Consider the following 55,478-nt stretch of genomic DNA (forward strand, 5'->3'; position numbering starts at 1 on the left):
TGTACAGCGCCCAGGCCGGGATCAGCGCGAACGTCGCCTGCCACAGCGGAAACAGGATGAAGATGCTGCGCAGTCGCTCGACGACGTAGACGACCAGGATCAGCGCCAGGCCGTGCTGGCCGAGTGTCGTGCCGAACAGCACGTCGAGGATCAGCCCGCAGACAAAGGCCGGCAGCAGCGTCGAGATGCGCGGCTCGCGCAGCGCCCAGTAGGCCAGCACCAGCGGCACGCACAAGGGGCGCGCGGCGGCCAGCAGCTCCGGCAGCTGGATCAGCTGCAGCAGCAACGCCAGCAGCAGGCTGACGGCGAATCCGATCAGTACGGTGCGTGTCGGCGTCATGGCGTCGGCTCGCTGGCTGAGGCCGCAGGTTCGCTGGCCGCGGGCTCGTCCGGCTCGTCGCCGATCGGGCTGCCGTCGGCGTCGGTCTGCACGCTTTCGCTCCAGACCAGCAGCGCCTGGCGGCCCTGATTCAGATGCGCGGCCGGTGATGCGTAGGCTTCCATGAAGTGCTCGCCGGCAACGTGCTTGACCTCGTAGACGGTGCCGACCGGATAGCCGGCCGGGAAGCGGCCGCCAAGGGCGGACGACACCAGCACGTCGCCGACCTTGATGTCGGCATTGCTGGCGAGGAACGGCAGGCGCAGGCCGCGGTCCGCCGCACCGATCGCGATCGTCTGCATCGCGGTGCGGTTGAATTCGATCGGAATGCCGTGATCGGGGTCGGTGATCAGCAGCGCCTTGGAGTTGCGATGGCCGACATCAACCACCTGGCCGAGCACGCCGTGTGCATCGACCAGCGCCTGGCCCTTGTAGACGCCGTCGGCGCTGCCCTTGTTGAGTGTGATCTGGTTGCGATAGGGGTCCTGGTTGATCGCGATGATCTCGGCGATCAGAACCTCATCCTCGATGCGCGCCGCGGAAGCCAGCAGTTCGCGAATGCGGCGATTCTCGGCTTCGAGGGCGTCGAGCTGCAGCAGGCGCGCCTCGAGCAGGACCAGGCGCTTTTTCATCTCCTCGTTCTCGCGCTGGAGCGTCTCGCGCGAGCTCAGGGTGTCGGCGGCATCCTGCACATGCCCGGGCGTCGAGGCGACCCAGACCAGCGGGGCGAGCATGAACGACAAGGCCGAGCGCAGCGGCTGCAGATCGTCGCCGCGGCTATCGTTGAAGATCAGCGCGATCGAGATCGCCATCAGCAGAAACGTACGCAGACCCAGGCTCGGCCCTCGAGGGAACAGGGGGCGGTGATGGGACTCGGGCAGCGTATTCAAGTCAGTGCGCTAGTAGGGCCGATGGACGTGCTTTCATCTACGCGGTCGCAGCTGCCGGCTGCGCAGAATGCGGCCAAGCATAGGGGGCGCAGCGCGTGGGATCAACGCGTGCGGTGAAGGCCACCGCACGCATCGGTCCGGTTCAATCGAGGCTGTAGAAGTCCGACTGACGGTCCAGCATGTCGAGCACCATGCCGCCGCCGCGGGCGACGCAGGTCAGCGGATCGTCGGCGATGATCACCGGCAGGCCGGTTTCCTCGGAGATCAGCTTGTCGAGGTCGCGCAGCAGGGCGCCACCGCCGGTCAGGACGATGCCGCGCTCGGCGACGTCCGAGCCCAGTTCCGGCGGGGTGCGCTCGAGCGCCTGCTTGACCGCCTTGACGATGCCCGACAGCGGTTCCTGCAGGGAGTCGAGGATCTCGTTGGAGTTCATCGTGAAGTTGCGCGGCACGCCGGCGGCCAGATGGCGGCCGACGACGTCGATTTCCTGGACTTCATGGCCCGGGAAGGCGGTGCCGATCTGGATCTTGATGCGCTCGGCGGTCGCTTCGCCGATCAGCATGTTGTACTGGCGGCGCACATAGGAAACGATCGCCTCGTCGAACTTGTCGCCGCCGATGCGGACCGACTCGGCGTAGACGATGCCGTTGAGCGAGATGACCGCGACTTCCGAGGTGCCGCCGCCGATGTCGACGACCATCGAGCCGCGCGCTTCGCCGATCGGGATGCCGGCGCCCAGTGCAGCGGCGATCGGTTCCTCAATGACCCAGACCTTGCGCGCGCCGGCGTTCTCGACCGACTCGCGGATCGCACGGCGTTCGACCTGGGTCGAGCCGTACGGCACGCAGACGACGACGCGGGTCATCGGCCGCATCATGCGGCCCTTCTGCACCTTGCGGATGAAATGCTGCAGCATTTTCTCCGTGACGGTGTAGTCGGCGATAACGCCGTCGCGCAGCGGGCGCACGGTCGTGATGTTGGTCGGCGTGCGGCCGAGCATCTGCTTGGCTTCGATACCGACCGCCTCGACCTTCTTGGCGCCGCGCGAATCCATGCGGATCGCAACGACGGAAGGTTCGTTGAGGACGATGCCCTCATCGCGGACGTAAACCAGGGTGTTGGCAGTACCCAGATCGATGGAAAGGTCGTTTACAAACAGACGGCGGACGGCGTCAAACATCTTTCTGGCCTGATGCTCTTGGTATGAATTGCGGAAGCGGAATTTTGTCGTATGCCCGCCGTGTTCGGCCGGCTGCGCAATCCAGTAGAATTGTGCATCCGCACATATTAAACGATTTTCCAGCAGCGACGGACGCTGATCTTGGCACCGTTTTGGCTGGAGTGTGCAGACCACCCCGCGGGCCGGCGCGAGCGCACTACCCCACGCTTGCTGACCGCCCCATGAACCTGGACCCTGGCTGGATATGAGCCTGACGATTGAACAAGTGCAGCAAGTTGCCCAGTTGGCCCGCCTGGCCCTGCAGCCCGAGCAGGCCACGCAGTATGCCCGCCAGCTGTCGAACATCTTCGATCTGGTCGGCCAGCTTGACCAGGCCAATACCGAAGGCGTCACGGTCATGGCGCACCCGTTGGACCTGCATCAGCGCCTGCGTCCGGATGCCGTCACCCAGGCCAACGAGCGCGAGACCTTCCAGTCGATCGCGCCGGCAGTGGAAAACGGCCTGTACCTGGTCCCCAAGGTCATCGAATAACCGGGTAGCGGCGTCGCTTTGACGATCCCCGAACCCAACCTCGAAGCCGAATCTCGAATGAGCATGCACACACTTTCCATCAAGGCCCAGGCCGAAGGCCTGCGCGCCAAGAAGTTCTCTTCCCGCGAGCTGACCCAGCACTACCTCGGGCGCATCGAGGCGCACGACCAATCGCTGAACAGCTACATCAGCGTCACGCCGGACCAGGCCCTGGCCCAGGCTGCCGCCGCCGATGCCGTCCTGGCCGCCGGCGCCGGCGGTATGCTGACTGGTATCCCGTTGGCGCAGAAGGACATTTTCTGCACGAAAGGGGTTCGGACCAGCTGCGGCTCGAAGATGCTCGACAGCTTCGTCGCGCCTTACGACGCGACCATCGTCAAGAAGCTGCACCAGGAAGCCGGCATGGTCATGCTCGGCAAGTGCAACATGGACGAGTTCGCGATGGGCTCGTCGAACGAGACCAGCTGGTACGGCGCGGTCAAGAACCCTTGGGACACGACGCGCGTGCCGGGCGGCTCCTCCGGCGGCTCGGTGGCCGCAGTCGCCGCCGGCCTGGCGCCGGTCGCGACCGCTACCGACACCGGTGGCTCGATCCGCCAGCCCGCCGCGCTGACCAATCTGACCGGCATCAAGCCGACCTATGGCCGCGTTTCGCGCTTCGGCATGATCGCCTTCGCGTCGAGCCTCGACCAGGCCGGCGTCGTTGCGCGTTCCGCCGAGGACAGCGCTTACGTGCTGCAGGCGATGAGCGGCTTCGATCCGCTGGATTCGACCAGCATCGAGCGCCCGGTCGACGATCTGGTCGGCAGCCTGGGCAATTCGATCAAGGGCCTGCGCATCGGCCTGCCGAAGGAATATTTCGCCGACGGCATGGCCGATGGCGTGCGCGAGCGCGTCATGGCGGCGGTCAAGCAGTTCGAGCAGCTCGGCGCGGTGATCTCGGAGATCTCGCTGCCGAACTCGCCGCTGTCGGTGCCGACCTACTACGTCGTCGCGCCGGCCGAGGCCAGCTCCAACCTCGCGCGCTTCGACGGCGTGCGCTACGGCCACCGCGCCGAAGGCGCAAAGAACCTCAACGACCTGTACCGTCGCTCACGCGCCGAAGGCTTCGGTGCCGAAGTGCAGCGCCGCATCATGATCGGCACCTATGTGCTCAGTCACGGTTACTACGACGCCTACTATCTGAAGGCGCAGAAGGTCCGCAAGCTGATCTACGAGGACTTCAAGCGCGCCTATCAGACGGTCGATCTCGTGCTCGGCCCGACCGCGACCGACGTCGCGTTCAAGCTCGGCGCCAAGACCGACGATCCGGTCGCGATGTACTTGAACGACATCTACACGATCGCCGCCAACCTCGCGGGCATCCCGGCCATGAGCCTGCCTTGCGGTTTCGTCGACGGCCTGCCGGTCGGCATGCAGCTGATGGGCAATTTCTTCGACGAGGCGCGTCTGCTCAACGCGGCGCACCAGTATCAGCAGGCGACCGATTTCCACACGCAGATGCCCAAGGCATTCGCGTAAGAGCAACGAACATGGCTTACGACACCAAAACCTGGGAAGTTGTCATCGGACTGGAAGTGCACTGCCAGCTCCGCACCGTTTCGAAGATTTTCTCCGGCGCGGCGACGCAATACGGCGCCGAGCCGAACACGCAGGCCGACGCGGTCACGCTCGGCATGCCCGGCGTGCTGCCGGTGCTCAATGCAACGGCGCTGGAGATGGCGATCAAGTTCGGCCTGTCGGTCGATGCGCAGATTGCCGAGCGCTGCGTGTTCGCGCGCAAGCATTACTTCTATCCGGATCTGCCGAAGGGCTATCAGATCTCGCAGTACGAACTGCCGATCGTCTACAACGGCCATCTCGATATCGAGCTGCCGGACGGCAAGGACAACGTCATCACCAAGCGCATCGGCATCACCCGTGCGCACATGGAAGAAGACGCCGGCAAGTCGATGCACGAAGGTTTTGTCGGCACGTCCGGCATCGACCTCAACCGCGCCGGCACGCCGCTGATCGAAATCGTCTCCGAGCCGGACATCCGCTCGGCAGCCGAGGCCGTGGCCTATTTGAAAAAGCTGCACCAGCTCGTCGTCTACCTCGGCGTCTGCGACGGCAACATGCAGGAAGGTTCGTTCCGCTGCGATGCCAACGTGTCGGTGCGCAAGTGGGGCGCCGAGAAGTTCGGCACCCGCACCGAAACCAAGAACGTCAATTCCTTCCGCTACGTCGAGAAGGCGATCGAGTTCGAGATCGAGCGCCAGATCGAAGTCATCGAAGGCGGCGGCAAGATTGTCCAGGAAACGCGCCTGTTCGATCCGGGCACCGGCGAAACACGCTCGATGCGCACCAAGGAAGACGCCAACGACTACCGCTACTTCCCGGATCCGGACCTGCTGCCGGTGATCGTCACGCAGGCCGACATTGCCCGCGCGCGCAGCGAACTGCCGGAACTGCCGGAAGCCAAGAAGCTGCGCTTCATGGCGCAGTACGGCTTGTCGAAGTACGACGCGACCGTGCTGACCGGCGAAGCGCCGCTCGCCGATTACTACGAAGCCGTCGTGCGCACTTCGGGCGGCGATCCGAAGAGCTGCGCCAACTGGGTCTCGACCGACCTGCTCGGTGCGCTGGGCAAGCTCGGCAAGGAAATCTCCGATTCGCCGATCAGCGCGACGATGCTCGCCGGTCTGGTCGCGCGCATCGCCGACAAGACCATCTCCGGCAAGCTCGCCAAGGATGTTTTCGAAGCCATGCTCAATGGCGAAGGCGATGCCGACGCCATCATCAAGGCCAAGGGCCTGGTGCAGATCACCGACGAGGGTCCGATCCTCGCGGCGATCGCCGACGTGATGGCGAAGAACCCGCAGCAGCTGGCCGACTACCGCGCTGGCAAGGACAAGCTGCTCGGCTTCTTCGTCGGCATGGTCATGAAGGCGACTCAGGGCAAGGCAAATCCGGATCTGGTCAATCAGTTGCTGAAGGACAAGCTGCCGGGTTGAAGGCCCGCCGTCTGTTTTTTTCGCGGCGATGGCGTGCTTGAGTTTTGGACGTTGCGGCACCACTGATCGGGTATGAATCAACTCACCGAATTCCTGTTTCCGGAGCTTGGCGTGCGCGGTGCCGTCGTCGAGTTCGACGAGGGCATCGAGGCGATGCTCGGCTCGCGGCCGTATCCGCCGGATGTGCGGCGGTTGCTGGGGCAGGCGGTCGCGGCGATGCCGCTGCTGGCAGCCAACACGAAGTTCGAAGGCCGCATGAGCCTGCAGTTCCAGGGCAAGGGCAAGCTGTCCATGCTGGTCGCGCAGATCGAGCGCGATCTGCAGCTGCGCGGCATGGCCAAGTGCAGCGCCGACGCCAGCGGCGACTTCATCGCGCTGATGCAGGGCGGGATGCTTGGTTTGCTGCTCGAACCCGAGCGCGGTTCGCAGACCTATCAGGCCGTCGTCGCGATCGAGGGCGACAGCTTCGCCGCGGCGCTCGAAGCCTATTACCTGCGGTCGGAGCAGATTCCGTCCCTGATGCGTCTCGCAGTTGGCGGGCCGGGCACCGATGGGGGCATTCGCGGCATCGTTCTGCAGCGCCTGCCGCTGGGCGAAAAGGGCAGCAGTACGGAGAACTGGGAGCTGATCCAGGCTCTGTTCGGCACGCTCGGCGAAGCCGAACTGGCGGCAACGCCGGTGAAGAAAATCCTGCATCGGCTGTTCCACGCCGAAGATCTGCGCCTGTTCGAACCGCGTCAGGTCCATCTGAGCTGTCGCTGCAGCCGGCCGAGCATCGCGACGATGCTGCTGTCGCTCGGCGAGAACGAGTTGAACGAGCATCTGGCGGAACACCAGCAGATCGACGTGACCTGCGAATTCTGCGGGCGGCAGTATCTGTTCAAGCGCGCGGACGTCGACGAACTGCTGCTCGCGGCGCGCACGCAGCCCGCCACGCCGACGCTGCAATGATCCTGCCGCGCTATCGCGTCGAGGCGTCGCGGATCAAGGGTGCCGGCAAGGGCCTGTTTCTCGACGAGCCCATCGCGCGCGGTCGGGTCATCGTCGCGCCGGACAATATTCACACCGTCTGGTCCGAGTCGCGGCTACGCCAGTTCCCGGCCGACTCGATCGAAGTCGAATCCAGCGTCCGCTGGTTCGAGGATCAGTTTTCGCTGACGCCGGAATGGTCGGACGAGTGCTACGTCAATCACTCGTTCGCGCCGACCGCGCTGTGGCACCTCGGATTCATCTTCGCGCTTGACGACCTGGCGGTGGATGCGGAGATCACGATGGACTACCGGCACGTCATCGGCGATGGCGAGCGCATGCCGTTCTTGGATTCGGAAACCGGCCGTGAAATCGTCGGTTTACCCTGGACGCGGGTACTCGGCGACGGGGCCGCGGCACTGCTGGCCCTGTTTCCGGCATCGGGCTAGGGGCGGCAACGCCCCGTGAATCCTGCTCAGGACGGGTCGGTGCCGCCGTGACGGGCGAAGACCTCAGTGCTGCCGTCGCGTTTCACCAATAGGGTCTCGTACGAATCTCGACGGTCGCCCTGTTCCATCCCGGGCGAGCCGATCGGCATGCCCGGCACCGCGAGCCCAAGCGCATCGGGACGCTCGGCCAGCAGGCGCCGGATGTCTTCGACGGGGACGTGCCCCTCGACGAAATAGCCGTCGACGACGGCGGTGTGGCAGGACGCCGCGTCGAGCGGCACGCCGAGCTGGGTTTTGAGCGGGGTCATCGCGGCGGTGTCGCGCGGTTCGACGGTCAGGCCGGCGCGGCGCAGATGTTCGATCCAGGCGTTGCAGCATCCGCAGGTTGGACTCTTGTAGACGACGACTGCACTGCTGTTGGCAATGACCGTCTGTGCCGTCAGCCACCACGCCAGTAATCCGCCGGCAGCGACGAACAGCAGCGCGGTCGACAGCAACAGCGTGACGCGTTTACGGGATATTTGCATGGGATCGCTCCGTGACCGGCGTCAGTTGGCAGCGGTCAGTTCAAATGTAATGACTGGTTTGCCCAGCCGTCTGGCAAGCCACGGCCGGGCAGGGAGCCCGTCGCATGCGACGGGCTCCCCTTGCAACGGTTGCTCAGTTGTTGGCGATGACGATTTCGACACGACGGTTCTGCTGGCGTCCAGCCGGCGTCCCGTTGTCGGCCACCGGCAGCGACTCACCCTTGCCGACCGCGGTCACGCGCGAAGCCGCGATGCCCTGCGTGAGCAGATAGACGCGAACCGCATCGGCGCGGCGCTGCGACAGTGCGAGGTTTGCCTCATCGCTGCCCGAGCTGTCGGTGTGCCCTTCAATGACGACCGCACGTTCCGGATGCTTGTTGAGGAAAGCCACCAGCTTGTCGAGACGTTGCTGCGAGCCGGCCTTGAGTTCCGACTTGCCGGACGCGAACAGCACATCGCCCAGCGTCATCACCAGACCGCGCGAAGTCTGCTTGGCCTGCAGATCTTCCATCTGCCGGCGCAGTTCCTCGGCCTCCGCGCGTGCAGCCAGCGCAGCCTGCTGGGCTGTCGCGGCGGCGGCCTGCTGCTGCTGTGCCTCGGCGATCGCCCGCTGTGCCTGCGCCTTGGCGGATTCGGCCTCGGCGGTGCGCGCATCGAGACGGATCGATTCGCGCGCTTCGGAGAGGCCCTTGCGAGCGTCCTCGGCAATGCGCTTGTCGGCCTGGGCACGCGCGATCGCGACCTTGCGTTCGGCGATGTAAACCGCCTGCGCGCCAGCGACCTTGTCTTCAGTCGGGACTTCCGCGATGCGGACCGCCGCTTCGGCGTCCTGCAAAGCCACCGGCGCGCGGCTGGCATAGGCAGGATCGGTCTGCAGCGAAGTCAGCTCGGCGCGGACGCGATCGGCGCCGTCCGGCTTGGTGATCGTCGCGCAGGCCGCGAGCAACAGCGCTGCGGCGGCGATAGGAGCGAGCCGCAGGCCCGCAGGAACGTTGTGAAGGCCGATCATGGCGTGGCTCCCGAGTTGCGGTTCATTTCCTGGCGCAGAGTTTCATTGCTCTTGCGCAACTCGTCGTTCACGGCCTGAGCCTTGGCGGCGGCCGTCTTGGCGGCAGCCAGTTCGGCATCCAGGCGAGCCTGCTCCGCCAGCCTGGCGGCCAGTTCCATTTCCTCGCGGGCGACCGCTTCGCGGGCCTGGACGATCTTCTCGCGGGCGCTTTTCAGCTCCGGCGATGCGTAGTCCGTCACACCAGCTTCCTGGGCGATATTGACGGCGCGCTCGGCGGCGCTGAGCCTGTCGGTGGGCGGCGGCATCGAAGCGCAGGCTGTGAGGCCTAGCACCGTCAGCGCCGCGAGCGTGCCGACGCGGACAGACCTTGTTGTAGATGTACGGCTTCTCATGCAACCCTCCCTAGGGTTATTGAAGTACTTAGAGGAACATCGGTGACTGCCTTGCGCCGTGCCCGTCTATTGCGGGTCGTCGGCGTGGCCTGACATCGAATCTACATCATTGCGTCGTCACCCTGAGCACTCAGAAAAAGTGACGACCCAGTAGCCAGTATAGGATTCGGCGGATATGAACTCTGTAGATATTTTGTTGGTATCCATCGTGCTGGTCGTTGTGGCAAAGACCGGCGCCTGGCTGTGGCAATTGAAGACGCGCAACGCCGGCATGGTCGACGCGATCTGGGCCTGCACGCTCGGCGGACTTGCCGTGGTCTACGCAGCGGCCGGTGATGCTCCAGCGGGCCTGCGCATCCTGCTCGCACTGATGGGCGGAGGTTGGGGCCTGCGTCTCGGCGTGCATCTGTGGATCCGCAACTACGGCAAGCCGGAAGACTGGCGCTATGCGCGCCTGCGCGAAGAGTGGGGCGCAGCGGCAAACGGCAAGATGTTCTGGTTTTTCCAGTTCCAGAATGTCTTCACCTTGCTGCTCGCTGCATCCGCCTTCATGCCGGTTGCGTATCGGTCGGGCATGCCGCCGATGTGGGCGATCGTTTTCGCGATTGCGCTCTGGCTGCTGTCGGTTTTCGGCGAAGGACTGGCCGATCGCCAGATGGAGGCTTTCCGCGCCAATCCGGCGAACAAGGGAAAGGTCTGTCGCGACGGTCTGTGGCGCTATTCAAGGCACCCGAACTATTTCTTCGAATGCCTGCACTGGCTGGCCTATGCGCCGCTGGCGATCGGCGGCGGTGTCTGGGGCTGGGCGGTGCTGATCGCGCCGGTCGTCATGGCTTTCCTGCTGCTGAAGCTGTCCGGCGTGCCGATGCTGGAGGCGGAGATGGTGCAGCGCAAGCCGGGGTATGCGGAGTACCTGCGCACGACCAGCGCGTTGATTCCCTGGCCGCCGCGCAAGTGATTGTGTTTCAAGCAGCACACCTGATCTCACTTAAGAGTTTGAATGAACATTATTGATCTGTGCGAACGCGGCCTGATTCCCGACCGTCTGACGCGGCTCGGCATGCGCCAGCTGATGAAGCAACGTCTCGCCGACGAAGCGGCCGATGACGGCGAGCGGCGTTCGCAGCGATTCAATCAGTTCCTCGGCGAACTGCGCAGCAGCCCGATCGCGATCGACACGAGCGCTGCGAACAGCCAGCACTACGAAGTGCCGGCCGAGTTCTTTCACATTCATCTCGGGCCGCGGCTCAAATACTCCTGCGCCTTGTATCCGACCGGCAATGAGACGCTGGCGCAGGCCGAAGAGCTGATGCTGCAGACCTACGCGGACCGCGCGCAGCTGCAGGACGGCCAGCGCATGCTCGATCTCGGTTGCGGCTGGGGTTCGCTGTCGTTGTGGCTGGCCGAGCGTTATCCGAATTCGCAGATCGTCGGCCTGTCGAACTCGCATGGCCAGCGCGAATACATCCTGCGCCGGGCCGCGGAACGCGGCCTGCGCAATCTGACGATCGTCACCGGCAACATTGTCGAGTTCGATTTCGGCACACATGGCGTCGCCGAGGCGCTGGGCGAGGGCTTCGATCGCGTGCTGTCGATCGAGATGTTCGAGCACATGAAGAATTACGGCCTGCTACTCGCCAAGGTCGCGCGCTGGATGAAGCCGCAGGCCAAGCTGTTCGTGCACATCTTCGTGCACAAGCTGCTGGCCTATCACTTCCAGGCTAAGGACCAGACCGACTGGATGTCGCAGTACTTCTTCACGGGCGGCACGATGCCGAGCGAGAACCTGCTGCTGAACTTCCAGGACGATCTGCGCATGGTCCAGCAATGGTGGGTCTGTGGCACGCACTACGAGCGCACGTCGAATCACTGGCTGGACGGCATGGATCAGAACCGCGACCGCATCATGGCGGTGTTTCGCGCCGGTTACGGGCCCGATCAGGCCACGGTGTGGTTCCAGCGCTGGCGGATGTTCTACATGGCCGTGGCCGAGCTGTTCGGCTATGCCGGCGGTAACGAGTGGGGCGTTGCACATTATCTGTTCGAGCGGCGCTAGACTGACTGCCGCTGGACGAAACGGACCGAGGATCACGTCATGCTGATACGCCTGTTCGCTGCCCTGTCTCTGCTCTGTGCCGTGTCGCCGGCGATGGCGGAAACCCTGAGTTTCTACGGCTACGCCTTCGACCTGAAGACCGGCAAGTACCTCTACACCGAAGTCCAGCAGCAGGATCTCGATGCACAGGGCAAATGGATCGGCGGCAAGGTGCGCTATGTGCTGCCGGACGGCGGCTCACTCGGCAACAAGACGCTCGATTTCTCGGCGGATCCGTATGTGCCGGTGTACCGCATGGAGCTGCCGCTGAGCAGCTACAGCGAAGGCATCACCGGCAACGGCGATCCGATCCTCGTGCAGCGCCAAGAGAAGGACAAGAAGCTGGAGACCGAGTCGATCAAGCGCGATGGACCGACCTGCGCCGATGCCGGCTTTCACAGTTTCCTGCTCGATCATTTCGATCGCCTGATGAAGGGCGAGAAGGTCAATCTCAAGCTCGTCGTCGCCGGCGGTCTCGATCAATTCAAGTTCCGCGCGCGGCGTATCGAAGACACGACGTTCGAGGGCAAGCCGGCGGTACGCTTCTACGTCGAGCCGGATTCCTTGCTGCGTTTCGTCGTCGATCCGCTCGAGCTGACCTACGACGAGAAGACCCGCCAGCTGCTCGAGTATCGCGGCATGTCGAACGTGATCAATCCGGCGACCGGAAAACTGTTCGTGACGCGCATTTCCTATTTCTCGAAGACCCCGGATGGCGTCAGCAATCTGCCGCCGCTGACGCCGTGAAGTTGCTGGCACGCGCGCCGGTCTGCGCGCTGCTCGCGGCGCTGGCGCTGGCCGGCTGCAAGGATCGCCAGGCCGCGACTGCACCCGGCGAAGCCGGTGCGGAACCTGCGGCCACCGTGGCGGCGCCGGCTGCCGAAGCCTTGACGTTCGAGCAGGCCCAGGCGCTCGCCAAGCAGCGTCAGCAACCGCTGATCGTCGATTTTCACGCGCCCTGGTGCTACTCCTGCTACTACATGGCGACGCATGTCCTCAGCGGGCCGCAATGGCAGGCCGTCGAGGCGCGCAGCGTGGTCGTCGAGGTCGATGCTGATGCTCCCGAGGGCGCGGCGCTCAAGGAGCAGTACGGAGTCAAGGCGCTGCCGAGTTATCTGGTGCTCGATGCGCAGGGGCAGGAACTTGGGCGCATTCTCGGCGAGCAGACGCGCGCGGATTTCTACGCGGCGCTCGAAGGCATGTTCGCCCGCAGCGGCGGCGTTGCCGCGCTGGCCAAGCAGGTCGTCGACGCCAGCGATGCGAGCCTGCAGGCGGCGCGCGCCGTGCTGCAGTCCTACCACGCGCGCTATGACACCGCCGGCGCGCTCGCCTGGCTGCAGCAGCTACCGGAAGCCGTGCAGGCTGCAATCGACGCCGACGCCGCCAGTGCGGCCTGGCTGGCGCGCCTGCGTTTCCTGCAGGCGGCGAAAGCCGACGACACCGCGGCCTGCCTGACGCTGGGCGAAGCCGTGCTCAAGCTGGATCTTGGCTGCGAGCGCTCGTACGAGCTGTCGCGCTACATGGAATGCGCCGCCAAGTCACCGGACGCGGCAAAGCGCCTGCAACCGCAGCGCGCGGCGATCGAACAGCTGGTCGAGTCGCGGGTGTTCGGCGAACCGCGCTGTGCCGACGAGCGTTCGGCGATTCTCGCCGCGAGCGACCTGCAGGGCGCGCTTGGCGATCGCGCGGCGCAGCAGACTCTGCTCGAGCGTGCGATCGACCGTAGCGCCGAGCGCCTCGACGGCGATCTGGCGCACGATCGCAATCAGTCCGACAACCTGCGGGTCTATATGGATCAGTTGGCCGAACTGACCGGCGACTACACGGCGACCGACGCGCTGCTGCTGCAGCTGATCGAGGCCTACCCGGACGACTACGTCTACGCCTTCCGCCATGGCCGCAGCCTGCTCAAGCGCGGCAAGCCGGCGGAAGCGCTGCCGTTTCTCGAGCGGTCGGCGGGTCTTGCCTACGGCATCAACCGCATCAAGGTTGCCGAGCAGCGCGTGCAAGCCTTGCTGGCGCTGGATCGTGCCGGCGATGCGCGCAAGGTCGTTGCCGAGACGCTCAAGGCCAACGGCCCGTGGTTCGCGACCGAGGCCGCCGCACTCAAGGCGCTGTTGCCACCCGCCGCTTGAGCGGTTCGCCAAGGCGCGCGGAAAACGCTATAAAGCGCGCCGCATGACCACCGAAGCCGAAACCACCGCGCGCCTGCTAATCGCCTGTCCGGACCGTCCGGGCATCGTGTCGGCAGTGACAACCTTCCTGTTCCAGCACGGCGTCAACGTCACCGAACTGGACCAGCACTCGACCGACCCCGAAGGCGGGCGATTTTTCATGCGCCTGGAATTCCAGACGCCGCACCTGGACGTCTCACGCAGCGCCTTCAAGCAGGCCTTTGCCGAGGCGGTGGGGCAGCGCTTCGACATGGACTGGCATGTCAGCTACGCAGCCGATCGCCTGCGCATGGCGATCCTCGTCTCGAAGCACGACCACGCGCTGATGGAACTGCTGTGGCGCTGGCAGCGCGGCGAGCTGCGCGTCGACATTCCGGTCGTGATTTCCAATCACGCGGATCTGCGCGAAGCGGTCGAGCGTTTCGGCGTGCGCTTCGAGCATGTCGCGATCGACGCGTCTACGCATGCAAATGCCGAGGCGCGGATGCTGGAGATTCTCGGCGACCGCGCGGACTTCATCGTACTCGCGCGCTACATGCGCATCCTGTCGGCGGATTTCGTCGCGCGCTATCCGACGCGCATCATCAACATCCACCACAGCTTCCTGCCGGCCTTCGTCGGCGCCGATCCCTACCAGCAGGCCTACGATCGCGGCGTCAAGCTGATCGGCGCCACGGCGCACTACGTGACGTCGGATCTCGATCAGGGGCCGATCATCGGCCAGGACACGGCCATGGTCTCGCACCGCCACGAAGTGCCCGACCTGCGCGACCTCGGCCGCGATCTGGAGCGCCAGGTCCTGGCGCGCGCCGTGCGCTGGCACGTCGAGGATCGCATCATCGTCAACGGCAACAAGACGATCGTGTTCGTCTAGGACATAAAAAAGCCCGGCAGTGCCGGGCTTTCTTCTTTACTCCCAGACCACCTTCGTCTTGTAGTCGTCCGCCGTTGCGGTGATCTGCGCGAGGTAGCGCTTCTCGACCTCGTTGCGCTTGACCTTCATCGTCGGCGTCATGATGTTGTTGTCGATCGTCCAGGCGTCCTTGGCGACGAAGATCTTGGCGATCTGTTCATGCGCCTCGAGCGTGTCGTTGACGGTGCTCATCTCGGCGATCAGGCCCTTCTCGCATTCGGCGCGCGGCTTTTCAGAGCCCTGCTGCGACAGCGTGACGACCATGATCGGCTGCTTGAGGCCGGTGCCGACGAAGCACAGCTGATCGATGTCGGTGTTGCGCGCCAGTGCGCCTTCGATCGGCGCGGGTGCGACGTATTTGCCCTTCAGGGTTTTGAAGATGTCCTTGACGCGTCCGGTGATGTACAGATAACCGTCTTCGTCGATGCGGCCCTTGTCGCCGGTGCGCAGCCAGCCGTCGATGGTGAACAGTTCGGCGGTCTTTTCCGGATCCTTGTAATAGCCCGGCGTGACGCCGGCGTGGCGGAACTGGATCTCGCCGTCCTCGGCCAGGCGCATGTCGGCGCCTGGCATCGCACGGCCGACGGCGCCGAGGCGATTGGCCTTGGGCAGGCTCGCGGTCGCGTAGATGTTGTTCTCGGTCATGCCGTAGCCCTGCAGCACGGTGATGCCGAGCTTCTGGAACCACTGCATCAACGCGACCGGCATCGGCGCGGCACCGACGAACAGATAACGCGCGTTCTGCAGACCGGCGCCCTTCTTGATCTTGTTCTTGATCAGCGTCGACAGCAGCGGAATCTTCAGCAGACGGTCGAGCTTCTCCTGCGGCAGCTTGCGCAGGACGCCGGCCTGGATGCGGCCGTAGACGAGCGGCACGCCGAAGAAGCGCGTCGGTGCGACTTCCTTGAGTTGCTCGGGCAGTTTCTCGAGCGCTTCGAGGAACCACACCTCGGCGCCGAGATAGATCGACGCCAGCTCCACCGCGCCGCGCTCGAAGGCATGCGCCAGCGGCAGGTAGGAGAAGAAGCGTTCCTGGCCCTGCGCCGGCATCGCCTTGATCAGGCCCTGCGTCGAGAACGTGACGTTTTCCGTCGTGATCATGACGCCCTTCGGATTGCCGGTCGTGCCCGAGGTGTAGATCAGCGAAATGACCTTCTTCGGGTCCGGCGCCACGTAACCGGCGAACGGCTCGCTCTTCCTGACGAGGTCGTCCCACTGGTGGGTGCTGGCGGCGACGTCGGGATAGGGCATCGCAATCGTGATGATGTCCTTGGGCAGCGCGCCCATGAACTCGGCGGCGTCCGGCATCGGGCCGATGAACACGACCTTGGTCTCGCTATGCGAGAGGATGAACTTGACGGCGTCGGTCGACTGCTTCGGATACAGGCCGACGCTGATGTAGCCGGCCATCGCGATTGCCATGTCGGCGAGGAACCAGTGCGCGGTGTTACGTCCGGAAATCGCGATCGCCGAGCCTTCCGGCAGGCCCAGGTTGCGCAGCGCGGTGGCCATCGACCGGATCTGTGCTTCCGCCTCGCCCCAGCTATAGGACTTCCAGACGCCATCGATCGATTGGTACAGCCAAGGCTGCTTGGGTCGTTCCTGCGCCCACTGCAGCAGCGTTTCCACCGGATTCTTGAGCGACATCAGCTTCCCCGTGCGATACGTATCGACATGTTATTGGCGTTGGCCGCGTGCCCCCAGAGGCCGGGTTCTGTGCTCAAAACGGTCCTGGCACAGGTTTCCGGCGGCCGAATCGGCATTATAGGAGCATCCCCGGGCCTGTCGGGTGGTGATTTCTCCCCATCGGCGTGCTGGACTTCGCCATCGATGGACCGCTTGATGGACATCAATCGGGCCTATTTGCACAATCGGCGGGCGCCCGCTCGGCAAGGGGCTTCAGTCTTGGACGGATACCTCGGAGTATCGACATGATGCGCTTGCTGACCCTGCTGCTGTTCCTGCTGGCTGGCGCCGCGGCCTGGCTGCTGTTTCTGCCGGTCCCGATCGAGCCGCAGAGCTGGACGCCTCCCGTGCTGGATCCGGCGGCTTATCCGCTGAATGAGCGGCTCAAGCCGGCGGTGCGGCTCGCCGAAGATGTCGGAAAAGGGCCGGAAGGTCTCGCGATCGACGGCGCGGGCAACGTCTATGCCGGTTATGACGATGGCCGGGTGATCCGCTTCGACAGCAGCGGTGCAAACCCGACCGAACTCGCCAATACGGCTGGCCGGCCGCTGGGCCTGGCAGTCGCGCCCAACGGCGATATCTACGTGGCCGATGCCTTGCGCGGCCTGCTGCGCATCGGTGGTGACGGTAACGTCACCGTGCTCGCGGTGGAAGCCGAGGGGCTGCCCTTCAAGTTCGTCGACGATGTCGACATCAGCGCCGATGGCGGCAAACTGTATTTCTCCGACGCCTCGTCGCGCTTTGGCCTGCACGACGTGATGGCCGACGTCTTCGAGCACGGCCCCAACGGACGTGTCATCGAATACGACGTCGCCAGCGGGCAGAGCCGCGTCATCATGCGCGGCCTGCATTTCGCCAATGGCGTGACGATGGGGCCGGCCGACGAATACCTGCTCGTCAACGACATGAACAAGTACCGCGTGCTGCGCTACTGGCTGCGCGGCGACAAGGCGGGAACGACCGACGTCTTCATCGACAACCTGCCGGGCTTCCCGGACAACATCAATTTCAACGGCCGCGACCGCTTCTGGCTGGCGCTCTACACGCCGCGCATCGCCGCGCTGGATCAGCTGTTGCCGAAGCCGAACTTCCGCAAGATTCTGTTCCGCCTGCCCAAGGCACTGCAGCCGGGGCCGACGATGCACGGCTGGGTACTCGGCCTCGATCTCGACGGCAAGGTCGTCGCCGATCTGCAATACGCGGACAAGGAAGCCTACGCCCCGATCACCAGCGCCGTGCAGTCCGGCGATACGCTGTTTCTCGGCAGCCTGATCGCGCCCGCCATCGGGCGGATTGCGGTTCCGGCCGCCAACTGACGGCGATCGGGCAAGCCTGCATATCTACCAGCAGACAATGGGGAACGACTGGGTACACTGAGCGCCGAGGAGACAATAGCCAAGGGGCGCGCAGTGAACCCAAACATTCAGAAACTGACGGCAGCCGCGTGTCTGGCGACGCTGCTCGTCGCCTGCGGTCAATCCGAAGCACCGCGGAACTCCGGCGGAACGCCATCGCCGGTGCCGCTCGATCTGGTCCTCAAGGCAGAGAACGCCTTGCCGCCGGGGCAGTCCGGATTCGTTTCGCTGACTGGGCAGGCGCAAGGCCTGCTGACCGGCAATCCGGCCGACTACGGTCCGCACATCGACGACCAGCGCCGCATGTACTGGAGCTTCGATGCGAAGCCGGGCGCGCTCGGGACCAAGCCCGGCACGCCGGAGATTCCGCGTGACGGCGTCGAGATCTATCGCGACAGCTACGGCGTGCCGATTGTCTACGCCGATGATTTGCGCGATGCCTGGTTCGGTGTCGGTTACGCCGTTGCACAGGATCGCCTGTTCCTGATGGACGCGGTGCGGCGCATGGGTGCCGGCACCTTCTCCGAACTGACCGGCTGCGGCGGTGTTGCCGGCGATATCCAGCAGCGCATCCTGACTTACACCGATGCCGAGTATCAGGGCTTCTTCGATGCCGCATCGCCCGATGCGCAACAGGCGGTGCTCGGCTATGTGGACGGCGCCAATGCCTGGCGCGAGAAGGCGCTGGCGAATCCGACCTTGCTGCCTGCCGAGTACGTGCTGCTGACGACGACGCCAGCACCGTTCACGGTGAAGGACGTGCTCGCCTCGGGCGTCTACATCACGCGCTTCGTCGCCTCCGAGGGCGCCAACGAATTCCTCAACATCCAGGCGCTCAAGCAGCTGGAAGTCGAATACGGCTCGCGCGAGGAGGCGTACAAGGCCTTCCTCGACATGACCTGGCTCGAAGACCCGAAGGCGGTCGTCAGCGTGCCGCGCGAGTCCGGGACGTTCTCAAACCAGGCCGAAGCGCCCGAAGGCCGCGAAGCGGTGTTCCGCCGCACCGCGGACTGGGCGCTGAGCTTGCCGGAGACCTTGTGGAAAGGGCCGGGCACCGGTCACGCGCCGGATCCGTTTCCCTGCAATCTGCCGATCAAGCGCCTGCGTCTGCCGTCCGGGGGCATGGGCGCCGGCGGTGAGGTGATCGTCAAGCCGCTGCCGAAGGGCAGCGCGGCGAAGGCGAGCAGCAAGAAGAGCGCGATCAGCGATGCGCAGCGCGCCGAGCAGGCACGCCTCGCCGTGCGCAAGGTCACGCAGGCGCTGATCGAACTGCGCGATCACATGCACGGCGGCAGCATGGCCTATGCGATCGGCCCATCGCGCACCCGCGATGGCGGCACCTTGATGCTCAGCGGGCCGCAGCTCGGTTACGGTTATCCGCTGCTGCTCGTCGAGTTTGAAGTGCACAGCGGCGAGTACAACGCGCGCGGCTCGTCGGTGCCGATGCTGCCGGCCGTTGGCATCGGCTACAGCGAGCATGCCGCCTGGGGACTGACGACCGGCTACAGCAAGACGATCGACTCCTTCATCGAGACCGTCTGCTCGACGGCGCAGCAAAGCGCCGGCACCTGCGCCGCCGAGCAGTACTTCCACAACGGCGCATGGAAGGACATGGATTGCCGCGACGAGCGCATTGCCTATCGCGCCGCGGCGCAGGGCATTCCGGCCGGGCCGGCGATTCTCAATGCGAGCGCACGCGTTTGCCGCACCGTGCACGGCCCCATCGTCGCCAGCGACGAAGCCGCGGGTCTCGCACGCAGCGTGCAGTACGCGATGTACCGCCGCGAGCTTGAGACCATCGAAGGCGTTGCCGCCTGGTCCAAGGCGAAGAGTTTCGAGGAGTTCGAAGCGGCCACCGCGAAGGTGACCTGGAACGAGAACGTCACCGTCGCGACACGCGACGGCCACATCGCATACTTCCATCCGGGTGCGTTCCTGCGACGCTCGCCGCAGACCGACATGCGTCTGCCGATTCCCGGCACCGGCGAGTTCGATTTCGGCGCGCCGCTGGCCTTCGACGAACTGCCGCACGCGATCGATCCGGCACAGGGCTATCTCGCCAACTGGAACAACAAGCCGGCCTACGGCTGGCTCGACGGCGAAGGCCTGGGCTCCACCTCGCGTCCCGGCGGTCCGGGCCAGCGCGTGACGAGCATCCTCGACAAGCTGGCGACGCGCAGCGATTGGCAGTTCACCGATCTGCGCGAGATCGACCGGCACCACGGCATTCGCGATCACCGTGCGCGCGAGTATCTGCCGCTGCTGCGTGCCTTCTACGCACGCAAGTCCGCCGAACTCAACGAAGTGCAGCGCGGCGCGCTGGATCTGGTGCTGGCCTGGGACGGTGTGGCCTTCGGCCCCACGCAGGACATCGACGACGAGGAAACGCGCGATGGACCGGCGCCGACGATCTTCGATGCGATCGTTGTCGGCTTGCGCGATGAGCTGTTCGGTAGTCTGCGCGACAACGTCATCGATCCCGGCGTCGCCGATCCGGACCCGAACAATCCTGACCCCGAAGCCGGTCTGACGATCTACGGGCGTGTCGCCGGCGTCGGCAGTCATGTGTTCGACCAGAGCGGCATGGACAACCTGGTGTTGCGCGTGCTCGACCCCGCGCACTCGGGCCTTGCGTTGCGCCGCGACTACAGCGGCGGCCGCGAGCGCGATGCGATCATCCTCGCGGCGCTCGATCGCGGCTTGCGAGCGCTCGCCGGCAATGTCATCGACATCACGCTGGGCGACCTGCAGAACTTCCGCCGCATCCATCCGCGCTCCGAACTGTGCTCGCTGTCCGGCGTCATCGGCCCGGGCTCGGACACGATTCCCGGCACCTCCTGCATGACGATGCCTTATGAAGATCGCGGCTCGTGGGTGCACCGCGTCGGGTACGAGAAAGCCGATGACTGAGTCCGCGCGCCAGCTTGATTGCGTCATCGTCGGTGGCGGTCACAACGGCCTGGTCTGCGCCAACTACCTGGCGCGCGCCGGACGCAAGGTGCTGGTGCTGGAGCGGCATCATACGGTCGGCGGCGCCGCGATCAGCGAAGAGATCGCACCCGGCTATCGCGCCTCGACGGCGTCCTACCTGATCTCGCTGCTGTTGCCGCAGGTCGAGCAGGACCTGCAGCTGCGTGCGCATGGCTACAAGGTACTCAATCGCAATCCCTCGTCGTTCACGCCGCTGCCGGATGGCCGCTCGCTGCTGATGGGCGCGGACGCCGCGTTCAACCAGCAGCAGATCGCGCAGTTCTCGAAGCGAGACGCCGATGTTTACCCGCGCTACGAGGCCTGGCTGACGCGCGTTGCCGAGGCGCTGGAGCCCGCGCTCGAAGACATTCCGCCCGACCTGCTGCCCTTGCCGGCGTCGTTCCGCCGCCGCGGCCTGCGCGATCGCATCGCCAATCTGCATCGCGCGCTGAAATTCCATCGCAGCCTGAAGAAGCTCGGTGCCGATCTGCCCGCCGCGCTGGAGCTGCTGACCGGACCAGCGCGACCGATCCTCGATCGCTGGTTCGAGTCCGAAGCGCTCAAGGTCACGCTGGCGACCGACGCGATCATCGGCGCGTTCGCGCCGCCGTCCGCGCCTGGGACCGGCTATGTGCTGTTGCATCACGTCATGGGCACGGCCGGCGGTGCGCGCGGCGTCTGGGGCTATGTCGAAGGCGGCATGGGTGCGCTGAGCCAGGCGCTGGCGCGGTCGGCGATGGCGGCGGGTGTCGAAATTCGCACCGAGGCCGAAGTGGCCGAGATCGAAGTGCGCGACGAGCGCGCGGTTGCGGTCCGCCTGAAGTCCGGCGAACGCATCGCGGCGAAGATGTTCGCATCGAACGCGACGCCGGAAGTCACCTTCCGCAAATTGCTCGCCGCCGAGCATCTGCCAGCCGCATTCAACGAAGCCGTCGCGCGCATCGATTATTCGAGCGCGGTGATGAAGATCAATCTCGCGGTTGCCGAGCTGCCGGATTTCAGCTGCATGCCGGGCCGCCGCGAAGTCGGCCCGCAGCATCGCGGCACGATCCACATCAGTCCGACCGTCGAGTATCTCGAACGTGCGTACGAGGACGCGCGGCGCGGCGAGCCTTCCAGCGAGCCGGTCGTCGAGCTGACGATTCCGACCTCGGTCGACCGTACTCTGGCGCCGGATGGCCACCACATCGTGCAGATGTTCGTGCAGTACGCGCCGTACCGGCTCGCCAGTGGCGATTGGGATGAGCGCAAGGACGCTTTTGCGCAGCGTTGCATCGACACGGTGAACCGTTACGCGCCGAACTTCGCTGCTTCGGTGCTGCATCGTCAGATCCTTTCGCCGCTCGACCTGGAGCGCCGCTTCGGCCTGACCGGCGGCAACATCTTTCACGGCGCGATGCCGCTGCACCAGTTGTTCGGCTTCCGGCCGGTGCCGGGCTGGAGCGACTACCGCACGCCGTTGCGCGGGCTGTATCTCTGCGGTGCCGGCGCGCATCCCGGCGGCGGCGTCAGCGGCGCGCCCGGGCGCAACGCAGCGCGGGTGATGCTCGTAGACTAGAACGAAGAAAGGGCAAGCGCGATGGCTTGCCCTCTACAACGACCACCGTCGGAATCCGCTCAGTCCACCGGCACTTCGCGGCAGTTCTGGCGAGTGCTGACTTCCTGGTCCGGATACTTGCTGCGCGCAATCTTGTTGCCCGCGACGGCGCCGCCGACCGCACCGACGGCGGTGGCCGCATCGTTGCCGCGGCCGCTGCCGATCTGATGACCGACCACGGCGCCGGCAACGCCGCCGAGTACCGTGCCTGCCACCGAATTGGTACCCCATTTCTTCTCGGTGACGACCTGCTCTTCAGTGCAGACCGTCTTGGTGGCTGCCACTTCCGTAGGCTTGCCGTCGTCGTCACGGAGCGCGAACACCATGGCCGAGGTCACGACCAGACCGGCTGCAACGCCGCCTGCAATCGCTGCTGTCACTGCGTTCATAAATCACCCATCTGTCTCATGAGCGTTTCCGCTCGATGGAGTCACCTTAGGGGCGGCAGCTGAACTCCGACTGAGCTGCGCCGATCATCTGTCGTTCAGCCGCGAGCATGCGGATTTCAGTCCGATGAATAGCCCATCGCTGCGATCACTTCATACGCGAGGAACAGCAGCACCGCTGCGATCAACATCTGTTTGATGCGCGGAGCCGGAACAACCGCAGCGCAAACTGTCCGGCGGGATGGGTGCGGAATCTTTCGATGTCCGCCCATGCAGCAGCGGGTGACTCGGCGGGCGTGGGCAAACGGATTCCATACTCGGGTGGCAACAGGATCGGCGCCGCCATGCACGCGAACGTCAGGTCAGCGGCCGTGAACCGCGTGCCGCACAGATACGGCCGGCCATCGGCGAGTTGCTGCGCCACTTCATCGAAGATCAACGCAATCGTTTCAAGGTCTGCCTGGATTCTTGCGGGCGAGAGATCGAGCTTGCGGGTCAACATGCGCTTGAGCAGCGGAAACAGCAGCGGTGCGAGCGCACGCTGCCAGCCCGGCGTGCCCTGTCCGGCTGTTCTGAGCACGGTGCCGGCCGGTTGCGCCATGAAGTGCAGATAGACCCAGCGTCGGGTGGCGACGCCAAGGTCCTCATCGAAGCGGGTTTCCAGGGCTTCGATCTCGGCGCGCTGCGAGGCAGGGTAGAGCTGGCGATCCAGCGGCAGCCTGCGATCGAGGAACTGCAGGATCGCCGTCGAATCGGCGATGACGTCACGGCCTGCAAGCAGCACCGGCACCGTGCCGCTGCGGCTGTAGCGCCGCACGGCCCGGTAGTGCATGAGCTGCAGATGCGCTTCCTCGACGTAATCGACGCCCGCATGCGCAAGACCCCAGCGTGCCTTCTCGCAGTAGTGGCTCATCGGGATTGTGATCAGGCGCGCCGTGTGCATGCCCGATTAAACGCCGGGGTTGGGTGCGCGGCAAGCGGCAGGCACAAAAAAGGCAGGCCATCGCTGGCCTGCCTCGCTTCATCGCGCCGCCTTTGGGATCGGCGCTTTGCCTTACAGAAAACGCCCGATCAATTCCTTCATGATCTCGTTGGTGCCGCCGTAGATGCGCTGCACGCGCGAGTCGCGCCACAGCCGCGAGATCGGATACTCATCCATGTAGCCGTAGCCGCCATGCAGCTGCAGGCACAGATCGGCAATCTCGAACTGCTTGTCGGTCGTCCAGTACTTGGCCATCGCCGCCGTCACTGCATCGAGCTTCTTGTTGAGCAGCAGTTCGGTGCATTTCTCGACGAGGATGCGGCCCAGCATCGCCTCGGTGCGGGCTTCGGCGAGCTTGAAGCGCGTGTTCTGGAAATCGATGACACGCTTGCCGAAGGCCTTGCGGTCCTTGACGTAAGTGGTCGTCAGATCCAGCGCCAGCTCGATCGCCGAAACGGCGGCCCAGGCGACGATCAAGCGCTCCTGCGGCAGCTGTTCCATCAGCTGCATGAAGCCCATGCCTTCGCCCTTGCCGAGCAGGTTGGTCTTCGGGATGCGTACGTTCTCGAAGAACAGCTCCGAAGTGTCCTGGCCGTGCATGCCGACCTTCTCGAGGTTGCGTCCGCGGCGGAAGCCTTCGCAATTGTCGGCTTCGACGACGACCAGCGAGATGCCCTTGGCCTTGTCGTTCGGATTGGTCTTGGCAACGACGATGATGATGTTCGCCTGCTGGCCGTTGGTGATGAACACCTTCTGGCCGTTGACGACGTACTCGTCGCCTTCGGCGATCGCCGTCGTGCGCACGCTCTGCAGGTCCGAGCCGGTGCCCGGTTCGGTCATCGCGATCGCGCCGACCCATTCGCCGGATGCCAGCTTCGGCAGCCAGGCCTTCTTCTGCGCCTCGCTGCCGTAGTGGAGGATGTAATGCGCGACGATGCCGTTATGCAACGACAGGCCCCACGAGGAGCAGCCGACCTTGGCCTGTTCCTCAATCAGCACCTTCTCGAACGCAACGTTGCCATCGCCGCCGCCGTACTCGGACGGCACGCTCGGGCACAGCAGCCCGAGCGCGCCGGCCTTGGTCCACAGATCGCGATCGACGCAACCCTGTTCGTCCCAGCGCGCGACATTGGGGCCGACTTCGGTCTGCATGAAGCGACGCGCCGTCTCCTGGAACATGCGCAGCTCGTCGGTGACGTAGCTGCCTTGTGCAAGTGCAGTGTTAAGCATTGAAACGGGTTCCTTCCTTGGCCATCTTGACGAGAATCTTCGCCGGCTTGAAGCGCGCGCCGTACTTCTTCTCGAGTTCCTTGCTGCGCTTGACGAACTTCTCGAGGCCCACCGCGTTGATGAACTGCAGCGCGCCGCCCTGGTGCGGCGCGAAGCCCCAGCCGAAGATCGAACCGATGTTGGTGTCGGCGACGGTTTCGACGACGCCTTCCTCATGGCACTTGGCCGCTTCATTGGCCTGCGCATACATCATGCGGTCGATCATTTCCTGCTGCGGCAGCTGCTGTTCGGCAAGCGGGAAGTGCTTCATCAGTTCCGGCCACAGCGACTTCTGGCCGGAGGCCGGATAGTCGTAGAAACCCTTGCCGGCCTTCTTGCCGACGCGGTCGAGCTGCTTGACCATCTTCTCGACAACCGCAACGCCCGGATGCTCGGCAACCGTCTTGCCTTCGGCCGCATAGTCCTTGCGCGTCTGTTCGAGCACGTGCATCGACAGCGACAGCGAGACCTCGTCCTGCAGCGCGAGCGGGCCGACCGGCATGCCGGCCTGCAGGCCCGCCACTTCGATCGAACGCGGATGCTGGCCTTCGGCGAGCAGGGTCAGGCCTTCCATCGGGTAGGTCGCGAAGCAGCGCGAGGTGTAGAAGCCGCGCGAATCGTTGACGACGATCGGCGTCTTCTTGATCTGCTGCACGAAGTCGAAGCCGCGCGCGAGCGTCTCGACGCTGGTCTTCTTGCCCTTGATGATCTCGACCAGCGGCATCTTGTCGACCGGCGAGAAGAAGTGCAGGCCGATGAAGTTCTTCGGCCGCTCGCTGGCTTCCGCGAGGCCGGTGATCGGCAACGTCGAGGTGTTCGACGCGAACACCGCGGTCTTGGCGAGCTGGGCTTCGGCCTTGCGCGTAACATCGGCCTTGATCTTGCGATCCTCGAACACCGCTTCGATGATCAGGTCGCAGCCCTTGAGATCGTCGTAGCTGGTCGTCGCCTTGATGCGGCCGAGGAACTGGTCCTTGCCTTCCTGCGTCTGGCGGCCCTTCTTGATGTCCTTGTCGAGCAGACAGGCCGAGTAGGCCTTGCCCTTGTCGGCGGCGTCCTGCGTCGTGTCGAGCAGCACGACCTCGATACCGACCTTGGCCGACGAGTACGCAATGCCGGCGCCCATCATGCCGGCGCCGAGGATGCCGAGCTTCTTGACCGCCGAACGCTCAGGACCCTGCGGGCGCGAGCTGCCCTTGTTGATGCCGTTGAGCTGGAACCACAGCGTGCCGATCATGTTCTTCGACACCTGCGAGACGACCAGGTTGGCGAAGTAGCGCGACTCGACGATGCAGCCGGTGTCGAAGTCGGTGATGCCGCCTTCGAACACGCAGGACATGATGTTGGTCGGCGCCGGCATGTTGCCGTAGGTCTTGGCCGAAGCCATCGACGGTGCAATCGCCCACAGCTGCGCGTTCGCCGGCGACTTCGAATCGCCGCCCGGCCACTTGAACTTCTTGTCGTCCCAGGGCTGAACCGGCTTCGGGTTGGCGAGGATCCATGCCCGCGCCTTGGCGAACATGTCGTCGCGGTCGTTGGCGAGTTCGTGGATGACGCCCTGCTGCTTGGCCTGCTCGGCCTTCAGTTCCTTGCCTTCGAGCATCAGCGGCAACGAAGCCTGGATGCCGATCAGACGCGGCAGACGCTGCGTGCCGCCGCCGCCCGGCAGCAGGCCGAGCTTGACTTCCGGCAGGCCGAACTTGGCCTTCGGATCGTTGATCGCGATGCGGTAATGGCAGGCCAGCGCGAGTTCGAGGCCGCCGCCGAGCGCGGTGCCGTTGAGCGCGGCGACGACGGGGCGGCCGCACTTTTCGAGGCGGCGCAGGAAAGCCTTGTAGGTTTCGGCGAGCTCAAAAGCGATGGCCGGATCGGTGATCGCGAAGACGCCCTCGATGTCGGCGCCGGCAAGGAATTCCTTCTTGCCGGACGTGATGATCACGCCCTTGACCGTCGCGTCGCCTTCGATCTGCGTGATCGCCGCGGCGAACGGCACGGTCAGTTCTTCATTGAGCACGTTCATCGAACGGCCCGGCATGTCCAGCGTCAGCGTGACGATGCCGTCTGCATCCTTGTCAATTTTCACAGCACTCATTGTTCGGTTCCTGATAATGAGGTGAGGCGCGTTACACGCGCTCGATGATCGTGGCGATGCCCATGCCGGCGCCGACGCACAGCGAGGCCAGACCGGTCTGCTTGTCCTGGCGCTCCAGCTCGTCGAGCAGGGTGCCGAGGATTGCGCAGCCGGTAGCGCCCAGCGGATGGCCGAGCGCGATCGAGCCGCCGTTGACGTTGACCTTGTCCGGGTCGATGCCCAGATCGCGCTGCGCACGCAGCACGACGGCAGCGAAGGCTTCGTTGATCTCGAACAGGTCGATGTTCTTGGCGTCCATGCCCGCACGCGCGAGCGCCTTCTTCGACGCCGGGCCGATGCCGGTCAGCATGATCGTCGGCTCCGAGCCGATGACCGCGGTCTGCACGATGCGCGCGCGCGGCGTCAGGCCGAGCTTCTTGCCCATCTTCTTGCTGCCGATCAGCATCAGTGCCGCGCCATCGACGATGCCCGACGAGTTGCCGGCGTGATGGACGTGGTTGATCTTCTCCAGCGTCGTGTACTTGCGCAGCGCGGTCGCGTCGAAGCCCATCTGACCCATCTGGTCGAACGACGGCTTGAGCTGCGCGAGGCCTTCGAGCGTGGTGTCGGGCTTGATGAACTCGTCATGATCGAGCACGACCATGCCGTTGAGATCGCGGACCGGAATCAGCGACTTCGCGAAGCGGCCTTCGGCGCGTGCCTTGGCGGCCTTCTGCTGCGAACGCAGCGCGAAGTTGTCGACGTCGGTGCGCGAGAAGCCTTCCAGCGTCGCGATCGTGTCGGCGCCGATGCCCTGCGGCGCGAAGCCGGTCTGCTGATTGACGCGCGGGTCCATCGCCCAGGCGCCGCCGTCGGAGCCCATCGCCCAGCGCGACATGCTTTCGACGCCGCCGGCGACGACGAGGTCTTCCATGCCGGACATGACCTTCTGCGCGGCGAGGTTCACCGATTCCAGGCCGGACGCGCAGAAGCGCGACTGGGTGATGCCGGCCACGGTCTCGGCCCAGTTGGCATACAGCGCGGCAACGCGCGCGATGTCCGCGCCCTGTTCGCCGACCGGCGTGACGCAGCCGAGGACAAGGTCGTCGACCAGCGCGGTATCGAGTTTCGGGTTGCGCTCCTGCAATGCCCACAGCAGGTTGGCGACGAGATGGATCGGCGTCACCTGATGCAGGCTGCCGTCTTTCTTGCCCTTGCCGCGCGGCGTGCGCACGGCGTCATAAATGAATGCTTCGGCCATGGTTCTCTCGTACTTCGGATGATCGCGATGCTTGCAGTGCGCGGTAAGTGAAATTACCATTCGCGCATTGGCGAGCGTGGGGAGCGAGGCTCAAAAGCCGGCGGAGTGCGCCATAGCCTCGGCCGGCAGCTTAATCAGCCTAGCTATGGTGGTCAATCGCCAATTCCTTGGCGCGCTAGATGTCTCAGTAACAATCATTACTGAGACCTTGTTTGGAGAGGCATTTGTGGGAGAGCGGGGAATGGCGAAAGCCGACAGCATCAGCCTGGACCTGAGCCAGATCGATCCGGAAACCCGGATGCGCATCGAGCAAGCCGTGCTCGATGTCTTTGCCGAACGCGAGTTCCATCGCGTCGGCCTGATCGAGATCGCGCGCGGCGCGAATGTCTCGCTGCAGACGATCTACAAGTACTACGGCAGCAAGGAAGCGCTGCTGTTCTCGAGTCTCGACGCCTGGCTCGCGAAGCTCTCGGCGCGGATGATCGATCACCTGCAGGGTATCGAGGACTACAAGGAGCGCCTGCGCAAGGTGTTCTGGGTCTTTCTCGATTTCACCGAGAAGAATCCGAAGATCGTCCAGCTGATGATGAGCTCGGTCTACATCAACACCTGGCGCAAGCAGGGCCAGTACGAGAACCCGGAACTGTTCGGACCGTTCATCCGCGTTCTGGGCGAAGGCCGCATGCGCGGCGTGCTCAACGACAGCGTCGACGAGAAGGTGCTGCTCGACTACATCATGGGCGTGCTGTTCCGCCTCGCGCAGAGCTATGTGCACCGAGGCATGAAAGAACCGCTGACCAAGCAGGCCAACGTACTGTTCGAGATGCTGTGGCGGGCGATCTCGAAGCCGGATTAGTCCACGCAAGAAAGCGGTAGGCTGGGATGAGCGCAGCGAATCCCAGCTTGCCGTCTCGCATACCCGGGCCTGCTGGGATTCGCTGCGCTCATCCCAGCCTACGCAGCTGAGCTGCAGTCGTCGTAGCCCGGGTGAAACCCGAGGCAGCGAGCGCTGCAGGCGGGGCTACGGTTCCTATTCGCTATTCCAGCTCGCTGATCTCCGAAGCCGCGGCGGCGGCTTCCGGTCCTGGCGCAAAGAGGTGCGCACGCAGCTGGCGCGTAAAGAACTCCACCTGATCACTGACCGCGCGCTCGAAGCCGTCGCCGATATAGACATCGAAATGACCGATGTCGTAGCGCTTCACTTCGGCGCGGCCGCCGGCGCGCTGTGCGCATTTCTCGGCCGCTGACGGCGGTGCGACAGAGTCCTTCTGGCAGATGCAGATCAGGATCGGGCAGGGCAGCTGGTCGGCCTTGCTGACGGGGCGATACAGCGGAAATTCCAGCATCCAGGCGGCGGTCAGCGAATTGTTCCAGTCCGCCGGCGCGATGCTGCGATAGCCGGACACCGAATCGGCGCTGGTCATTACGGCCAGATCGCCGGGCGCGCCGATGATCGGGATCAGGTGGCGTCGGCCACCAATGATGCCGAGTGCATCCCAGCAGGCATGCGCAGCCAGACGCAGCGCCTGCACCGGCCCCGCGTAGCTGAAGATGTTCATGAACGCCGCCAGGCCATCCATCATCGGTCCCTGCGCGCTGACTGCGCGCACGCGGCCGTCCTCGGCAGCCACGGTGACGACATGCCCGCCGGAGAACGAGCTGCCCCATAGCGCGATGCGGTCGGCATCGACACCATCCAGTGCGCGTGCAAAGGCGATCGCATTGGCCCAGTCGTCAAGCTGCGCGCGGATGCTGAAGCGCTGGCGCGGCTCGCCGTCCGACGCGCCGAAATGGCGATAGTCGAAGACCACGACGTGCAGGCCGGCGGCGGCGAAGCGCTCGGCATAGGCGTCCAGGCGCGCTTCGCGCGTGCCGCCGAGCCCATGAGCCATGACGACGCAGGGCGTCGAGTTGCCATGTTTCATCGAGCCGTCGGCAGGCAGGAAATGCGCACCACGCACCGTCGTGCCGTGGCTGGAAAACGCTATGGGAACCGGGCTGGGGGCAGTGCTCATCGATCGTTCCGCTGTCGTGCAGGCCGTCATGTTCGCATGATCCGAACTCCCGGCCGAAGTTATTTTCGCGGCTTTAACCCCATTTGCCGCGCTGCGCCGTTCTATCAGGTACCACCCCCACCGAAGAACGGTCATGAAACAAGCACAAATGTTGTGGATGGCAGGCACCGCCCTGCTGGTTGCTGCCTGCGCACAGACGGCGGTACAGCCGCCGCCGGGCGAGCCGCGGATCGATGCCAAAACGCGGTCGATCGAGCAGGAGTTGCCGCAGGTCCGAGAGCGTGCCGACGCGGGCAAGGTTCTGCCGGCGCAGGAAGCCTTGGCCAGCGCCGATGCCGCGCAGCCGGCGATGCTTGAATCCAAGCGCGCAGAACAAGCGGCCAGCGGCAGGCAGCACAAGCTGATGCGTGCGCAGTCGGCGGCCGTCGCGGGCTACGCCTTCGCGCCGTCGCCGGTCATGCCGTATGCCGATGTGAACCGGGAGAACTACGCGCACTTCGACGACAACGGCCTGCTGCGTGCCGCCGAGCAGCCGGTGTCGACGTTCAGCATCGATGTCGACACTGGAGCCTACAGCAACGTGCGGCGCCTGCTGCGCGCCGGCCAGCTGCCGCCGGAAGACGCGGTGCGCGTCGAGGAGCTGATCAATTATTTCGACTACGCCTACGCGCCACCGTCGAAGATCGGCACGCCGTTCTCGACCCAGGTCGAGATCGCGGCTACGCCCTGGAATCCGCAGACGCGGCTGATGCGCATTGGCCTGCAGGGCTGGAAGCCGGCCGGCGAGCTGCCGCCGTCGAACCTGGTGTTCCTGCTCGACGTCTCCGGTTCGATGAACGATCCGGACAAGCTGCCGCTGGTGCAGTCGGCGCTCAAGCTGCTGGTCAACGAGATGTCGGCGCGCGACCGCATCAGCCTCGTCGTCTATGCCGGCGCCACCGGCGTCGTGCTCGAACCGACGCCGGCCAACCAGACCGCGAAGATTTCGGCGGCGATCGATCGTCTGACCGCCGGTGGCAGCACCAACGGCGGCGCCGGCATCGACTTGGCGTACAAGATGGCGCAGCAGGGCTATATCAAGGGCGGCATCAACCGCGTGCTGCTGGCGACCGACGGTGATTTCAATGTCGGCACGGTCAGCTTCGAGCAGCTCAAGGACATGGTCGAACAGCGCCGCAAGACCGGCATCGCACTGTCGACGCTGGGCTTTGGCACCGGTAACTACAACGATCAGCTGATGGAGCAGCTTGCCGATGCTGGCAACGGCAACTACAGCTACGTCGACAGCCTCGCCGAGGCGCAGCGCGCGCTGGTGCACTCACGCGCCGCGACGCTGCAGACGATCGCCAAGGACGTCAAGATCCAGGTCGAGTTCAATCCGGCGGTCGTCGCCGAGTACCGGCTGATCGGCTACGAGAATCGCGCGCTCAAGCGCGAGGATTTCAACAACGACAAGATCGATGCCGGCGAGATCGGTGCGGGCCACAATGTCACCGCGCTGTACGAGATCGCGCTGGTCGGTAGTGCGGGCGTACGCAACGATGCGCTGCGCTATGAGCAGACCGTGCGCAACCAGCCGAAGGCCAGCGAGCTGGCGTTCCTGCGCCTGCGCTACAAGGCGCCGGACGGCGAAACCAGCAAGCTCATCGAGCGGCCCATCCTGAGCAGCGAGATCCAGTCCACGCTGGCCGGCACCAGCGCCGACTACCGCTTTGCGGCGGCCGTTGCCGGGTTCGGACAATTGCTGCGCGGTGGCCGTTACACTGAGAACTTCGGATATGCCGATGTCGCCAGTTTGGCGCGCGCCGCCCGCGGCAGCGACGAACAGGGCTGGCGCGGTGAGTTCGTCCAGCTGGTCGATCTGGCGCGTGCGCTGAGCGCAACGCAACAGAGCGGCAGCGCGGAGCCAGTGATCGAGCAGCAGGGGAGCGTGCATCGCTGTGGAGCAGGGGCTGCAGGCAATCAGGGCGTCGAGCGTTGCGGATGAGCCGCAGGACGCCGCATTGATGCGGGCCTATGCCGGCGGCGATATGGCGGCTTTCGAGCTGCTGTATCGCCGCCACAAGGACCCGCTGTATCGTTACTTCCTGCGCCATGTCGACCCCAGCGATGCCGGCGAGCTGTTCCAGGATGTCTGGAAGAGCCTCGTGCAGGCGCGCAGCCAGTATCGCGACGATGCGCCATTCACCGCATGGCTGTTTCGTATCGCGCACAATCGCCTGATGGACCACTACCGCCAACAGCGTCCCACCGACGAGGTGCCGGAAGACCTGCCGGCGCCGGCGGAGCTGCAGCCGCAGATGCAGGCCGAACGCGCCGACACCGCACGCTCTCTGCTCCAGGCGCTGGCGACACTGCCGCGCGAACAGCGCGAAATCATCGTGCTGCGCGAAGAGCGCGAGCTGAGCCTCGAAGAGATCGCGGAGATCCAAGGCGTCGGCCGCGAGACGGTCAAGAGCCGTCTGCGCTATGCGCTGGCGAAACTCAGGGAGGTGCTCGGTGAGCGTTGAATCCGAACACGACAAAGCAGAGCGCGAGCTGCAGCGCTATCTCGGCGGCGACTCGCCGCTGTCGACGAAGTACCGCGCGCAAAGCCGCGAAATCACGCCGCCGCAACTCGACAGCGCCGTGCTCGCCCACGCGCAGCAGCAGCTACAGTCGGCGTTTGCAACGAATCGCGGCCAGTTTGTGCGGCGGCGCAACCGGCGCTGGGCGATCCCGCTTGCGACGGCAGCGACGATGCTGGTCGGCGTCAATCTGGTCTGGCAGCTGCGCGATCAGGCGGTGCCGGAAATCGCGGCCGGGGCCGCGGTCGAAAGCCAGCAGCGATCGGCACCGATGTCCGCACCCGCGCCGGCACCTCAGGCGAAGCTGCAGCAGCAGCGCGACGAATCGGCAGCCGCCGAGCTTCGTGCCGCGGAGAATGAGAGCCGGCAGAAAACCGAGCGCACAGTGGTCCGTTCCGCGCCGGCGGAAAGCCTGGCCGCCGATGCCGATGCCGGTGCGAAGCCGGAGATCGCCGCGAGCATTGCAGCGCCCGCTGCGCAAGCAGTGCAGCAACAGGCGCTTGCCGATACCGCCAGCGAGCCGCAGGCCAAGCGCGCGCAGGCCGAGTTCGAGGAATCGCGCAGCGTCGGGCGTCCGGCGCCGCCGGTGCAGACGCAACAGATGCAGCAGCCGCAGCAGCCGCAGATGCTGCAGCAACGTGCCGACAGCGCGCCGATGCAGCGCGAGCGCAAAGCGTTTGCGGCCAGTGGATTCGCCGCCGCTGCGCCTGCCGCTGCGGCGCCAGCGCCGGCCCCCGTGCTTGCTGAAGATCCCGCGCAGGATGCCGCGCGAACGCTGCTGCGCCATCTACGCCTGCAGGATCTTGCGGCGCTACGCATCGAGTTCAACGCCGCGGACCTGGGCAGCGACATGCTCAACGCGGCCGCGCGCGCAGCGGCGACGCTGGGGCCGCAAGCCCAGGTCGAGACCGCGACCGCCGGTGATGGATTGTGGCGCTTCGACTATCGCGGTGCGTCGCAGGAAGCTCGCATGATCGCGATGCTGCAGCAGAGCGGCACGGAATGGACCTTGCTGAGCGTAGAGGTCCTGCGCTGAGTCAGCTTACGAGCGCAGGGTATTCACGATCACCGCAGCACCCAGCAGGATCAGGATCGCGCCCATCGCGCGGTCGATGCGATGCGCGTGCTTCTGTAGCCCGCGGCGCAGGCCCGGATGCGACAGCATCAGCGCAACGCTGGCGAACCAGCCAAACGTCGACAGCGGCAGCCAGGCCGCGAGTACGATCATCATCGTCGGCGAGACCGGGCCGGACACGACGGTCGTGAACAGCGCCACGAAGAACAGCGTCGCCTTCGGATTGAGCAGATTGGTGGCTAGGCCGACGCCGTAGTGACGCCACCATTCACCGCGCACCGCAGATGCGGCTTCCGGCGCTTCGGTGTTCATGGGTTGCGCACGCAGTGCGGAGCTGCCGATCCAGATCAGAAACGCGGCGCCGGCGAGCGCGATCGCATCCAGGCTCCAGGGAAACCGTTGGGTCAGCCAGCGCAAACCGAACAGGCCATAGGCGACATGAAACAGGATGCCGCTGCCGATCCCCGCTGCGGTCCACACACCGGCGCTGCGGCCCTGTGCGAGCGCGGCGCGGATGACCACGGCGAAATCCGGCCCAGGCGACATGACGCCGAGCGCGTGGGCGATGGCCACCGCGCTGAACAGCGCCCAGCCCGCATCAGTGGCCATTGGGCCTTTCGGCTTCGACGTCCCAGCCGGCCCAGGGACCTTCCGGCTTCGGCGGCAGCTGCACCGTCGCGACTTCCTCGTGGTACTGCAGCATGCCGCGCGCCTTGTAGTTGCCGAGCGCCGCGGGGCCATCGAGCGAGCAGGTGTGCACCCACACGCGTCGCGTGCCCGGCAGCGCCCAGGCGCGGTCGATGCCTTCGCTGAGCAGGTGGCCGCCGAGACCGCGGCCGCTGAATTCACTCATCAGGCCGAAGTAGGCGATCTCCACATCGCCGCCATCCTGCTGTTCGAGTTCGATGTAGCCGGCCGGCGTGCCGCCGACGTACATGACCCAGGTGTGCAGCTGCGGGCGATTCAGCCAGCGCATCCAGCGTGCGTACGACCAGACCAGCCGGTCGCGCCAGTACCAGTGGCCGCCGACCGCGGTGTAGAGAAAGCGATTGAGCATCGGCAGCGGCTGCTCGGCGCGCATCAGCAGCGGTGCCGGCTGCGGCTGCGGCGATCGCTGCAGCTGCGTGGGTGCGCGCAGGTCGAGATACCAGGTCGTCACCGCGACCGGCTGCAATACGGGATCGCTCATGCGCCGTAGGTGCGTTCGAGGTAATCGATGATCGCTGCGGACTCGTACATCTCGGTGCCGGTATTCGGATCGATCAGGTACGGCACCTGGACCTTGCCGGTGCGCTCGAGCAGCGCGGCGCGGTTGCGGCTGGTGTCCTTCGGCGCCTTGAACCAGCGGTCGCGGACCATCGGCGGGCCCATGTCGGTGTTGCGCGCCTTGGCGGTGTTGCGCAGCACGTAGGGCAGTTCCAGCTCGCACAGCACCTCGCGGACCAGGCGCGAATACGGGCTCGACTCGAAGCTGTACAGCTCCAGCGGCTGAGCCGGCGCCTTCGACGGTCGCGCGCGCATGCCGCGCAATCCGCGGCTGCCGCTGGCGAGCATGCTGGCGCCGAGGCTGATGCGGCGGCCGAGGCCGGCATTCGACTTCGCCCGGCCCTCGTAGGTCTTCGCCAGATAATCGACGATCTCCTTCGACTCGTAGAGCCGCACGCCCGTATTGGGATCGTGCAGGAACGGGAACAGGAGCTTGCCGCCGAGCGCCTTCGCCGCCAGGCGGAAGCGCTGGCCCTTAGCCGGGCAGGGCTGGACCATGGCGTCGAGGTCGAGCTCGCTGAGCGCGCTGCGGACCATCCGGCAATACGGGCAGCCTTCGAATTCGTACAGCACCAGCAGCTGTTCCGGCTGGCGCCGGGCCGCGCCGGAGCGGCCGGTGCCGCGCCATAGCGCAAGGCTGCTGGTCAGGACCGAACTGGCGACTTTGAGGGCATGGGCCATGGGGCTGTCCAAGGAAAAGCGGAGGCCGCCATTATGCGGTGACGGCGGGTCGGCAATTCAAACCGCGATTCAAACCCTGGCTGGGTTTGAGGCGTCCAAACGATCATGATGACAATGACATGGACCGTGGACAGGGCAGCCAGCGTGCATATCGGGAGTTCTGAAGCCGCGCCGGCCAACGACGACGCGACGCTCGTGCGGCTGGCGGTCGCCGGCGACGCGCGCGCCTTCGAGCGCCTGTACCGGCGCCATGTGAGCCGGATCTACGGACTGTGCGTGCGGCTGGTCGACGGCGACCGCAGCAAGGCCGACCAGTACACCCAGGACGCCTTCGTGCGGGCCTGGGAAAAGCTCGGCAGCTTCCGCGGCGACAGCCAGTTCTCGACCTGGATGCATCGGCTGACCGTCAATCTGGTGCTCGGCGAACATCGCCTGCTCAAGCGCTGGGTCAGCTTCGAGGACCTGCCGGCCGGCGCCGATGCCGACGACGAGGGCGCGGATCTTGCGGATCATGCGGTCAGCCACCCGCAGCAGCAGATCGGCGAGCGGATGGACCTGGAACGCGCGATCGCGAAATTGCCGAAGGGCGCGCGTGCGGTGCTGCTGCTGCACGATGTCGAGGGTTACCAGCACGAAGAAATTGCGACGCTGACCGGTATCGCGGTCGGCACTTCCAAGGCGCAGCTGCATCGCGCCCGCAAGTTGATGAAGGACATGCTGTCATGAGCGATGACGAGAAGGACGACGAAATCCCCGGTCTGCGCGGGTTGAAGCTGGACCAGCAGCCCGAGCGCGATCTGTGGCCCGCGATCGAATCGCGCCTGCAGCGCCAGCCGCGCGGCATGCTGCGCCCGCGGATGGTGCGCGGCCTGAGCTATGCGATGGCGGCGAGCCTGCTGGGCGCCATCACACTCGGCGTGCTGCGTCAGGCGCCGCCTGACGTCGCGCCGGTCACCGTACCCACCGAGCTGGCGTCGGCCGCGCCGTCCGTGCAACGCAGCGTCGGTCACGTCAACCCGCAACGGCAGGCGCTGCTCAAGGCCAATCTGGCGATCGTCAAGGACGCCGAGGGCCAGCTGAAGCAGGCGCTGGAACAGGACCCGGATTCAGACTCCTTACGACGTCTGCTGCTCGCCATGCAGCAGCAGCGCGGCGATCTGAAGACGCAGCTGGCGCGTGATGTCCATGAACAGAACACCTAATCAAAGCAGGACCGAGGGAAGCACCATGTGGAAATATTCGAATCTCGCCGGGGTCGCGGTTCTGGCCGCCGGTCTGGCGATGCCGGCCTGGGCCAGCAAGCCGATCAACGAATCGCGCCCGCTCGACAGCGACGGCCAGGTCACGGTCAACAATCTGGCCGGCCGTATCGAAGTCGTCGCCTGGGATCGCAAGGAAGTCGGCATCAGCGGCGAGCTCGGCGAAGATGTCGAGCTGCTGGAGATCAGCGGCGACGCACGCAAGCTGACGATCTTCGTCCGCTACCCGCGCAAGTCGCGTGGCGACATCGAGGAAACCTGGCTGAGCCTGCAGGTGCCGGTCGGCGCTTCGCTCAATCTCGAAGGCGTCAGCGCCGACATCAAGGTCAGCGGCACGCGCGGCGCGCTGACCGCCAGCAGCGTCAGCGGCGATGTCGAAGCACGCGTGGCGTCGGCCAACGTCAAGCTCAACTCGGTCAGCGGCGATATCTCGCTCGGCGCGCCGTCAACGCAGGCCGAGCTGCAGTCGGTCAGCGGCGACATCAACGCGCGCGGGCTCAGCGGCACCGTCAAGGCCGAAACCGTGTCCGGCAACCTGCAGCTCGGTGGCGACAACTTCAAGGAAGTCTCGGCGCAGTCGGTGTCCGGTGACATGCAGCTCGATGTCGGCCTCGTCAGCGGTGCCGAGCTGCGTGCGGAAACGCTGTCCGGTCAGATCGCGGTGCGCCTGCAGAAGGCGCCGGATGCGAAGCTGTCGATGAAGACCTTCAGCGGCGATCTGAGCTCGGATCTGGCGCCCAAGGGCAGCGAGGAGCGGCGCAAGATCGAAGCGACGCTCGGCAGCGGCCGCGGCGTGATCGAGCTGAGCACGTTCAGCGGGGATATCCAGCTGTCGAAGTAATTCTCGGCGGCGAAAACAAAAGGGCGGGAGCATCGGCTCCCGCCCTTTTGCGTTTCAGCACGTAGGCTGGGATGGAATCCCAGCAAGCAAGCTCAATGCCGGAAATGCCGCACGCCGGTAAACACCATCGCCATGCCCGCTTCATCGGCGGCGGCAATCACTTCGCTATCCCGCATCGAACCACCCGGCTGGATCACGGCGGTGATGCCGGCTTTTGCCGCCGCATCGATGCCGTCGCGGAACGGAAAGAACGCGTCGGAGGCCATCACCGAACCCGGCACTTCGAGCTTCTCGTCGGCGGCCTTGATACCGGCGATCTTTGCCGAATAGACACGGCTCATCTGGCCGGCGCCGACGCCGATCGTCATGCGGTTCTTCACGTAGACGATCGCGTTCGACTTCACGAACTTGGCGACCTGCCAGGCGAACTGCAGATCCTTGAGCTCGGTGGCGCTCGGCGCGCGCTTCGAGACGACCTTGAGCGCCGAGGCCGGCACGACGGCGATGTCGACATCCTGCACCAGCAGGCCGCCGGCAACGCGCTTGTAATCCCACGCGCTGGCGCGCTGCACCGGGAACGCGCCGCATTCCATCAGGCGAACGTTCTGCTTGGCCGCCACCGCCGCGCGCGCTTCGGCGCTGACCGACGGCGCGATGATCACTTCGACGAACTGCTGCTCGACGATGCGTTTCGCGGTCTCGGCGTCGAGTTCACGGTTGAACGCGATGATGCCGCCGAACGCCGAGGTCGGGTCGGTGCGGAAGGCCTCGTCATAGGCCTCGCCGATCGTCGCGCGCACCGCGACGCCGCAAGGATTGGCGTGCTTGACGATCACGCAGGCCGGCTCGACGAAGCTCTTGACGCATTCGAGCGCGGCGTCGGCATCGGCGATGTTGTTGTACGACAGCTCCTTGCCCTGCAGCTGGCGGGCGCTGGAGATCGTGCCGGTTTCGGCGCCGCGCTCGGTGTAGAACGCCGCGCGCTGGTGCGGGTTCTCGCCGTAGCGCAGGTCCTGCTGCTTGTCGAACTGCAGGCCGAGCACGCCGGCGAACGGCGCACGGCTGCCGTCGTCCTGCACGGCCGACAGGTAGGCCGACACCGCCGCGTCGTAGCGGGAGGTCAGCGAGTAGGTCTTCAGCGCGAGACGACGGCGCGTCGCGTACTCGACGCCGCCGGCGTCGATCTGCGCGAGCACTTCGGCATAGTCGGCCGGATCGGTCAGCACGCTGACCCAGGCGTGGTTCTTTGCCGCCGCACGCAGCATCGCCGGGCCGCCAATGTCGATGTTCTCGATCGCGTCCTCGTCGCTGCAGTCCGGCTTGGCGACCGTCGCCTCGAACGGATACAGATTGACGACGAGCAGGTCGATCGCGTCGATGCCGTGCTTGTTCATCACCTCGCCGTCGATGTCACGCCGGCCGAGCAGGCCACCGTGAATCTTCGGATGCAGAGTCTTGACGCGGCCATCCATGATTTCCGGAAAGCCGGTGTGCGCGGAGACTTCGATCGCATCGAGGCCGGCGTCGCGCAGCAGCTTGTAGGTGCCGCCGGTCGACAGCAGCGCGACGCCGCGCTGAGCGAGGGCGCGCGCGAAGTCGACGATGCCGGACTTGTCGGAGACGGACAGCAGGGCGCGGCGGACGGGCGTTTTCATGCGGAGAGTGTCGTCAGGAGAGAGCGGCCGGTCTGCGCGCTGGCGCAAGCGGGTGGCGTTTCCCGCACGGCGGAGGCGCCGTGCAGGGATGTCCTTACAGCTTGTGCGATTCGGCGCTGATCTTGTGCGCCTTGAGCTTCTTGCGCAGCGTCGCGCGGTTGAGGCCGAGCATGTCGGCCGCGCGCGACTGGTTGCCGTGGCAATAGCGCAGCGTGGCTTTCAGAAGAGGCGGTTCGACCTGGTCGAGGAACAGGTCGTAGATGTTCTTGGGCGAATGGCCGTTGAGCGTGCGGAAGAAATCGTCGAGCGACTCCTGCACCGAGTGTCCGAGTGGTTTGATGTCTGAAGGTCGGATTACTGCCATGTCTCATTCCTCAAACTTTGCGGCGCAGCCCGGCCAAACACGACAGCGTGTCGGACACATCAAAACGAAGCGGACCCCCGCGAAGGGCGGCAATCATACTCTCGCGCGGTCGCGCAAAAAAGTACCAATTGCAGGATTGATGCAATTCAATCCGGGTAGCCGCATCGCGCGCAAGCGGCATCATCTGCTTGACTTTTTGCGGTGGGTCGTTCGCGTCTTCCGACTCAGCATGCGGAGAATCCGCTAAATCCAAGTCGTGGCGGAAAAAGCCTGCGAACAGGGCTTTGTGTTCATCGATGGATCGATCACGATGGCGATACGACGATGCGCTGTGCATCGCGCATGGTGCGGCGCAACGCGCACTTGCCTGCAACCGCAACGCGCGCCGACGGCCGGCACAAATTCACACTTGGCCGCGCAGCCGCTCGCTCAGGTCTCGCTGTTGCGTGTCGCGCTGATCCGCGTCCAGCCTTCGCGCGAGACATCGGCACCGGCGCGAAACCAGGGCGCATAAGCGGCGTGGACTTCCTCGGCATGACGGTCGAGCAGGCCGGCGAGCACGATGCTGCCGCCGGTGGCGCAGCTGCGTGCCAGCAACGGTGCCAGCTGCACCAGCGGATTGGCGAGGATGTTGGCGAGCACGATCTGCGCGGGGAAAGCCTTGAAATCTTCCGGCAGCAGTGTCGTCACCCGATCGGCGACGCCGTTCTGCCGCGCGTTGTCATTGGTCGCGAGCAGCGCCTGCGGATCGATGTCGACGCAGACTGCGCTCTTTGCGCCGAGCAGCAGCGCGGCAATGGCGAGCACGCCGGAACCGCAGCCGAAATCGAGCACGGTCTTGTCGCGCAGATCCGCGCCGGCCAGCCACTGCAGGCACAGCGCCGTCGTCGGATGCGTGCCGGTGCCGAAGGCCAGGCCGGGATCGAGGCGCAGCAGCACCGCATCCGCCTGGGTGACTTCGCCAACCTTCTCGTGCGGCACGACCCACAGCTTTTCGCCGAACTTCAGCGGCGGGCAGTCCTTGAGCCAGACCCGCACCCAGTCCTGATCCTCGATCAGCTCGTGCGTCATCTTCGCGGTGCTGCCATCGGGCAACAGCTCGCGCAGCATCGCGATGATCGGCGCGAGATCGGTATCTTCGGTGAACAGGCCCAGGGTCACCGTATTCGTCCACAGCGGCGTTTCGCCAGGCCCGGGTTCCAGCACCGGATCGTCCTCGGCGTCGATGTAGCTGACGGCGCTGGCGTTCTGCGCGAGCAGCAGTTCATCGGCGAATTCGGGATGGGCGGTGTGGACGCGGAGTTGTAGCCAGGCCATGGGTTGCTCTTGGGTCTTAAGGTTGGGTGCGCGGTCTCTCGATACACCGCAGAACGTAGCCCGGGTGCAACCCGGGATTCGCGCTCGTAGCGGGCCACCAGCCCCGGATTTCATCCGGGCTACGCATGATTATTCGTTGCCGCGTCTGCTATCCACCGTCGTATCCAGCTGACCTTCCGCCAGCACGATCTGCAGCTTCGCGCCGACCTGCGTCTGCTCCGCCCGGGTCAGAGCCTTGCCGTCGGCATCCAGGGCAATCGCATAGCCGCGCTGCAGCACCGCACGCGGATTCAGGCTCTGCAGGCTGGAATCGCTGCGTTGCCAGCGCGTCGCCGCTTCGCCGAGCCGGCGTTGCAGGCTGCTGCGCAGGCGCGCGTCTAAGCCGTCGAGCGTGCGATGCAGGCGATCGATGCGCGCGCCCGGTGCCGCGACCTGCAGACGTGTCTGCAGATTGTTGGCGTGCTGGACCGCGGTGCCGAGCGCGCTGCGGATCGCACGTCGGCTGCGCTGGTCGAGTTCGGCGAGACGCTGGCCGCGTTCCTGCAGCTGCCGCGCCGGATGCTGCACGCGCAGGCGCGCCTGCAGCGTGTCCAGCGTCTGTGCGGCATTCTGCTGCTCGCGTTCGAACGTGCGCGCGATGCGCTGCAGGTTCTGCTCGATGCTGCGCCGCCAGTCGGCAATGTCGGGCGCGACGCGCTCGGCGGCCGCGGTCGGCGTCGGCGCGCGCAGGTCGGCGGCAAAGTCGGCGATCGTCACGTCCACTTCATGGCCGACGCCGCAGATCACCGGTACCGTGCAGGCGCGGATCGCGCGCGCGACGCCTTCGTCGTTGAACGCCCACAGATCTTCGAGCGAACCGCCGCCGCGGGCGAGGATGACAACGTCGACCGCGCCGCGCTGCGGCAACTCGCGCAAGGCGCGGATGATCGCCGGCGGCGCCTCGGTGCCCTGCACCGGGACCGGATACAGCACGACCGGCGCGAGCGGGAAGCGCCGCTCCAGCGTGCTGAGAATGTCGTGGATCGCCGCGCCGGTCGCCGAGGTGATCACGCCGATGCGGTGCGGCACGGCCGGCAGCTTGCGCTTGATCGCCTCGTCGAACAGGCCTTCGGCGGCCAGGCGTTTGCGCAGCGCCTCGTACTCGCGCAGCAGCGCGCCTTCGCCAGCGGCTTCCATGTGTTCGCAGATCAGCTGCAGGTCGCCGCGCGCGCCGTACAGGCTGACCTGGGCGCGCACCAGCACCTGGTCGCCATCCTTGGGCGGCGGCCGGACGTAGAGATTGGCGTTGCGGAACATCGCGCAGCGCAGCTGCGACTTGGCGTCCTTGAGCGTGAAGTACCAATGGCCGGAGGCCGGGCGCGACAGGTTGGAGATCTCGCCCTGGACCCAGACCCGCGGCAGCGCGTCTTCGATCAGCGCCTGCAGGATGCCGGTCAGTTCGCTGACGGCATAAACGGTGCGGGCAGGGGCGGCGGGGGTCGGCATGGGGCGCAAGGGTAGCAGGGCGGCGGGCCGGGCCGGGGTCTGCCTCGGAAATCCACCGCCTCCGTAAATAAAGGACCGCCGGCAAAGCAAATCGGACCCGGCTTGTCCTATAATGGCGCGCTTCATCTCAAACGCGCCCCTCCCCATGCGTATCCAGTCTGAAGCGCTCACCTTTGACGACGTGCTGCTGCTGCCAGCGTACTCGGAGGTGCTGCCACGGCAGGTGGACCTCAAGACCCAGCTGACCCGCCGTCTGGCCCTCAACATCCCGCTGATCTCCGCGGCGATGGACACCGTCACCGAATCCAAGCTCGCGATCGCGCTGGCCCAGGAAGGCGGTATCGGCATGATTCACAAGAACATGTCCGCCGAGCGCCAGGCCGCCGAAGTGCGCGCCGTGAAGAAGTACGAATCCGGCGTCATCACCGACCCGATCGTCGTGCCGCCGACCATGACGGTGGGCGAAGTCCTCAAGCTGACCCGCGCCAACCGCATCTCCGGCGTGCCGGTTGTCGACGGCAAGAACCTCGTCGGCATCGTCACCAGCCGCGACCTGCGCTTCGAAACCCGTTTCGGCGAGCCGGTCTCCAAGGTCATGACGCCGAAGGACCGCCTGGTCACGGTCAAGGAAGGCGCCAGCAAGGAAGAAGTCATCGCCAAGCTGCACACGCACCGTATCGAGAAGGTGCTGGTCATCAACGACGCCTTCGAGCTGCGCGGCATGATCACCGTCAAGGACATCCAGAAGTCCACCGACCACCCGATCGCCAGCAAGGATTCGCGCGGCCGCCTGCTCGTCGGCGCGGCCGTCGGCACCGGTCCGGATACCGACGACCGCATCGCCGCGCTGGTCGAAGCCGGCGTTGACGTCGTCGTCGTCGATACCGCGCACGGTCATTCGCGCGGTGTCATCGATCGCGTTGCCGCGATCAAGCAGCTCTATGGCGACAACCTGCAGGTCATCGGCGGCAACATCGCGACCGGCGCCGCGGCACTGGCGCTGGCCGATGCCGGTGCGGATGGCGTCAAGGTCGGCATCGGTCCCGGCTCGATCTGCACCACGCGCGTCGTCGCCGGCGTCGGCGTGCCGCAGATCAGCGCGGTGATGGAAATCGCCGAAGCCCTGAAGTCCCGCAACCTGCCGCTGATTGCCGACGGCGGCGTGCGTTACTCGGGCGACTTCGCCAAGGCCCTCGCCGCGGGCGCGTACAGCGTCATGGTCGGCTCGATGCTGGCCGGCACCGAGGAAGCCCCGGGCGATGTCGAGCTCTACCAGGGCCGCTCGTACAAGTCGTATCGCGGCATGGGCTCGATGGGCGCGATGGCGCAGGGTTCCAAGGACCGCTATTTCCAGGACACCACGTCGGAAGTCGAGAAGCTCGTGCCGGAAGGCATCGAAGGCCGCGTGCCGTACAAGGGCCCGATGGCGGCGATCGTCCATCAGATGGTCGGCGGCCTGCGCGCCTGCATGGGCTACACCGGCTGCCACACGGTCGAGCAGCTCCGCACGACGACGAAGTTCGTCAAGATCACCTCGGCCGGCATGCGCGAGTCGCATGTGCACGATGTTTCCATCACCAAGGAAGCACCCAATTACCGGGTCGAGTAAATCAGCACAACGCCCCGGTTCGCCGGGGCTTTTTCGTACTGCATCAAGCGAGTCGTCCAGAGCATGAACATCCATTCCGACAAGATCCTGATCCTCGATTTCGGCAGCCAGGTCACGCAGCTGATCGCGCGCCGCGTGCGCGAACTCGGCGTCTACTGCGAGCTGCATCCGTTCGACATGAGCGAGGAGGCGATCAAGGCCTTCGGCGCCAAGGGCGTGATCCTCTCGGGCGGTCCGGAATCGACGCTCGACGCCGGCTCGCCGCGCGCGCCGGACATCGTCTGGAAACTCGGCGTGCCGGTGTTTGGCATCTGCTACGGCATGCAGACGATGGCGGTGCAGCTCGGCGGTGCGGTCTCGCCGGGCAGCGTCAAGGAATTCGGTTACGCCGAGGTCCGTGCGCGCGGACACTCACGCTTGTTCAAGGACATCCAGGATCGCGGCAACGCCGAAGGTCACGGGCTGCTGGACGTCTGGATGTCGCACGGCGATTACGTCAGCACGCTGCCGGAAGGCTTCAAGCGCATCGGCTCGACGCATGATCTCGACTTCGCCGCGATGGCCGACGAGTCGCGCGGCTACTACGCCGTGCAGTTCCATCCGGAAGTCACGCACACCTCGAAGGGCAAGGAAATCTACTCGCGTTTCGTCCACGACATCTGCGGCTGCGGCAACGCCTGGACGCCGCACAACATCGTCGACGACGCGATCGCCCGCGTGCGTGCACAGGTCGGCAACAAGAAAGTGCTGCTGGGTCTTTCAGGCGGTGTCGACTCCAGCGTCGTCGCCGCGCTGCTGCACAAGGCGATCGGCCAGCAGCTCACCTGCGTGTTCGTCGACAACGGCCTGCTGCGCCTCAACGAAGGCGACGCGGTGATGGAGCTGTTCGCGAAGAACCTCGGCGTCAAGGTCATCCGCGCCGACGCCGAAGCACGCTTCCTCGGCGAGCTGGCGGGCGTCAGCGACCCCGAGCAGAAGCGCAAGATCATCGGCCGCGAGTTCATCAACGTGTTCGAAGCCGAGGCGACCAAGCTCACTGACGTCGAGTTCCTTGCGCAGGGCACGATCTATCCGGACGTCATCGAAAGCGCTGGCGCCAAGACCGGCAAGGCGCACGTCATCAAGTCGCACCACAACGTCGGCGGGCTGCCGGCGCACATGCGCATGCAGCTCGTCGAGCCGCTGCGCGAACTGTTCAAGGACGAAGTCCGCGCGATCGGCATCGAACTCGGCCTGCCGCCGGAGATGGTCCACCGCCATCCGTTCCCGGGTCCGGGCCTGGGCGTGCGCATCCTTGGCGAAGTCAGCAAGGCGTCCGCCGACACGCTGCGCCGCGCCGATCACATCTTCATCGAGGAACTGCGCAAGTCCGGTTGGTACGACAAGACCAGCCAGGCCTTCGCCGTGTTCCTGCCGGTCAAGAGCGTTGGCGTCACCGGCGACGGTCGCCGTTACGAGCCGGTGATCGCGCTGCGCGCGGTGCAGACCATCGACTTCATGACCGCGCACTGGGCGCACCTGCCGTACGAGCTGCTGGACGTCTGCTCGCGGCGCATCGTCAACGAAGTGCCGGGCGTTTCGCGCGTCGTCTACGACATCTCCGGCAAGCCGCCGGCGACGATCGAGTGGGAGTGAGGGCCAGCAGCCGCTAGAAAACTCCCGTTCGCATCGAGTGCCGCGCCGCAGGCGCGGTGTATCGAGATGCCGCAGATGTCGGTGGTGGCATCTCGATACACCGCGTGCCATGCGCGCGGCACTCGATGCGAACGGACGTTTGGTGCCGGCCCCGGAGCGACCACCTCTGGGCTTTAGTGGTATATTCTTACTAAATCAGTATCGATGCTGAGAAGGTACGACAATGACCGCCACGGCCACTTTATCCAGCAAGTTCCAGATCTCCATTCCCAAGGTCGTTCGCGAAGAGCAGCACTGGGAAGCCGGTCAGGAATTCGTGTTCATTCCGAAAGGGAAGGGGGTGCTGGTGATGCCGGTACCCAAGCTCGATCAGTTGTCCGGCATCGCCAAGGGTGCGCGTAAGGACGCCTACCGCGATCGCAAGGACCGCTACTAATGGTGGCGGCGCGCGTCGTCGATACCTCGGCCTGGATCGAATGGCTCACGGGCAGCGCGCTCGGCAAGAAGCTCGGCAAGCAGTTTCCAGATCAGGCGCAGTGCATCGTGCCGACCATTGTGCAGCTGGAACTATCAAAGTGGATGGTGCGCGAAGTCGGCGAAGAGCAAGCCGATCAGGTGATCGCCTACACGCAGAAATGCGTTGTCGTGCCCTTGGACAGTGTGATTGCCCTGCTCGCGGCAGACCTGCATCGGGAATACAAGCTGGCTACAGCCGACGCCGTTGTTTACGCGACCGCGCGCCATCAAGGCGCTGAGCTGCTCACTTGCGATGCGCACTTCGAGGGTTTGCCGGGCGTGGCCCTGTTCGCCAAAGCCTGAGCTGCTGGAGATCAGCCCAGCTTCTCCAACTTCACCGGCAACCGATCCTTCGGAATCGGCAAACTCGTGAAGTCCTGCTTGATCACGTAATCCGCCGGCACGCTCCAGCGGAAGCGCAGCAGCATCTGGTGCAGGATCGCCTTCACCTCCATCTCGCCGAAGTGCAGGCCGATGCACTTGTGCGCTCCGCCGCCGAACGGCACCCACTTGAACGCATGCGCGCGATCTTCGGCGCGACCTTCGCTGAAGCGTTCCGGATCGAAACGCTCCGGATGCTTCCAGATGTGCGGTGACGTATGCGTGAACCAGGGGCTGATGTTGACGAAGGAACCTGCGGGAATGCGATAACCCTTGTACTCGGCGTCACGCACCGCGCGGCGCGGGATGCCGGGTACCGGCGCGCACAGACGTAGCGCTTCCTTCATGACCCAGCCCATCGTGTCGAGCTTCGCGAGCTGCTCGAAGTCCGGCGTCGCGGTGCCGAGAGCCCGGCTTTTCTCGCGTAGGCGGTCTTGCCACTCAGGATGCTTCGCCAGCCAGTACACCATGTTGCTGAGCGTGATCGTGCTGGTGTCGTGCGCGGCCATCAGCACGAAGATCATGTGGTTGACGATGTCGTCGTCGGAGAACTCGGCGCCGTCCTCGGTCTTCGCGCGGCACAGTCGCGAGAACAGGTCGTCTCCGCTGGACTGGCGCTTCGCCGGCAGCTCGCGGCGGAAGAAGTCTTCCAGCACCGCGCGGCCGACGACGCCGGCGCGCCAGCGCGTGCCCCACACGGGAAAGCGGATGATGCCGGTCGCGGCCTGCACCGTCGCAAGAAAGGCCTTGTTGATGCGCTCGGCGTCGGCGCCCGGCTTGTGGCCGATGAAGACGCTGCTGGCGAGATCCAGCGTCAGCGACTTCAGGTGATCGAAGATGCGGAAGTCGCTCGCCGGCTGCCAGGCGTCCAGACCGCTCGTGATGCTTGGCGTCAGCACGCCGAGATAGCCGAGCAGCGCGTCGCGGGTGAAGGCGCCCTGCATGATGCGGCGGTGGACCTTGTGCTCATCGAAGTCGAGCAGCATCAGGCCGCGGTGGAAGAACTTGGCGAGGAAGTATTCCCAGGCCGAGCTGGCGAACAGATCGCCGCGGTTCTGGAACACGAACTGGTTGGCGTCCGGGCCGAGCAGCGTGATCACGCGGATGCCGAAGGCAGCGCCCCACGACACTTCGCCGTAGCGTTCGTAGCGTTCGTGCACGAAGCTGTCGAAGTTGAGCAGGATGTTGAAGCTGTGGCCGACCAGCGGCCAGCCGCCATCGCCAGGGACTTCGCGCAAGGCGCCGGCGTCCGGGGTTGTCGTGTTCACCGCATCGTCTCCGCTCTTTGGCCGTCGGGTTCCAGTGTGCGCCGACGGCCGCTGCGGTTCAATGACAATGTCAAGATAATTGACGTTACCGAGGCGGCCGCCGCGGAACCGGGGTTTTCCCCAGGCGCGCAGCGCCGACGCTTGCGCTAGGCTGTCGCCCCCCGGCGCCGGGTATCGCGCGCCGGATCGGCAAATTCCTACGGAGCAGGGTGATGGCGCAGGTCGAAGTCCAGCTGATTGATGTCGCCCCGCGCGACGGCTTGCAGAACGAGAAGGTCGATGTCGGCACCGCGACCAAGCTCGAACTGGTCGACCGCCTGGTCGCCGCCGGCCTGCGCCGCGTCGAGATCGCCAGCTTCGTCAATCCGAAGAAAGTGCCGCGCATGGCGGACGCCGAGGCGGTCTGCGCCGGCGTGCCGGCCCGGGCCGACGTGCGCTACTCCGGCCTTGCGCTCAACCTCGCCGGCTACCAGCGCGCCGCCGCGACCGGCAAGCTGCAGGAAGTCTGCATGGTCGTCTGCGTGTCCGACACCTTCGGCCAGCGTAACCAGGGCCAGACCGTTGCGCAGGGCATCGAGGTCGTCAGCGAAATCACCCGCGCCGCGCGCCGCGACGGCATTGCCAGCGCGATCACGCTGACCGTCGCATTCGGTTGCCCGTTCGAAGGCGAGATTGCGATCTCCAAGGTCGCCGAGATTGCCGAAGCGATTGCGCCGGCCGGGCCGACCGAGATCGTGCTTGCCGACACGATCGGCGTCGCCGTGCCGAGCCAGATCCGCGCGACGATCGCCGCGGTGCGCGAGCGCATCGGTGATGCGATTCCGCTGCGCGGGCATTTCCACAATACGCGCAACACCGCGGTCGCGAACGTCTTCGCCGCCTATGAGGCCGGCGTGCGGCGTTTCGATGCGAGCGTCGGCGGCATCGGCGGCTGTCCGTTCGCACCGGCGGCGACCGGCAATGTCGCAACCGAAGATCTGGCCTACCTGTTCCAGCGCATGGGCGTCAGCACCGGCGTCGATCTGGCGCAGCTCAACGAAGTGGCGAAGTGGATGGGTGAGAACCTGGGACGCCAGCTGCCGGGTGCTGTGAGCCGGGCGGGGTTGTTTCCGCCGCAGGCTGTTGTCTAGCACTCAGGATCTTTACTCCCTCTCCCCACGCGTGGGGAGAGGGCAGGGGTGAGGGGCGGTATGCCGCGCGCTGTTCGAAAAGACGCCCCTCACCCCAACCCTCTCCCCGCGCGCGGGGAGAGGGGGTAAGTGTTCTTCAGTTCACGGGCGAACTCTTCACCGCCCCCAACATATTCGCCCCAAACAGATTCGACCATTGTTCCGGCGTCAGCCGCGGCTTCCCCGCCAGCGATGCATCGCTGATCTTCAGCTCGCCACCTTTCTTCACCGCATCGCGCGCATCGATCGCCTTGTACCAGCGCTTCACGTGCGGATATGCCGCAATCTCCAGCTCGATCGCCCGCGCGGCGCGGATCCACGGCCAGCAGGCGATGTCGGCAATCGAGTATTCGCCGGCCAGGTACTCGGCCTCGCCGAGCCGGTGGTTCATCACGTCCAGCAGGCGCCGCGCCTCGTTCAAGTAGCGATCCCGCGCATACGCCGGCGGCTCCGGGCAGTAGCGCACGAAGTGGTGCGCCTGGCCATGCATCGGCCCGAGCCCCGACATCTGCCACATCAGCCACTGCATCGTCAGTGCGCGACGCTGCGGGTCCGACGGAATCAGCCGTCCGGCCTTCTCGGCCAGATAGATCAGGATCGCCCCCGACTCGGCGAGCGCCAGTGGCGCGCCACCACCGGCCGGTTCGTGATCGACGATCGCCGGCAGCCGGCAGTTCGGATTGATCCGCCGGAACTCCGGCGTCAGATGCTCGCCCTTGAGCATGTCGTAGGTGATGACGCGGTGCGGCATCGCCAGCTCTTCGAGCAGGATCGACACCTTCTGGCCGTTTGGTGTGCGGACGAAATGCAGATCGATCATGAAGGCTCCAGCGCGTGTTGCGGATGCCGCAGTTAAGTCCGGCTGCCGGTAAATAGTCAAGATAATTGACTACATCGCATTGCGCTCCGTAATCTACGGCCGAGCTTCAGGCAGCACACAACAACGAGGAGAGCTGGCCGTGACCGATCAGTGCCCGGTAGCACCGGCGTGAAGAAAGCGCCGCGCAAGATCCTGCTGATCCTCGGCCATCCGCGCACCGACAGTTTCTGCGGCGCGCTCGCAACGACGTATGCGCAAGCCGCGAGTGCCGCTGGCCACGAGCTGCGCCGCTACAACCTCGGCGAACTGCAATTCAATGTCGTGATGGACGGCCGCTACGAAGGCGCAGAGAAGACTCTGGAGCCGGACCTCGTCGAACTGCAGCAGGCGATCCTGTGGGCCGAGCATCTCGTCTTTGTGTATCCGACCTGGTGGGGCGTGATGCCGGCACTGCTGAAGGGCTTCTTCGATCGCGCGTTCCTGCCGGGCTTCGCGTTCAAGTACCGCAAGGGCTCGCCGCTGTGGGACCGCCTGCTGGTCGGGCGCAGCGCGCGGGCGTTGGTGACGATGGACTCGCCGGCCTGGTACTACCGTCTCTTCACCGGCTGGCCGGGGCATCTGCAGCTGCGCCGAGCGATTCTCGATTTCTGCGGCATCAAGCCCGTGCATATCCATTCCTTCGGGCCGGTCCGCGGCTCAAAGCCCGCGCAGCGCGCAAAATGGCTGGAACGCGCCCGCCGCCTAGGAGCCAGCGAATGACCGTATTCGATCTCAGTGGACGCATCGCCCTCGTCACCGGCGCTGGCAGCGGCCTGGGCCGGCAGTTCGCGCTGAGCCTCGCGCAGTGCGGCGCGAGCGTCGCACTTGCAGGACGGCGGCGCGATGCGCTGGAGCAGACCGCGACGCTGATCCGCGAAGCCGGCGGACGCTGCATGGCGCTGACGCTCGACGTCGCCGACGAGCAGGGCATCGAAGCCGCGCTCGATCAAGTGAGCAATGAACTCGGCATCGTCGACGTGCTGGTCAACAACGCCGGCATGAACCGCGCACAGCCGGCAGTGACGATGAGCGCGACCGACTGGGACGACATCGTCGGCACCAATCTGCGCGGCACTTTCCTGCTCGCGCGCGGCGTTGCGCAGCGCCTGATCGCTGCGAAGAAGCCGGGCAGCATCGTCAACATCAGCTCTCTGCTCGGCGTGCGTTCGCAAAAGGGCACCGCGGCCTACGGCGCAGCCAAGGCCGGCGTGATCCAGCTGACGCGCGTGCTCGCGCTGGAATGGGCGCGCCACAACATCCGCGTCAACGCGCTGCTGCCCGGTTATTTCCGTACCGAGATCGTGGCCGACTATCTCGATACGCCCGAAGGCCAGGCCGGCATCAAGCGCATCCCGGCGCGCCGCGTCGGCCTGCCGGAAGAACTGGCAACACCGCTGTTGCTGCTCGCCAGCGACGCCGGTGCCTATATCAATGGCGCAGACCTCGTCGTCGACGGCGGCCTCGCCTGCGTAGCCCCGTGAGGCAACGATGAGCAACGACACTGATCTGGCCGCACTGCGCACCCGCGTTCTCCGCTTCGTCGAGGACGAGGTCTATCCGATGGAAGCGCAGCTCGAGGCAGCGAGCCACGCGACGCGCCCGCCGCTGATGCGCGAGCTGCACCGGCGCGCGAAAGCCGCCGGCCTGTGGGCGCTTGGCCATCCGAAGGAACTCGGCGGGCAGGGCCTGCCGTTCATGGACTACGTGCACATCAACGAGGTGATCGGCCGCTCGTACTGGGCGATGCTCGCGCTCGGCACCGTGTCGCTGCAGGACTCGCTGATGGTGCTGCGCCACGGCGGCGCGTTCTGGCGCGAGCGCTATCTGCTGCCGATTTCCAACGGCGACTTCGTGCCGAGCTTCGCGATGACCGAACCCGACATCGCCAGCTCCGATCCGACCCAGCTGCAGACCCGCGCGACACTCGAAGACGGCCACTGGGTCCTCAACGGCCGCAAATGGTTCACGACCGGCGCCGCCGACGCGCGTTTCACGACCGTGATGTGCCGTACCGAAGACGACGGCACGCCGCCGCACGCGGCGTTCAGCCTGATCATCGTGCCGACCGGCGCGCCGGGCTATCGCATCGTCCGCGAGGTGCCGGTTCTCGGCATCGAAGGCGGCCACTACGAGATCGAACTGAAAGACCTGCGCGTGCCGGCGGATCACCTGCTCGGCAAACGCGGCGCCGGCTTCTCGATCGCGCAGCAACGCCTCGGGCCGGGCCGCATCTACCACTGCATGCGCTGGCTCGGCCAGGCCCAGCGCGCGTTCGACCTGATGTGCCGGCGCCTGCACGCACGCAGCGCATTCGGCAGTCCGCTTGCCGACAAGCAGCTGCTGCAATCGCACGTCTTCGAAAGCGCCGCCGAGATCCAGGCGAGCCGCCTGCTGACGCTGGACGCCGCGCGCAAGCTTGATGCCGGCAGCGAAGCCCGCGACGAGATCGCGATCATCAAGGTCGTCGGCGCGCGCATGCTGCACAACGTCATTGACCGCGCGATCCAGGTTCACGGCGCTGCCGGTCTCACGCCGGATACGCCGCTGTCGGTGATGTACCGCCACGCGCGTGAAGCGCGCATCTACGACGGCCCGGATGAAGTACACATCCAGACCGTCGGCCGCCGCCTGCTGAAGTCGTATCGCGAGCCGGGCGGCAGCGTCGATTTCGGAGCGCTGCAGGGATGAGCGAGACGCCGCTCGTCGACCGGCTCGCCGCGCATCTGCGCGAGCAGTGGCTGCGCCAGTACGGCGCCACGCCGCAGATCGACAAGCTGCGCGCGCTGTCGGCCGGTGCATCGGCGCAGACGTTCTCGTTCGAGGTCGACAGCCAGCGTTACATCGTCCAGCTGTTCGGCGGCGGCGAGCAGTTTCCGGGTGCGCTGGAAAAGCCGGAGCAGGCACGCATCCAGCAGCTGGCCGGCACCGCGGGTGTGCCGACGCCGGAAGTCATGCTGAGCTGGGCAACGCAGCCCGACCTCGTTGCCGGCTTTGTTTCACGCTTCGTCGAAGGCGAGACGCTTGGTAAACGCATCGTCACCGATCCGCGTTATGCCGCCGCGCGCGTCGTGCTGCCGGTGCAGTGCGCACAGGCCCTCGCGGCGATCCATCATCTCGACACGAATCAGCTCGACTTCCTGCCGCAGCGCAGTGCCGAGTCGCAGATCGATCTGCTCGCGCAGATACACCGCGGCTTCGGCGAGCCGCTGCCGGTCTTCGAACTCGCCCTTGCATGGCTCAAGGCACATCGCCCGAAGCAGAACGCATCGCGCATCGTTCATGGCGATTTCCGCACCGGCAACCTGCTGGTCGGCGAACAAGGCCTGACCGGCGTGCTCGACTGGGAACTCGCCCACCGCGGCGATCCGCTCGAAGACCTTGGCTGGTTGTGCGTGCGCTCCTGGCGCTTCGGCCGCGACGATCTTGCGGTCGGCGGCTTCGGCGAACGCGCGGCTTTCTATCTTGCTTACGAAGCGGCGAGCGGCATCGTCGTCGATCCCGCCGCCGTCCGCTTCTGGGAAGTGCTCGGAACGTTGAAGTGGGGCGTGATCTGCCAGTGGTTCGCACATCGCCGGCTCAGCGGGGCGGTCAAGACGCTGGAGCCGGCCGTCATCGGCCGGCGTGTCTCAGAAACCGAGCTGCAGCTGCTCGACCTGATCGAAGGGCGGGGTGCCTGATGAGCATTAGCAACAGACCAACGCGCGACGAATTGTTCGCGGCGCTGCGCGAATCGCTGACCGGGCTCGTGCCGCAGGTTGAGGGCATGACGAAGTTCGAACTGCGTGTGGCGATCCAGGCACTCGATATACTGGGGCGTGAGATGCAGCACGGTGCGGCGGCGGCCGAAGACGAGCGGCAAAGGCTGGTCGGATTCCTCGGCCACGACGCAGACTTCGCCGAGCTGCGCACCGAACTGTGCGAGCGTCTGCGCAGCGGCAGCGTGCATCATGACGACGCGGGCTTGCTGAAGCTCCTGCGCGCCGGTGTCGAAGCACGCATCGCCATCGACAACCCGCAGTTCAAGTCGGCGTGAGCACCCAACAAAACTCCGTTCGTGTCGAGTGCCGTGCCGCAGGCACGGTGTATCGAGACACCTGCGCGCCAGTTGCGGCATCTCGATACACCGCGCGCCTTGCGCGCGGCACTCGATGCGAACGGATAGTTGTTGGCCCCTCGATCAGGCTCCCGGAATCCACCATGTCCGAGCACGACAACTCTCAGCCTCTGGTTTCCCTCTCCCCGCCCGCGGGGAGAGGGTCAGGGTGAGGGGCCGCTCGCAGAGCGCAACCAAACCCTAAAAGCCGCCCCTCACCCGTCGACCTTGAACGGTCAACCTCATCCCCACACGTGGGAAGAGGGAGTCCTCAACCGGAACCCACCATGTCCGACTACGAACGCATCCCCTACCTGATCGCCTACATGGACAAGGCCGCCTACAAGGACACCTACGGCGGCGCGTCCGGCTGGGGTGCGCTCAAGGCGCATCTGCTCAAACCGCCCAAGCCGTCGAAGACCGTCATCGTCTTCATGCACCCGATCGGCGGCGGCGAATACCTGCCGCTGCCGGTCGCGCTCGCCAAGGCCGGGCATCACGTCATCTACTGCAACAGCCGCTACCCGGGCGTTGACTACGCGCTGCAGATGGAGCGCGTCGTGCTCGACCTCGGCAACTGCATCCGCGACGCCAAGCAGCGCCTCGGCTACGAAAAGGTCGTGCTCGGCGGCTGGAGCGGCGGCGGCTCGCTGTCGGCGTTCTACCAGGCCGAAGCCGAATCGCCGAGCGTGAAGACCACGCCCGCCGGCGAACCGGCGGACCTGAGCCAAGCCGGCCTGATCGCCGCGGACGGCCTGATGCTGCTTGCCGCCCACGTCAGCCGCGCGACGACACTCACCGAAAGCCTCGACGCCTCGATCCTCGACGAAAGCGATCCAAGTAAGCGCGATCCTGAACTCGATCTCTACGATCCGGCCAACCCCAACCAGCCGCCGTACAGCGCCGCGTTCCTTGAGCGTTACCGCGCTGCGCAGATCGCACGCAACCGCCGCATCACCGCCTGGGTCAAGAACAAGCTCGCCGAGCTGCGCGCCGCCGGCAAGGTCAACGAGGAATTCGGCTTCGTCGTCCACGGCACGATGGCCGATCCGCGCTTCATCGACCCGACCGTCGATCCCAACGAGCGCCCGCCCGGCACCTGCTTCCTCGGCGAGCCGCGTATCGTCAACATGGGCCCGGTCGGCCTCGCGCGCTTCTGCACGCTGCGCAGCTGGCTGTCGCAATGGAGCTACGACGAGAGCAACGCCTGCGGCGTGCGCAGCCTCGCGCGGATCAAGGTGCCGGTGCTCGTCGTCGGCAACGGTGCCGACGACATCTGCACGCCGAGCCACACGCAGCGCCTGTACGATGCAGTTGCGCACAATGACAAGCAACTGGCAC

The 55,478-nt window shown here is 65.6% G+C and carries 54 protein-coding genes (2 of these 54 cut by a window edge); 31 read left to right on the forward strand and 23 right to left on the reverse strand.

Annotation, left to right across the window (positions count from 1 at the left end; genetic code table 11):
* The 3 genes from mreD to AC3WUF_RS05980 all read right to left on the reverse strand — a co-directional run.
* Nucleotides 1-340 carry the 5' portion of a rod shape-determining protein MreD gene (mreD, locus tag AC3WUF_RS05970; RefSeq protein WP_492423399.1) on the reverse strand. 146 nt of this gene lie to the left of the window's left edge, so the window shows 340 of its 486 coding nt (coding positions 1-340); its start codon is at nt 338-340; the stop codon falls past the left edge of the window.
* The gene (gene mreC, locus AC3WUF_RS05975) at nt 337-1,269 is read right to left on the reverse strand and encodes a rod shape-determining protein MreC (RefSeq protein WP_492423401.1); all 933 of its coding nucleotides are present in this window, start codon (nt 1,267-1,269) and stop codon (nt 337-339) included. Before mreC ends, mreD begins: the two co-directional genes overlap by 4 nt.
* Nucleotides 1,270-1,411: 142 nt before the next feature.
* Nucleotides 1,412-2,449: a rod shape-determining protein gene (locus AC3WUF_RS05980; protein WP_492423403.1), complete on the reverse strand. Its 1,038-nt coding sequence runs from the start codon at nt 2,447-2,449 to the stop codon at nt 1,412-1,414.
* 244 nt (nt 2,450-2,693) lie between these two features.
* Between AC3WUF_RS05980 and gatC the strand changes: the two genes are divergently transcribed.
* The 5 genes from gatC to AC3WUF_RS06005 all read left to right on the forward strand — a co-directional run bounded on the left by gatC (nt 2,694) and on the right by AC3WUF_RS06005 (nt 7,395).
* Nucleotides 2,694-2,981: an Asp-tRNA(Asn)/Glu-tRNA(Gln) amidotransferase subunit GatC gene (gatC, locus tag AC3WUF_RS05985; RefSeq protein ID WP_492423405.1), complete on the forward strand. Its 288-nt coding sequence runs from the start codon at nt 2,694-2,696 to the stop codon at nt 2,979-2,981.
* 63 nt (nt 2,982-3,044) lie between these two features.
* Nucleotides 3,045-4,502, forward strand: a complete 1,458-nt coding sequence (gatA, locus tag AC3WUF_RS05990) for an Asp-tRNA(Asn)/Glu-tRNA(Gln) amidotransferase subunit GatA (RefSeq protein ID WP_492423577.1) — start codon at nt 3,045-3,047, stop codon at nt 4,500-4,502.
* 11 nt (nt 4,503-4,513) lie between these two features.
* Nucleotides 4,514-5,977 (forward strand): Asp-tRNA(Asn)/Glu-tRNA(Gln) amidotransferase subunit GatB, encoded by a 1,464-nt coding sequence (gene gatB, locus AC3WUF_RS05995; protein WP_492423407.1) that lies wholly within the window; start codon nt 4,514-4,516, stop codon nt 5,975-5,977.
* Nucleotides 5,978-6,049: 72 nt separating this feature from the next.
* Nucleotides 6,050-6,928 (forward strand): Hsp33 family molecular chaperone HslO, encoded by an 879-nt coding sequence (gene hslO, locus AC3WUF_RS06000; RefSeq protein WP_492423409.1) that lies wholly within the window; start codon nt 6,050-6,052, stop codon nt 6,926-6,928.
* Nucleotides 6,925-7,395: an SET domain-containing protein-lysine N-methyltransferase gene (locus tag AC3WUF_RS06005; protein WP_492423411.1), complete on the forward strand. Its 471-nt coding sequence runs from the start codon at nt 6,925-6,927 to the stop codon at nt 7,393-7,395. The genes hslO and AC3WUF_RS06005 overlap by 4 nt, the downstream gene beginning before the upstream one ends.
* A gap of 26 nt (nt 7,396-7,421) precedes the next feature.
* Here the strand turns inward: AC3WUF_RS06005 and AC3WUF_RS06010 are convergent, their stop codons facing one another.
* The 3 genes from AC3WUF_RS06010 to AC3WUF_RS06020 form a co-directional block, all read right to left on the reverse strand.
* Nucleotides 7,422-7,922 (reverse strand): DUF411 domain-containing protein, encoded by a 501-nt coding sequence (locus AC3WUF_RS06010; protein WP_492423413.1) that lies wholly within the window; start codon nt 7,920-7,922, stop codon nt 7,422-7,424.
* A 133-nt stretch (nt 7,923-8,055) separates the two neighbouring features.
* Nucleotides 8,056-8,931, reverse strand: a complete 876-nt coding sequence (locus AC3WUF_RS06015) for an OmpA family protein (protein ID WP_492423414.1) — start codon at nt 8,929-8,931, stop codon at nt 8,056-8,058.
* Entirely contained in the window at nt 8,928-9,236 is a 309-nt protein-coding gene (locus AC3WUF_RS06020) for a DUF4398 domain-containing protein (RefSeq protein WP_492423416.1), read from the reverse strand. Before AC3WUF_RS06020 ends, AC3WUF_RS06015 begins: the two co-directional genes overlap by 4 nt.
* 262 nt (nt 9,237-9,498) lie before the next feature.
* On the opposite strand from AC3WUF_RS06020, the gene AC3WUF_RS06025 reads away from it, so the two are divergent.
* From AC3WUF_RS06025 to purU, 5 genes are read left to right on the forward strand one after another with little or no spacing between them, the layout of a single operon-like run.
* On the forward strand, nt 9,499-10,281 hold the full coding sequence (locus tag AC3WUF_RS06025; RefSeq protein WP_492423418.1) for a DUF1295 domain-containing protein: 783 nt from the start codon (nt 9,499-9,501) through the stop codon (nt 10,279-10,281).
* 42 nt (nt 10,282-10,323) lie between these two features.
* Nucleotides 10,324-11,379, forward strand: coding sequence for an SAM-dependent methyltransferase (locus AC3WUF_RS06030; RefSeq protein WP_492423420.1), 1,056 nt, complete (start codon nt 10,324-10,326; stop codon nt 11,377-11,379).
* 39 nt (nt 11,380-11,418) lie between these two features.
* Entirely contained in the window at nt 11,419-12,165 is a 747-nt protein-coding gene (locus AC3WUF_RS06035) for a hypothetical protein (protein WP_492423422.1), read from the forward strand.
* Entirely contained in the window at nt 12,162-13,553 is a 1,392-nt protein-coding gene (locus tag AC3WUF_RS06040; protein WP_492423423.1) for a thioredoxin fold domain-containing protein, read from the forward strand. Before AC3WUF_RS06035 ends, AC3WUF_RS06040 begins: the two co-directional genes overlap by 4 nt.
* A gap of 43 nt (nt 13,554-13,596) precedes the next feature.
* Nucleotides 13,597-14,466, forward strand: a complete 870-nt coding sequence (purU, locus tag AC3WUF_RS06045) for a formyltetrahydrofolate deformylase (RefSeq protein WP_492423425.1) — start codon at nt 13,597-13,599, stop codon at nt 14,464-14,466.
* Nucleotides 14,467-14,502: 36 nt separating this feature from the next.
* On the opposite strand, the gene AC3WUF_RS06050 is transcribed toward purU, so the two are convergent.
* Entirely contained in the window at nt 14,503-16,152 is a 1,650-nt protein-coding gene (locus AC3WUF_RS06050) for an AMP-binding protein (RefSeq protein ID WP_492423427.1), read from the reverse strand.
* Nucleotides 16,153-16,436: 284 nt separating this feature from the next.
* Between AC3WUF_RS06050 and AC3WUF_RS06055 the strand changes: the two genes are divergently transcribed.
* From AC3WUF_RS06055 to AC3WUF_RS06065, 3 genes are all read left to right on the forward strand, one after another.
* On the forward strand, nt 16,437-17,507 hold the full coding sequence (locus tag AC3WUF_RS06055) for an SMP-30/gluconolactonase/LRE family protein (RefSeq protein ID WP_492423429.1): 1,071 nt from the start codon (nt 16,437-16,439) through the stop codon (nt 17,505-17,507).
* Nucleotides 17,508-17,600: 93 nt separating this feature from the next.
* A complete protein-coding gene (locus tag AC3WUF_RS06060; protein WP_492423431.1) occupies nt 17,601-20,456 on the forward strand; it encodes a penicillin acylase family protein in 2,856 nt (951 codons plus the stop codon).
* Nucleotides 20,449-22,074: a phytoene desaturase family protein gene (locus AC3WUF_RS06065; RefSeq protein WP_492423433.1), complete on the forward strand. Its 1,626-nt coding sequence runs from the start codon at nt 20,449-20,451 to the stop codon at nt 22,072-22,074. The genes AC3WUF_RS06060 and AC3WUF_RS06065 overlap by 8 nt, the downstream gene beginning before the upstream one ends.
* Nucleotides 22,075-22,133: 59 nt before the next feature.
* Here AC3WUF_RS06065 and AC3WUF_RS06070 read toward each other — a convergent pair whose 3' ends face one another.
* The 5 genes from AC3WUF_RS06070 to AC3WUF_RS06090 all read right to left on the reverse strand — a co-directional run bounded on the left by AC3WUF_RS06070 (nt 22,134) and on the right by AC3WUF_RS06090 (nt 28,082).
* Nucleotides 22,134-22,502 carry a glycine zipper 2TM domain-containing protein gene (locus tag AC3WUF_RS06070; protein ID WP_492423435.1) on the reverse strand — a complete coding sequence of 123 codons (369 nt, stop codon included), beginning with the start codon at nt 22,500-22,502 and terminating at the stop codon, nt 22,134-22,136.
* Nucleotides 22,503-22,683: 181 nt separating this feature from the next.
* Complete coding sequence (locus AC3WUF_RS06075; RefSeq protein WP_492423437.1) at nt 22,684-23,442, reverse strand: glutathione S-transferase family protein; 759 nt, start codon at nt 23,440-23,442, stop codon at nt 22,684-22,686.
* 111 nt (nt 23,443-23,553) lie between these two features.
* On the reverse strand, nt 23,554-24,711 hold the full coding sequence (locus tag AC3WUF_RS06080) for an acyl-CoA dehydrogenase family protein (RefSeq protein WP_492423439.1): 1,158 nt from the start codon (nt 24,709-24,711) through the stop codon (nt 23,554-23,556).
* Entirely contained in the window at nt 24,704-26,842 is a 2,139-nt protein-coding gene (locus tag AC3WUF_RS06085) for a 3-hydroxyacyl-CoA dehydrogenase NAD-binding domain-containing protein (protein WP_492423441.1), read from the reverse strand. The genes AC3WUF_RS06080 and AC3WUF_RS06085 overlap by 8 nt, the downstream gene beginning before the upstream one ends.
* Before the next feature lie 31 nt (nt 26,843-26,873).
* Nucleotides 26,874-28,082: an acetyl-CoA C-acetyltransferase gene (locus AC3WUF_RS06090; protein ID WP_492423443.1), complete on the reverse strand. Its 1,209-nt coding sequence runs from the start codon at nt 28,080-28,082 to the stop codon at nt 26,874-26,876.
* A gap of 241 nt (nt 28,083-28,323) precedes the next feature.
* Between AC3WUF_RS06090 and AC3WUF_RS06095 the strand changes: the two genes are divergently transcribed.
* Nucleotides 28,324-28,938 carry a TetR/AcrR family transcriptional regulator gene (locus tag AC3WUF_RS06095; RefSeq protein WP_492423445.1) on the forward strand — a complete coding sequence of 205 codons (615 nt, stop codon included), beginning with the start codon at nt 28,324-28,326 and terminating at the stop codon, nt 28,936-28,938.
* A 181-nt stretch (nt 28,939-29,119) separates the two neighbouring features.
* On the opposite strand, the gene AC3WUF_RS06100 is transcribed toward AC3WUF_RS06095, so the two are convergent.
* Nucleotides 29,120-30,097, reverse strand: a complete 978-nt coding sequence (locus AC3WUF_RS06100; protein WP_492423447.1) for an alpha/beta hydrolase — start codon at nt 30,095-30,097, stop codon at nt 29,120-29,122.
* 133 nt (nt 30,098-30,230) lie between these two features.
* Here AC3WUF_RS06100 and AC3WUF_RS06105 point away from each other — a divergent pair, with 133 nt between their 5' ends.
* Genes AC3WUF_RS06105 through AC3WUF_RS06115 form a run of 3 tightly spaced genes read left to right on the forward strand, consistent with a single transcriptional unit; the run spans nt 30,231 to nt 33,700 of the window.
* Nucleotides 30,231-32,084: a vWA domain-containing protein gene (locus AC3WUF_RS06105; protein ID WP_492423449.1), complete on the forward strand. Its 1,854-nt coding sequence runs from the start codon at nt 30,231-30,233 to the stop codon at nt 32,082-32,084.
* 19 nt (nt 32,085-32,103) lie between these two features.
* The gene (locus AC3WUF_RS06110; protein WP_492423451.1) at nt 32,104-32,607 is read left to right on the forward strand and encodes a sigma-70 family RNA polymerase sigma factor; all 504 of its coding nucleotides are present in this window, start codon (nt 32,104-32,106) and stop codon (nt 32,605-32,607) included.
* Nucleotides 32,597-33,700 carry a hypothetical protein gene (locus AC3WUF_RS06115; RefSeq protein WP_492423453.1) on the forward strand — a complete coding sequence of 368 codons (1,104 nt, stop codon included), beginning with the start codon at nt 32,597-32,599 and terminating at the stop codon, nt 33,698-33,700. The genes AC3WUF_RS06110 and AC3WUF_RS06115 overlap by 11 nt, the downstream gene beginning before the upstream one ends.
* Before the next feature lie 6 nt (nt 33,701-33,706).
* Here the strand turns inward: AC3WUF_RS06115 and AC3WUF_RS06120 are convergent, their stop codons facing one another.
* The 3 genes from AC3WUF_RS06120 to AC3WUF_RS06130 are packed head-to-tail and all read right to left on the reverse strand — an operon-like array spanning nt 33,707 to nt 35,686.
* Complete coding sequence (locus AC3WUF_RS06120; RefSeq protein WP_492423455.1) at nt 33,707-34,348, reverse strand: LysE family translocator; 642 nt, start codon at nt 34,346-34,348, stop codon at nt 33,707-33,709.
* Entirely contained in the window at nt 34,338-34,928 is a 591-nt protein-coding gene (locus tag AC3WUF_RS06125; RefSeq protein ID WP_492423457.1) for a GNAT family N-acetyltransferase, read from the reverse strand. Before AC3WUF_RS06125 ends, AC3WUF_RS06120 begins: the two co-directional genes overlap by 11 nt.
* The gene (locus AC3WUF_RS06130) at nt 34,925-35,686 is read right to left on the reverse strand and encodes a glutathione S-transferase N-terminal domain-containing protein (protein WP_492423459.1); all 762 of its coding nucleotides are present in this window, start codon (nt 35,684-35,686) and stop codon (nt 34,925-34,927) included. Before AC3WUF_RS06130 ends, AC3WUF_RS06125 begins: the two co-directional genes overlap by 4 nt.
* Before the next feature lie 126 nt (nt 35,687-35,812).
* Here AC3WUF_RS06130 and AC3WUF_RS06135 point away from each other — a divergent pair, with 126 nt between their 5' ends.
* Genes AC3WUF_RS06135 through AC3WUF_RS06145 form a run of 3 tightly spaced genes read left to right on the forward strand, consistent with a single transcriptional unit; the run spans nt 35,813 to nt 37,786 of the window.
* Complete coding sequence (locus AC3WUF_RS06135) at nt 35,813-36,412, forward strand: RNA polymerase sigma factor (protein ID WP_492423461.1); 600 nt, start codon at nt 35,813-35,815, stop codon at nt 36,410-36,412.
* Nucleotides 36,409-36,888 carry a hypothetical protein gene (locus tag AC3WUF_RS06140; RefSeq protein ID WP_492423463.1) on the forward strand — a complete coding sequence of 160 codons (480 nt, stop codon included), beginning with the start codon at nt 36,409-36,411 and terminating at the stop codon, nt 36,886-36,888. Before AC3WUF_RS06135 ends, AC3WUF_RS06140 begins: the two co-directional genes overlap by 4 nt.
* A gap of 25 nt (nt 36,889-36,913) precedes the next feature.
* A complete protein-coding gene (locus AC3WUF_RS06145) occupies nt 36,914-37,786 on the forward strand; it encodes a DUF4097 family beta strand repeat-containing protein (protein WP_492423465.1) in 873 nt (290 codons plus the stop codon).
* A gap of 92 nt (nt 37,787-37,878) precedes the next feature.
* Here the strand turns inward: AC3WUF_RS06145 and purH are convergent, their stop codons facing one another.
* The 5 genes from purH to xseA form a co-directional block, all read right to left on the reverse strand.
* Nucleotides 37,879-39,441 (reverse strand): bifunctional phosphoribosylaminoimidazolecarboxamide formyltransferase/IMP cyclohydrolase, encoded by a 1,563-nt coding sequence (gene purH, locus AC3WUF_RS06150; RefSeq protein ID WP_492423467.1) that lies wholly within the window; start codon nt 39,439-39,441, stop codon nt 37,879-37,881.
* Nucleotides 39,442-39,535: 94 nt separating this feature from the next.
* A complete protein-coding gene (locus tag AC3WUF_RS06155) occupies nt 39,536-39,805 on the reverse strand; it encodes a helix-turn-helix domain-containing protein (RefSeq protein ID WP_492423469.1) in 270 nt (89 codons plus the stop codon).
* A 10-nt stretch (nt 39,806-39,815) separates the two neighbouring features.
* Nucleotides 39,816-40,142 carry a hypothetical protein gene (locus AC3WUF_RS06160; protein WP_492423471.1) on the reverse strand — a complete coding sequence of 109 codons (327 nt, stop codon included), beginning with the start codon at nt 40,140-40,142 and terminating at the stop codon, nt 39,816-39,818.
* A gap of 92 nt (nt 40,143-40,234) precedes the next feature.
* Nucleotides 40,235-41,122 (reverse strand): 50S ribosomal protein L11 methyltransferase, encoded by an 888-nt coding sequence (prmA, locus tag AC3WUF_RS06165; RefSeq protein ID WP_492423473.1) that lies wholly within the window; start codon nt 41,120-41,122, stop codon nt 40,235-40,237.
* A gap of 129 nt (nt 41,123-41,251) precedes the next feature.
* Nucleotides 41,252-42,607: an exodeoxyribonuclease VII large subunit gene (xseA, locus tag AC3WUF_RS06170; RefSeq protein ID WP_492423475.1), complete on the reverse strand. Its 1,356-nt coding sequence runs from the start codon at nt 42,605-42,607 to the stop codon at nt 41,252-41,254.
* 145 nt (nt 42,608-42,752) lie between these two features.
* Between xseA and guaB the strand changes: the two genes are divergently transcribed.
* The 4 genes from guaB to AC3WUF_RS06190 all read left to right on the forward strand — a co-directional run bounded on the left by guaB (nt 42,753) and on the right by AC3WUF_RS06190 (nt 46,670).
* On the forward strand, nt 42,753-44,216 hold the full coding sequence (gene guaB, locus AC3WUF_RS06175) for an IMP dehydrogenase (protein WP_492423477.1): 1,464 nt from the start codon (nt 42,753-42,755) through the stop codon (nt 44,214-44,216).
* 63 nt (nt 44,217-44,279) lie between these two features.
* On the forward strand, nt 44,280-45,851 hold the full coding sequence (guaA, locus tag AC3WUF_RS06180) for a glutamine-hydrolyzing GMP synthase (RefSeq protein WP_492423479.1): 1,572 nt from the start codon (nt 44,280-44,282) through the stop codon (nt 45,849-45,851).
* Nucleotides 45,852-46,074: 223 nt separating this feature from the next.
* A complete protein-coding gene (locus AC3WUF_RS06185; protein WP_492423481.1) occupies nt 46,075-46,287 on the forward strand; it encodes an AbrB/MazE/SpoVT family DNA-binding domain-containing protein in 213 nt (70 codons plus the stop codon).
* Nucleotides 46,287-46,670: a type II toxin-antitoxin system VapC family toxin gene (locus AC3WUF_RS06190; RefSeq protein ID WP_492423483.1), complete on the forward strand. Its 384-nt coding sequence runs from the start codon at nt 46,287-46,289 to the stop codon at nt 46,668-46,670. The genes AC3WUF_RS06185 and AC3WUF_RS06190 overlap by 1 nt, the downstream gene beginning before the upstream one ends.
* Nucleotides 46,671-46,681: 11 nt before the next feature.
* Here the strand turns inward: AC3WUF_RS06190 and AC3WUF_RS06195 are convergent, their stop codons facing one another.
* Nucleotides 46,682-48,016 carry a cytochrome P450 gene (locus tag AC3WUF_RS06195; protein ID WP_492423485.1) on the reverse strand — a complete coding sequence of 445 codons (1,335 nt, stop codon included), beginning with the start codon at nt 48,014-48,016 and terminating at the stop codon, nt 46,682-46,684.
* 212 nt (nt 48,017-48,228) lie between these two features.
* On the opposite strand from AC3WUF_RS06195, the gene AC3WUF_RS06200 reads away from it, so the two are divergent.
* Nucleotides 48,229-49,146 carry a hydroxymethylglutaryl-CoA lyase gene (locus AC3WUF_RS06200; RefSeq protein ID WP_492423487.1) on the forward strand — a complete coding sequence of 306 codons (918 nt, stop codon included), beginning with the start codon at nt 48,229-48,231 and terminating at the stop codon, nt 49,144-49,146.
* A gap of 136 nt (nt 49,147-49,282) precedes the next feature.
* Here the strand turns inward: AC3WUF_RS06200 and AC3WUF_RS06205 are convergent, their stop codons facing one another.
* Entirely contained in the window at nt 49,283-50,005 is a 723-nt protein-coding gene (locus tag AC3WUF_RS06205; protein ID WP_492423489.1) for a glutathione S-transferase C-terminal domain-containing protein, read from the reverse strand.
* Between the two features lie 168 nt (nt 50,006-50,173).
* Between AC3WUF_RS06205 and AC3WUF_RS06210 the strand changes: the two genes are divergently transcribed.
* The 6 genes from AC3WUF_RS06210 to AC3WUF_RS06235 form a co-directional block, all read left to right on the forward strand.
* Nucleotides 50,174-50,764, forward strand: coding sequence for an NAD(P)H-dependent oxidoreductase (locus AC3WUF_RS06210; RefSeq protein ID WP_492423491.1), 591 nt, complete (start codon nt 50,174-50,176; stop codon nt 50,762-50,764).
* Entirely contained in the window at nt 50,761-51,525 is a 765-nt protein-coding gene (locus AC3WUF_RS06215; protein WP_492423493.1) for an SDR family NAD(P)-dependent oxidoreductase, read from the forward strand. The genes AC3WUF_RS06210 and AC3WUF_RS06215 overlap by 4 nt, the downstream gene beginning before the upstream one ends.
* A gap of 7 nt (nt 51,526-51,532) precedes the next feature.
* Entirely contained in the window at nt 51,533-52,732 is a 1,200-nt protein-coding gene (locus tag AC3WUF_RS06220) for an acyl-CoA dehydrogenase family protein (RefSeq protein WP_492423495.1), read from the forward strand.
* A complete protein-coding gene (locus AC3WUF_RS06225) occupies nt 52,729-53,721 on the forward strand; it encodes a phosphotransferase family protein (protein WP_492423497.1) in 993 nt (330 codons plus the stop codon). The genes AC3WUF_RS06220 and AC3WUF_RS06225 overlap by 4 nt, the downstream gene beginning before the upstream one ends.
* Complete coding sequence (locus AC3WUF_RS06230) at nt 53,721-54,077, forward strand: DUF6285 domain-containing protein (protein ID WP_492423499.1); 357 nt, start codon at nt 53,721-53,723, stop codon at nt 54,075-54,077. The genes AC3WUF_RS06225 and AC3WUF_RS06230 overlap by 1 nt, the downstream gene beginning before the upstream one ends.
* 347 nt (nt 54,078-54,424) lie before the next feature.
* Nucleotides 54,425-55,478, forward strand: partial view of an alpha/beta hydrolase family protein gene (locus tag AC3WUF_RS06235; RefSeq protein ID WP_492423501.1) — the 5' portion only. The gene runs 104 nt beyond the window's last position; 1,054 of the gene's 1,158 nt are visible here — the first part of the coding sequence; it begins with the start codon at nt 54,425-54,427; the stop codon falls past the right edge of the window.

Source organism: Fontimonas sp. FW305-C-3, from assembly GCF_058783185.1.

Bases quoted from the DNA above. Each gene is read 5' to 3' on its own strand.
- prmA (WP_492423473.1), bottom strand. From the start codon at position 41,122: ATGGCCTGGCTACAACTCCGCGTCCACACCGCCCATCCCGAATTCGCC.
- guaB (WP_492423477.1), top strand. From the start codon at position 42,753: ATGCGTATCCAGTCTGAAGCGCTCACCTTTGACGACGTGCTGCTGCTG.
- AC3WUF_RS06065 (WP_492423433.1), top strand. From the start codon at position 20,449: ATGACTGAGTCCGCGCGCCAGCTTGATTGCGTCATCGTCGGTGGCGGT.
- AC3WUF_RS06010 (WP_492423413.1), bottom strand. From the start codon at position 7,922: ATGCAAATATCCCGTAAACGCGTCACGCTGTTGCTGTCGACCGCGCTG.
- purH (WP_492423467.1), bottom strand. From the start codon at position 39,441: ATGAAAACGCCCGTCCGCCGCGCCCTGCTGTCCGTCTCCGACAAGTCC.
- AC3WUF_RS06120 (WP_492423455.1), bottom strand. From the start codon at position 34,348: ATGGCCACTGATGCGGGCTGGGCGCTGTTCAGCGCGGTGGCCATCGCC.
- AC3WUF_RS06050 (WP_492423427.1), bottom strand. From the start codon at position 16,152: ATGTCGCTCAAGAATCCGGTGGAAACGCTGCTGCAGTGGGCGCAGGAA.
- AC3WUF_RS06220 (WP_492423495.1), top strand. From the start codon at position 51,533: ATGAGCAACGACACTGATCTGGCCGCACTGCGCACCCGCGTTCTCCGC.
- AC3WUF_RS06145 (WP_492423465.1), top strand. From the start codon at position 36,914: ATGTGGAAATATTCGAATCTCGCCGGGGTCGCGGTTCTGGCCGCCGGT.
- AC3WUF_RS06225 (WP_492423497.1), top strand. From the start codon at position 52,729: ATGAGCGAGACGCCGCTCGTCGACCGGCTCGCCGCGCATCTGCGCGAG.
- AC3WUF_RS06055 (WP_492423429.1), top strand. From the start codon at position 16,437: ATGATGCGCTTGCTGACCCTGCTGCTGTTCCTGCTGGCTGGCGCCGCG.
- AC3WUF_RS06100 (WP_492423447.1), bottom strand. From the start codon at position 30,097: ATGAGCACTGCCCCCAGCCCGGTTCCCATAGCGTTTTCCAGCCACGGC.
- AC3WUF_RS06015 (WP_492423414.1), bottom strand. From the start codon at position 8,931: ATGATCGGCCTTCACAACGTTCCTGCGGGCCTGCGGCTCGCTCCTATC.
- purU (WP_492423425.1), top strand. From the start codon at position 13,597: ATGACCACCGAAGCCGAAACCACCGCGCGCCTGCTAATCGCCTGTCCG.
- AC3WUF_RS06020 (WP_492423416.1), bottom strand. From the start codon at position 9,236: ATGCCGCCGCCCACCGACAGGCTCAGCGCCGCCGAGCGCGCCGTCAAT.
- AC3WUF_RS06080 (WP_492423439.1), bottom strand. From the start codon at position 24,711: ATGCTTAACACTGCACTTGCACAAGGCAGCTACGTCACCGACGAGCTG.
- guaA (WP_492423479.1), top strand. From the start codon at position 44,280: ATGAACATCCATTCCGACAAGATCCTGATCCTCGATTTCGGCAGCCAG.
- gatA (WP_492423577.1), top strand. From the start codon at position 3,045: ATGCACACACTTTCCATCAAGGCCCAGGCCGAAGGCCTGCGCGCCAAG.
- gatC (WP_492423405.1), top strand. From the start codon at position 2,694: ATGAGCCTGACGATTGAACAAGTGCAGCAAGTTGCCCAGTTGGCCCGC.
- AC3WUF_RS06190 (WP_492423483.1), top strand. From the start codon at position 46,287: ATGGTGGCGGCGCGCGTCGTCGATACCTCGGCCTGGATCGAATGGCTC.
- AC3WUF_RS06230 (WP_492423499.1), top strand. From the start codon at position 53,721: ATGAGCATTAGCAACAGACCAACGCGCGACGAATTGTTCGCGGCGCTG.
- AC3WUF_RS06185 (WP_492423481.1), top strand. From the start codon at position 46,075: ATGACCGCCACGGCCACTTTATCCAGCAAGTTCCAGATCTCCATTCCC.
- AC3WUF_RS06205 (WP_492423489.1), bottom strand. From the start codon at position 50,005: ATGATCGATCTGCATTTCGTCCGCACACCAAACGGCCAGAAGGTGTCG.
- AC3WUF_RS06005 (WP_492423411.1), top strand. From the start codon at position 6,925: ATGATCCTGCCGCGCTATCGCGTCGAGGCGTCGCGGATCAAGGGTGCC.
- AC3WUF_RS06155 (WP_492423469.1), bottom strand. From the start codon at position 39,805: ATGGCAGTAATCCGACCTTCAGACATCAAACCACTCGGACACTCGGTG.
- AC3WUF_RS06215 (WP_492423493.1), top strand. From the start codon at position 50,761: ATGACCGTATTCGATCTCAGTGGACGCATCGCCCTCGTCACCGGCGCT.
- AC3WUF_RS06125 (WP_492423457.1), bottom strand. From the start codon at position 34,928: ATGAGCGATCCCGTATTGCAGCCGGTCGCGGTGACGACCTGGTATCTC.
- AC3WUF_RS06105 (WP_492423449.1), top strand. From the start codon at position 30,231: ATGAAACAAGCACAAATGTTGTGGATGGCAGGCACCGCCCTGCTGGTT.
- gatB (WP_492423407.1), top strand. From the start codon at position 4,514: ATGGCTTACGACACCAAAACCTGGGAAGTTGTCATCGGACTGGAAGTG.
- AC3WUF_RS06095 (WP_492423445.1), top strand. From the start codon at position 28,324: ATGGCGAAAGCCGACAGCATCAGCCTGGACCTGAGCCAGATCGATCCG.
- AC3WUF_RS06110 (WP_492423451.1), top strand. From the start codon at position 32,104: ATGCGGGCCTATGCCGGCGGCGATATGGCGGCTTTCGAGCTGCTGTAT.
- AC3WUF_RS06200 (WP_492423487.1), top strand. From the start codon at position 48,229: ATGGCGCAGGTCGAAGTCCAGCTGATTGATGTCGCCCCGCGCGACGGC.
- AC3WUF_RS06090 (WP_492423443.1), bottom strand. From the start codon at position 28,082: ATGGCCGAAGCATTCATTTATGACGCCGTGCGCACGCCGCGCGGCAAG.
- AC3WUF_RS06140 (WP_492423463.1), top strand. From the start codon at position 36,409: ATGAGCGATGACGAGAAGGACGACGAAATCCCCGGTCTGCGCGGGTTG.
- AC3WUF_RS06035 (WP_492423422.1), top strand. From the start codon at position 11,419: ATGCTGATACGCCTGTTCGCTGCCCTGTCTCTGCTCTGTGCCGTGTCG.
- AC3WUF_RS06130 (WP_492423459.1), bottom strand. From the start codon at position 35,686: ATGGCCCATGCCCTCAAAGTCGCCAGTTCGGTCCTGACCAGCAGCCTT.
- AC3WUF_RS06160 (WP_492423471.1), bottom strand. From the start codon at position 40,142: ATGCACAGCGCATCGTCGTATCGCCATCGTGATCGATCCATCGATGAA.
- AC3WUF_RS06030 (WP_492423420.1), top strand. From the start codon at position 10,324: ATGAACATTATTGATCTGTGCGAACGCGGCCTGATTCCCGACCGTCTG.
- xseA (WP_492423475.1), bottom strand. From the start codon at position 42,607: ATGCCGACCCCCGCCGCCCCTGCCCGCACCGTTTATGCCGTCAGCGAA.
- AC3WUF_RS06070 (WP_492423435.1), bottom strand. From the start codon at position 22,502: ATGAACGCAGTGACAGCAGCGATTGCAGGCGGCGTTGCAGCCGGTCTG.
- hslO (WP_492423409.1), top strand. From the start codon at position 6,050: ATGAATCAACTCACCGAATTCCTGTTTCCGGAGCTTGGCGTGCGCGGT.
- AC3WUF_RS06025 (WP_492423418.1), top strand. From the start codon at position 9,499: ATGAACTCTGTAGATATTTTGTTGGTATCCATCGTGCTGGTCGTTGTG.
- AC3WUF_RS06075 (WP_492423437.1), bottom strand. From the start codon at position 23,442: ATGCACACGGCGCGCCTGATCACAATCCCGATGAGCCACTACTGCGAG.
- AC3WUF_RS05980 (WP_492423403.1), bottom strand. From the start codon at position 2,449: ATGTTTGACGCCGTCCGCCGTCTGTTTGTAAACGACCTTTCCATCGAT.
- AC3WUF_RS06085 (WP_492423441.1), bottom strand. From the start codon at position 26,842: ATGAGTGCTGTGAAAATTGACAAGGATGCAGACGGCATCGTCACGCTG.